Consider the following 42,792-nt stretch of genomic DNA (forward strand, 5'->3'; position numbering starts at 1 on the left):
GGACAGGCCGTGGTGGTGATACAGCATCAACTACCTATAATGTGTAGATTGATATGATTTGTCACAGGTTTGGAGAAATCCAACCGGTTAGCAAATCTGTTAAGTCAAAGTGAAAATCGCAAAGCGGATGAGTGAAAACTTGTCCGCTTTTTTTACCGGTTTTTTCTTTGAGAATCGGCACACAGTTTCAAACGTTCTTGCTTTCTCTTCGCGTTGACCAGTGTAAAAATATAACTGTTTACTGCAATCATTTTTAAGGAAGTATGTGTGCGCAAATATTTGACGGGTTTAACTCTGTTACTCATCTCTGTTAAAGCTTTGGCTTTTTCTTATACGCTTGAAATCCCTCAGGCACAACTGCAAACTAAAGTTGATGAAATGATGCCACTTGAACGAGGCAATTTTTTAGTCACTTTAACGCTGAGTCGTCCAATTGTTGATTTATCGGCTGGTGATGATTTGATTGCAATAGATTGCCAGATCGATGCATTAGCTTTAGGTTCTTTAACCGGTACCGGTACGACTAGAATTATCGGCAATTTAACTTATGATCCTGAATCAGCAGCTTTTTTCTTCAAGAATCCAAAAGTTGAAAAGCTGACCATAAAAAACTTACCAGATGCTTATTTGCCTGATGTGAAAGATATTACCCAAATGGCAGTGGCCAATATTCTGGCTACTTATCCGGTATATAAACTGGATGAAACTAAGCAAGATGAAAAGCTGGCTATGTCCTTTTTACAATCAGTTCAAGTTAAAAACAAAAAACTGATTGTCACCTTAGGCTTAAATAATAAAGCGGCTGATAAGATTGTTTCGTCTAATAATTAATCGATATCTGCAAAATGATCAGAATATAATGCAAAAACCAGCCGCAATGAAGTGTTGCGACTGGTTAGTTGTTAAGTCTTAATGGTCGTGTTCATCTTCGCTTGCTGCAATACCCAACCAGCTAATCGCTTTCGGGGCAAAGTTAAGCTCAATCTCACCTGTTGTTTCACCTGACTCCAAATTGATTTGCAAAATATGCTGAGCAATTGGATCGGCTATATAAACGATATGATCATTTTGTGAAATGGTCATGCTAAATGACAAACCTTCTGGCATATTCGCAATGTCTTGCTCTGAAATATCAATCCGGCTATCGAATTCCCAGTGGCTGTGATCATCATGTGTGTGTTCACTGAGCAAAGTTAAATAACCTTGATTATCTAAAATCAAAAAGTGTTCGCCATCAGCCGTAAATGAGTAAGCTAAAGGTTGTGCGCTGGTTTGTGGTTGCCAATCAATTGTTTCCATTTCATTATCGTGTGGGTTAATGTGAACCAAAATGGCTGCGCCACCACCATGGACAGAGGCTACACCAATAAAGGATTCTAGTTCGTGATGCCCATAAATCGAACCCACTCTTAATCCATCTAATGCTGATATATTGGCGATTTTTGCTGAGTTGTATTCAGAGCCATTTTGTTGGGTGACTAAAATGCCATCACTACAGCCAAAGACCTGGTATTCTTCATTTTGTGCTGCGCCGTGTAAATCTGGGCAGCTTTGTTCAAAAATATGCTCATGCTCATATTCACCGTCGTGTAAATGGTATACACCAACTTGGTCTGGTAATACTTTATTTGCTGAGGTACTGAGAGAATCATCGCGGCGAATACTGGCAATTAAATAGTCTTCGCTTGGCTCTGCAACACCATGCATATTCACACTATAATTAAGCACAGGTAAAGACTGAGTTTGGTTGGCAATATCAGTATCAGTTACAACTTGTACTGAAGCGACTTCCCCTGTTTCTGCATTACCGTCATAAAAAACTGCTAATTTACCATCGTGTTTGACTAGATGAGTCGGGCGGCTGCCATTAAGTGTGTAACCAGACATAGTAGGCGCTTGTTGGTAAGCATGTAAATGATCACCGTGATCTTCTTGCCATAAACCACCATCAATAAACTCAATTTGATCCTGAGCGCGGGTTGAGATCAGCGCATAACGAAAGTCTGCCGATGAAGACAAACTACTGGAGCTATAGGTAAGAGCAAAATTGCCAAGCAAGCTGTTATCGTCCAAATCGTAAATAAGCGCTTCATTGCTGTCGCTTGCTAAAATAGCTAAGCGACCCGCACTTTCAATGCTATAGCCATCGTCATGATCGTGATCATCTTCTGGCACTTCAATCGGATCTTGTTCAACAATGGTTGTTTCTGCGTCACCGCAAGCCGATAGCATAAACGCGCTTACAGCTGCGGCTAATAAATTTAACTGAAAAGATTTCATTTGCGTATATTCCTTTTTGTTTAAATTTTTCGATTAAAAATAACCACGGATACCGGCGGTGAAATTACGTCCGGGGCGTGGCGCTAAATCTTTTAAAAATGAGGTGTGAACTCGGGCTTCGCTGTCGGTTAAGTTATTTATTTTTAAATACAAAGCGGTATTTAAATTAAATAAAGATAAGTCATAAGCGATATTGGCATCGACTAGGGTATAACCCGAGGTGACGGTTTCGTAATCTGAAATTTTATCTTGCTCTTGATATCGAGTGATATCCAATTGTGCATTTAATTGACTGGTTTGGTAGCTAAACTGAGTACCTAAACGTAACGGAGGAGTACGTGGTAAATCACCGCCATCTTTTAATTTGGCGCGAACATAGTCAGAAAATAAACTGGTTTTAAATTCATCTGTGATTTGCCATGCGAGTTGGGCTTCAAAACCATGCAAAACAACATCATCTGTTTGGAATAAATAAACCGGTAATTCAGAGGCATGTTCGTGATCATGATTATGTTCATCTGTTTCTTCTGCATGATCATGTGTCACTTCTGCATATAAGCCAGTTGCTGTTTGGTAATAATAGTTATCAACCTGATTGTAAAAAGCGTTAAAGACAAAACCTAAATCGCCTTGAGTCTTACGTAAGGTAAAATCAATATTCTTTGCAGTTTCTAGCTCAACTGGTTGTTGATTAAGTTCAAAGTGGGTCTCATCTCCGTGCTGATGAAAATTAAATAATGAGCCAATTTCGTACGAGGCTGTGCCAATATGTGGACCAAAAGACATTAACTCTGATGCTGAAGGGGCGCGCTGAGATCTGGATACTGAAAGCCCGATATTATAGCCAGGGGTAAAATCCCAAACGAATCCAGTTGATAAGCTTACAGGGGTAAATTTTTGCTCAACACGATACACACTAGTGTAACCAGAGTTGTCATGATCATGGTCGTGCTCTTCTTCTTCGGTTTCATCTGAATGAGCATGTACTGCCAACTCAGGCAATAAAACTTGATTTGCGGTTAATTCAACTTGATCTGCTCTTGCGCCTAATTGCACTAAAACATCACCAAAATGTTTTTCTTCCATTAAGGCGATGGCAAACGTTTGTGATTCAGATGGTGGCGTAAATGCTTCGCTGCCTTTGGCTGAAATATCACTATTTTTGTAATGGAAACTCAATCCACCTTTCCAGTCAAAAAACGGATTGTGGTGTAACTCTACCCGTAATTCTTGGGTTGAGTTTTCAAATACAGTCCCTACGCTGCTATTTTCTATTTCGGCATGTTCATACTCAGTGCTTGCGGCGCGAATATTAAGTTGATTAAAAATTGAGTTAGCTAATTTAAGTTCACTTAATAATTGGATTCGGGTTTGCTCTAAATCAGCATACACATTTTCGGCAGTTTCTTCTGCATCGCTCTCTACTTCACCATGGGTATGCCCCGGAATACCGTATTCTCGGTTAAATTGCTCAACTGCAATACCGAGATAACCATTATCTAATAAATAACTGCTGCCTAATGTAAAACCATTAGACTCTTCGCTACTGTTGGCAATTTTGCCTTCAGCTGTAGGCACTTTGTAATCATCGGCTTCACGCCAATGGGCATCAGCATAAAAAGCAACTGAGTCTGACCCTGTGGTTAAATTAAACGCGGCTAATTTTTTGTCATTAACCGAGCTGGCTTCAAGTAGCCATTCGCCTTGAGTTGTATTTTCAACTGGCACTCTAAAATCGACAACGTTAACCACACCACCTATTGCGCCACTGCCATAAAACAAAGTAGCTGGACCGCGTAATACTTCAATTTGTTGTGCGGTTGAAACCTCAGATGACACGGAGTGATCTGGCCCGACGCGTGAAACATCGCCCACATCTAAACCATTTTGTGCAATCATCACTCGTGGGCCGCTCAAGCCTCGAATAATGGGAGTGCTGGCAACATTTGCATGAAAATTAGTATGTACACCGGCGAGTTTTTCTAAACTGTCACCTAAAGTTGCAGCTTGTTGCTGCCTTAATGTTTCACCGGCAATCACATTAACCGGAGTGGCCGATTCCATGACTGACAAATGAACCGGTGAAGCCACTACATCTATGACTTCAATCGGCGAACGGTTGAGTTTAATAATATATTGATTTAAGCCCTGCTTTGGTATTTCTACATGCTGATGGCGGTGAGCAAAATTTTTGGCAAAAATATGTAGCTCATTTTCACCAATCGGCAAATTAGAGAGCTGAAATTGACCTTGTTCATTAGTTTTGGCTGAAAATGGGGTGCCTTCGACTTTAACTCTGGCATTGGCGATAGGGTTTCCTTGTTGATTTAATACTACTCCGCTTAGATTTTGCGCAGCAGATACAAATGGAAATAGCGCAGCAACTGCTATTGCTATCCGTTTCTTATGATACATTAACCTCTCCAATTAAATTGTTATGTTATAACGTTTATTTATGTTATATTGTAACCATTGCAAAGGCAAGCCATGTAAACTTTATTTATTTTTGAGTGATGGCTGTTTCGATTCATGTAAGGATTTATAAATGACTAAAGTCCAGTTTTTAAGTGATAAGTTGGCAATTTTTCTCTCATCTGTTTGTTTAATTCATTGTTTATTATTACCTTTTGTTTTAATTGTAGTGCCATCATTAGGTACTTTATTGAGTGTCGACCATGAAACCTTTCACCTTCTTTTACTGTATTTTGTTGTTCCGCTAGGGCTAGTAGCTCTAACCTTAGGCTATCAACACCATAAAAATGGCAAAGTATTAACTATTGGTTTGGCAGGGCTATTAATGCTGACTCTAATTGCTGTGTTTGGGCATGATTTTTTAGGAGAAACTCTTGAGCTTGCTTTAACTGTGATGACCACAATTTTGATTGCTTACGCCCATTATCAAAACTATAAATTGCGAAAATATCACGATTGTAAAATTAAACTTTCAGCGAATCATAACCAGATTAAACCCATTGATGAGTCGAGATAATAATGGAACCTGTGATACAAATACCGTCAAAACTTCGCTTGAGTAATGAATCTGAAAATGTGGACGTATTAACGAACATTTATCAAGAACATTGCAATTTATCGGTCTGGAAACGCAATTTACCAGCCAGTTTAGTCAAAAATATTAATACTTTATTAGATTCCGATAAGCATTTAAAACTAATCAGGCAAGTCACGCCCGACAGTTTATATGATGATATTTATCCGACTTTAGATGAATTTGAATGTGCACAAGAACTCATTACAGATATGACTCTGTTAGTTGATATGTTTTGTTGTTTATTTGATTTAAAACAAGCTGGTTTACGCATGGCTATTTTAAATCAGGCTATGTGCCCTAAATTTCATGTTGATAAAGTGCCTTGTCGTTTAATTACAACTTATGCTGGTAGTGGTACGCAATGGTTACCGAATGAGTTAGTTGATCGTTTAAGTTTAGATTTAAAGACTGCTGAAAGTCATCATATTGCGCAATTAAGTAGTGGAGATGTTGCTTTATTAAAAGGAGAAAGTTGGCCGAATAATCAAAATGCGGGTTTAGTGCATAGATCTCCAGAGCTAAAAGCAGGCGAAAAACGATTAATTTTAACTTTGGATATTGTACATTAATTTATTTTTGGGAGTGTTTTATGGTTATTCAGGTCACTGATTTATTTAAAAAAATAGCTATGGTTGGTTTAATACCTTATCTATGTTGCTTGAGTTATGTTGCTATTGCTCATGAGCATATACATACAAGTCATTCACCTCATGTGCATGGAGTAGCTGAACTTAATTTAATTGTTGAACACAATAAGCTGGAAATACAATTTAATTCACCAGCTATTAATTTACTCGGTTTTGAATACAGAGCGCATACAACTGCCGAAATAGCTGAGGTCGAACAGGCTAAAGATCACCTTATAAATGCGAATAAAATGTTTGTATTTGAAAATGCTGATTGTCAACAGACAGCAATCAAACTCGACTTTTCGGCTGTTGAGCCAGTGACCAAACGTGATCAACATCAAAACGAATCACAAGCGCCTTTACATAGTGAGGTGAGTGCTAGATACCAGTTTAAATGTAATTCAGGAACAGAACTAACCAGAGTAAATGTAAAATTATTTGAATACTTTCAATATATTAAACACATAAAAGCTTTTTGGATTGCAAAATCAGGACAAGGAGTCGCTGAACTCAATACTAGTTCAACTACGATTAATTTAAACTGACAGGAAATGCTATGGATAGCTCAAACTATTTTTTGAATCAGGCTGAATATCTCTGTAAAGCAAACAACGAACGTTTTACTTATAAACGTAGGCTAATTTTAAAAGCGCTGCTGGAATCTCAAAAAGCTTTGTCTGCTTATGAAATCATCGAGTATTGTAAAACTGAGTTTAATGTGCGATTTCCTCCGATGTCTGTATACCGAATTCTGGAATTTTTAGTTGAACAGAACCTGGTATTTAAGTTGGAAATTGCCAACCGGTATGTTGCTTGCCATGCAAGTAAGAGTGACCATGCTATACAACTAACCCAATATCTGTACTGTAGTGAATGTAAAGCCGTAAAAGTGATTTTAATTGATTCAGATATTATCAATAAACTGACAGTGAAGCTCACAGATGTTAATTTGAGTTTAACTCGAAAACAAATTGAGATGAGCTGTATTTGCAGTTTATGCCAAAATTAAATATAGATTCGGTTTTTATACTCGAATTGTTTAAACCACTGTATCTTCTATCGATTCATTGTATTTAATGAGAGTATTGAGGTGTTAACTCTAATTCATTTAACTACAAAGAGTTATCCAATATAAACTGGTATTTTGCCTTTGGATGAATTTAACTTTAATTAACCCTACCTGATTTATTCACTTCAACCATTAATTATTTGCGAAACAGGTTCGGTCATTAATAGCGCGAATATCAATCCGTACTAATTCTTGTTAAATAAATCCATTTAATATTTACATTATTTTATCAAAGTTAAAGTAATAAATACGTTTTTAGTGGTTAAAACTTATCTTGCAGAGATTATTCATAAGTAAATTTTATTAATGCAAATGATAATTAATATTATTTGCATTGTTGTTGTTTTGGCGTTAGATTAGCGCTCCATTTTATTGACACTGTCTTTGATAACACATTTAAAAATACTTGGAATACAACAATGGACTCAAAAACATTTAAACACTTTACTAAAACAACACTTGCTTCAACAGTTGCGCTTTGCATTCCTTTTATGGTGGCCGCAGAAGAAATCCAACAATTAGAAACCACTAAAGCGAATACCATTTCAGAAGATGGTTACAAAGTGGATCAAAGCAGTAATGTTAAATTCACTCAATCAATTGCGAATACCCCAAAAACGATTAATGTGATTTCTTCTCAAGTATTAGAAGATCAGGGCGTAACCAGCCTAAATGATGCACTTAGAAACGTAGCAGGTGTTTCTACGTTTGGTGGTGGTGAAGGTGGCGGTGGGGTTGTTTCTGCCAGCGATAAAGTTTCAATTCGTGGTTTTGACGCACGCTCTAACATTTATGTTGATGGTATTCGTGATATTGCCGGTTACAGCCGTGATTTATTTAACTACGAGCAAGTTGAAGTGGTTAAAGGTTCAAGCAGTAGTTTAGATGGTCGTTCAACAGGTGGCGGTAGCTTAAATTTAAGCACCAAACGTGCACGTTTAGATTCATTTAACTCTGTAACTGCACGTGCCGATTCATTTGGTACTGGCCGAGTTACTGCGGATATTAACCAAAAAGTTTCTGATACCACAGCAGCCCGTATTAACCTATTATATACCGACGGTGGCGATACTTTTGATAACGGTGAAGAAAACTATCAAACTTTAGGTTTGGCTGTTTCTGGTTTATATCAGGCAAGTGAAAAAACGGATGTGACTTTAGACTTATTTATGATGGAGCAGGATAATACACCTGTTTTAGGTTTACCGTTTTTAACTGAAAGCGCAGCTACCGCAACAGGCCAAGCAGAAGGTCCAATCAACTCAGATATGTGGGACGGTTACTACAGTGTAAAAGGGCGTGACTTTGAAGAAGTTAGCACTCAAATGTACACATTAACGGTTAACCACAGATTAAACGATACGGTTTCATTACGCAGCCAAACCCGTTTAGCATCTAACGAAAAACAATCTGTATTAGGCCGCCCGTGGTGGAACTCTGGTGACGAAGCGCATTTATTAAATGCAACTCGTTTACAAGCATTAGATGAAGAAACTGATTTATTTGTTACTCAGTTAGACAGCATCTGGAGCTTTGTTGGCGAAGGCATTAGCCACGATTTAGTGGTAGGTGTTGAGTACGCGAAAGAAGAAAAAACTAGCTATGGCGTAGATGCAAATTACGTTTATTCAGATGCCAACGGCAACGTACTGGATAACCCAACAATTGAACCGTTTAACTTAAATAATAATATTCAAGTTAGTGGTGGTCTTGAGCGTAATGGTAATAACAACACTGGTGAAGCCAGCACAGTTGCAATTTATGCTTTTGATACCATTAAGTTAGGCGAGCAATTCCAAATTGATTTAAATGCCAGATACGATAACTTTGAAATTGAAGGCGCAGGCTGTAGTGGCCGTGGTACTGTGGTATGTAGTTCAGGCTTAAATGCGGAAGAAAACTTTTTAAGTTATGGCGCTGCCTTTAGTTATTTATTGTCGGCAAATGCTAACGTATATGTAAGTTATAGCGATGCACAGCAGCCTCCGGGAACTGAACTTGCTTTATCGACTAACGCAGACCAAAACAACCTTGACCCTGAAAATGCAAAAACGATTGAGTTAGGGACAAAATGGGAATTATTTGAGCAACAGTTATTATTGTCTGCTGCCATTTTTAGCACCAAAAAAGAAGTAGTTGATTCAGAGCGTTTAACCGATTCAGAAGGTAACTCTGTCACTAACTATTATTTAACAGGTGAACAAGAGTCGAAAGGTTTTGAGTTAGGTGCAGTAGGTAAACTCTCTGAAAGTTTATCTATTTCAGCAAGTTATGTTAGTCTTGAAACCGAAATTACACAGGATTTAACAGCCGACTCAGTTGGTAATGGTTTACAAGGCGCACCAGATGATACCGCAAGCTTATGGTTATCTTACACAGGTATGAATGATAAACTAAGCTTAGGTGGCGGTTTAAATTACAACTCTGGTGAAACTTTCTGGCGTCAAAACCGCGCTTATTTCACGGTTGATTCATATACAACTGCGTTCTTTATGGCGTCTTATCAATTTACTGATGCATTAAAAGTTCAGCTTAATGTTGATAACTTAACCGACGAAGAATACGTAACAGATTACAGCGCTAAAGGTCATTTCCGTCCGGGTAATCCACGCAGCTTCTCTGTTTATGCTAAATATGATTTTTAATTAACGGTTAATTAATCGTTTTACTCATGGTTTAGCAATTAAAACCGGATCATCTGATCCGGTTTTTGTATTTTAAAAATTGAATTTTAAGGTTTGAGCATGCTGATAAAAGTTGAAAATTTTCTAAATAAAGCACAGGTTAGTGAGTGCAAACAAATTCTGGAAAGTGCAGACTGGATAGATGGCGCTATCACGGCTGGACATCATGCTAAATTGGCTAAACACAATTTACAGCTACCGGAAGACTCACAAACTGCAATTCAGTTAGGCGATTTTATTTTATCTGTATTGGCTCAAAATCAACAAATTTTGGCAGCCGGTTTACCAAATAAAATTTATCCGCCGATGTTTAATTGTTATCAGGGCGGCGGCGAATTTGACTATCATGTTGATAACAGTATTCGTCGGGTAGCAGGCGCAGCCGTTAAGATCAGAACCGATGTATCTATGACTTTGTTTTTATCTGAACCGGATGAATACGAAGGCGGAGAGTTAATAATTCAAGATACTTACGGCGAGCAGAAAATAAAGTTTGCTGCTGGCGATATGGTTTTATATCCCGGAACCAGCTTACATAAAGTGACACCTGTGACTAAAGGTCGCCGATTAGCTTCATTTTTTTGGCTACAAAGTTTAGTGCGCAGTGATGAACAGCGCAGAATATTGTACGATTTAGATCAAAGTGTGCAGGCGTTAACCGCCGAAAATCCAAAACACCCAGAGTTAGTTAGGCTAAGTGGGGTGTACCATAATTTATTGCGGCAATGGTCTGAAACTTAACTATTTTTGCCAAATTGCATCTTGTGAAATATCAGCCAATGTTGCACAACCGCATAACGCCATTGTGAGTTCCAGCTCATCCCTTAATAAACGAATAGCATGGGCAACCCCTAAAGCACCAGCCGTTGCCAAGGCATAAAAAATCGGACGGCCAATCATCACCGCACTTGCACCTAAAGCAATCGCCTTAAAAATATCACTGCCACGGCGAATGCCACTATCAACAATGAGCGGTAGTTTATAGTCAGTGATTGCTGCAATTTGTGGTAAAACCTCTATTGGTGAGGGTAAGGTATCTAACGTCCGGCCACCATGATTAGAAACCACAATACCACTGGCGCCAATTTGCTGTGCTTTTTGGGCATCTTTTGGGTTTATTATGCCTTTAATTAATACCGGTAAATCGGTATTTTTCATGAGCCATTCAATATCTTGCCAGCTAGGTGCTTTGCTCATAAACCCCTGAAAAACCTGACTTTCACCTTGTTTTATTGGGTTAGGTGTCAGCACTTGCTGACAATTTACCGCAGCTACGCCAGCGGGTAAGCTAAAACCACTGCGCTGTTCACGATTACGCAAGCCATTAATGGGCGAATCTACCGTCACCATAATTGCGCTAAACCCCGCTGCTTTTGCGCGTTGTATCAGTTCCAACGTTTGTTGTTTAGTGTTTTGAAAATAAAGCTGAAACCAGCGTGGCCCTTGCGTTTTTTGCACAATATCCTCAATTGTTGTACTGGCTAGTGTGCTTAATACAAATAAACCATCTTGTGCCTGCGCTGCCATTGCAGTGGCGATTTCAGCGTCTGGATGTGCCAGTTTTTGATACGCAACCGGTGCGGTAATAATCGGGTGAGCCAAAGTTTCATTTAATAATTGAGTTTGGGTATGGCCGTGGCTTACATCGGTTAATACAGTATTGAGCAATTTAATCTCTGAATAGGCCTTGGCATTATATTCAAGGGTGTATTCATCTGCCGATGCTCCTGCAATATAAGCCCAAGCTTCGGCGGATAAATTATTTTTTGCATAAGCTGCATAATCGTCAAGCGCAGCAATTTCACGCGGAATTTGATTTAAAAAGCCAGTATTCATCGGTTTATTTTATTTTTATCAGTGAGTTAACTTAAGGTTTATCTTATCTTATTTGAGGTGCAGGGGTAAGCCAAAACAAGCATCAAATACTGTTTTTAATCCAGTTTTAATTTGGCTAATGGCAAGCTTATTGCTGATGATTTATTTAAAATTCGTAACGCTAAGTTTTTTATTTAAAGCTGGCAATATTTAGCCGTTTAAATCAAATAAGCGGCAAATAATAACCAAGGATGTTGATATGTTATCGTCGGTTCAACTCAGTCAAAACTCTATTACTTTGTTACAACGCAGGGGGCTTGATCAAACACAAATTAATCAGTTTAGTCATATAGTCAACCAAGCAGCTCAACATGAGCAAGGGTATGCTGATTATTTAGCTCACTTAAACTCAAGTGAACTTAAATTAGTGCAGCAGGCCAATGCGTTGGCAAGTTCAATTAATCCAGCCAATTTATCACAAGAGGGCACAATTAATTTATTTAAACAACCAGATAAAAGTGACGTGGTTGATTTAAATAACGATGGATTGGTTGAGGTTGGGATCGGAAAAACGATTGTTTTTCCACCGGTTAACGCACCTGATTATGTAAAAGCGGCATGGCAACAAGCTACCCAAGGTTTATCTGAATCTGAAAGCGTTAGGTTAACACTACAAATGCATATTGCTATTTATGGCGTGCAAATGGATGGTATGCAAAAACAACATCATTTACCGGCAACTGAGCAATGGAATGAAGCGAATACCCAAGCTTTATTTGACGAACTTTATAGCAATTTAGACTTTAGAGTCAATCTCGAAGGCTGGAGCCAATATAATTTAATGCTGAAAGATTTTTATAGTGTGTTTGAAGAGCAGCTTGCAAAAGGCCGTGAACAAAGCTCAAACACAGCCAATTATAGCGATAAAAAGAGTAATAAATCACCTGATTCAACCTCTCAAACCCATGAAGTATTACAGCTATTGTTGGATGCCAAATTAGGTATTAATAGGGAAAAGCTGAAAGAGCTGGATGAAAAAATAGCCGCGATTAGTCAGGATGAAAATTTAACCGCGGAGCAAAAACAAAACTTAATTAACGCATTAGAAAAACAAAAAGAAGCTATTTTAGAACAAGCACAACAACGATTAATGGAGCAAGAAAATCAGCTATTTTAGATTGGTGCGTTAGATTCAATAACTTCAGTGTCTATGCCAAAAGGTCATTAAATATCAGCGCTGTTTATGCCCTGTATATGCGTGTTGATAGATTAAGTTAAGATTTATTCCGCTAAAATTTTAGTTATGATACTTGCCAGTCAATTTTATAAGGTATGTTATGGCCGAAGTTTTAAGCCAATCTAACGATTTTTTGCGTTTTTTAGTCGGGCGGGCGCTATTTAGTTTAATTGAATCTACTTTATTAGTGGCGGTGGGCTGGCATTTATATCAGTTAACCGGTGATCCTTTCGATTTAGCTTTAGTCGGTTTATTTCAGGTTACCCCTGTGCTGGCGCTATTTTTGGTGACGGGTTGGGTGGTTGATCATGTATCGCGCAAAAAGATTTTAGTGGCCGGGGCTTTATGTCAGTGCGTTATTTTATTTGGCATTGCACTGGTGATGAATGCCGACGAATTTAGTAAATGGCATTTATTATTACTGCTGAGTGCATCTGGTGCGGTTAAAGCTTTTATGTCTCCGGCTATTCAGGCGGCTTTGGTTAATATTGTCTCTAGCGAAAAACTAAATCAAGCCATTGCAATTAGCAGCACAGTGTGGAATTTAGCAACTACAGTTGGCCCTTTTATCGCGGGTTTATTGGTGGCATCAATGGCGTTTGATACTTATTGGCTATTGGTGGGGGCATCGTTATTTACTTTATTGAGCTTTACATTGTTACCGGCAATTAAAGCCAGTAATCAGGTGGCTCGTTCGTGGGCTGTGGTTTTAGGCGGCTTTCATTTTTTAAAACATAACCCCAGTGTATTTGGCTGTTTATTGTTAGATTTATTAATGGTGATGCTGGGTAGTGTGGTTGCGTTATTGCCGGTTTATGCGGCAGATATTTTAAACGTTGGCGCTGAAGGGTTAGGATTGATGCGAGCTATGCCCGCGGTAGGGGCTGTGTTAACCGGAATTTATTTGTCTAAGTACAAGCAGGATTTTGACAATACCGGACAAACGCTTTTTATTGCCTTATTTATTTTTGCGTTATCTATTTTATTTTTTGCGTTGGCTGATTCGTTATGGCTGGCTTCGGTCGCGTTATTTATTTATGGCGCATCAGATATGTTTAGTGTGGTTATTCGCGGCGCTGTCGTACAACATAATACGCCAGATGAACTGCGCGGGCGTGTTAGTGCGGTGAACTCTATTTTTATTGCCAGTTCTAATCAGCTGGGCGATTTTAGAGCCGGTAGCGCGGCGGCGGCGTTTGGTGCGGTTAATGCTGCTTTATATGGCGGAGTATCTGCACTTTTAGTTGCGGCTGCGGGCGCATGGTATTTTAAAGACCTGCGCCGCTTAAAATCGAGCAAAGCAAAAGCTTAACCCGAATAGAGATTGATTACTTTTGGGTAAAGGTGACTTTATACTCACCTAATCCTTGATAATTAATGGTTGTTAGCTGATTAAACTCAAGCTCCACGATGCCACAAAACGAGCCGGTAATAATGGCCTGACCGGCTTTTAAATCAACCCCTTTTTCACGCATATAGTTAACAAACCAATAAACTGGGTTTATCGCTGCGCCGTTAGGGTGTTTACCGGCAAAAACTTGTTCTGCTCCGGCTTGCTGAATGCTTATTTGGTTTTGATTGGTTTGCATTGCTTGTTCTAAATTAAGCTCTGGGCCAATAAAAATACCCTGATTAAACATGCAGTCGGCTAATCTCTCAAAAAAGCTAGGGGTGGCGTCAGTCGCGTATCTGTCTTGCATTAACTCAAGTGCCATATTGGCACTGGCAATGGCGTTATTAATTTCAGCTTCGCTGTAGGCTTGAGATCTTGCCGGTAAATCAGCCGCTAAAATAAAAGCGATTTCTGGCTCTACACGGGCTAAGTTTTTATCGGCTATTAATTGGCAGGTGAGTTCATCCGCTGTGTCAGTTGCGGTATTGATATTGCCTTTGGTAAAAATAGGCGCTGCAATGACTTTTTCATCATCCGGCGGTAATAGACACTTCCAACCCGCAATGGTTTGGGTTGTTTCCATTTGACGATGAATTGCAAATGCATCATCAATCGATTGTGGGCAAATATCTGCTGGTAGTGTAGTAAATTGTGGATTCGTTATTCGGTTTGCCAGCAAAATTTGTGCGGCTTGAGTGCTTGAAGTCATTTTAAATTATCCAATCGTTATATTTTGTATTGCGTATTAATATACAGTATCAGCTTGTATTTAGCTTGTAGTAAATATGTGTTATCAAGCTGTTAATTATTGCTTATTTCGGATAGTCTATTTAAATCTAAGACAACCTTGTTTTTATGAGTAACAACAAACACTCATGATTGAATATGAGCCTGTGATTTTTATGACTGCTATCAAATTAAACTCTATCAGTAAAACATTTTTTGAAGACAAACCTGTACTTAATCAGGTTGAATTATCCATCGATTCTGGCGAGTTGGTCGTCTTTATTGGTTCATCTGGTTGTGGCAAATCTACTTTGCTTAGAATTATTGCAGGCTTAGATTCCGCAAGCAGTGGCGATGTCTGGTTTGATAGTGATTTAATGAATGATATTCCACCAGCTAAGCGACAAATTGGTATGGTGTTTCAGTCATACGCATTATATCCACATATGACAGTCAGAGAAAATTTATCATTTGGCTTAAAACAAAAAAAAATAGAAAAAAAAGAAATTAATCAACGTGTTGAAAAGATTTCTCAAGTCTTAGAAATTGAAGCTTTACTGGAGATGAGGCCAGCTGCTCTATCTGGAGGCCAACAACAGCGTGTAGCAATTGGTCGGTGTTTGATTCAATCGCCTCGTTTGTTTTTATTGGATGAGCCATTATCAAATCTGGATGCCGAACTAAGAGTTAAAACCCGTCAAGAAATTAGACGTTTGCATAAAAAATTTAAAACAACCATGATTTATGTCACACATGATCAGGTTGAGGCGATGACTCTGGCGGATAAGATCGCTGTATTTGCTCCGCTAAATACTAAAAATAAACGCAATTTACAGCAATTTGGGACTCCACTTCAATTATATAATCAACCAGAAAATAAATTTGTAGCAGGCTTTTTGGGTTCTCCGAAAATGAATTTTATACCAGCTAAAATTGACCGCATAAATGAAGATAGGATAGATATTCAGCTGAATTCAGGGAAAAAACTAAGTTTTAACAATCAATTTAAATATGAACTGAAATTGGAAGCTGGGCAATTGGTTGATTTAGCTATCAGGCCTGAGCAACTGCATTTACAGCCCAATGGCGCTGAGATACTTGAAGTTGATTTTGATACTTATGAACAATTAGGCTCGGAAAGTATTCTTTATTTTCTATACGACAAGCACCCTATAGTCGTTAAATTACCTTATCAAGAGGAATTTAATAACATGCAAAATACTAGAAGATTATACTTTGAGCATTCAAAATGTTTTTTATTTGATAATAAAACTGGTATTCGGTTAGTTTAATTTGTCAGCTGTGGTTGCTCTGTTAATAAATTGAGGTTAATTTTAACTTGCATTTAAAGACAACGTTGTTATATTTAGGGGGAAATTAATATGTTTCTACTAAATTAAGAGATAAGTTATGTCTAAATTATTATTATGGTCAATAACGGTAGCTGTTGCTGGCTTTTTATTTGGCTTTGATACAGCAGTTATATCTGGTGCAGAGCAAAAAATTCAAAATTTATGGCAACTTTCGCCATTTGAACATGGTACTTTTATTGTGTCATCAGCTCTATGGGGGACTGTTTTAGGTGCATTAACTGGCAGTATTCCCTGTGATCGTTTAGGCAGAAAAATAACATTAATATTGATTGGGGTTTTATATTCGGTTTCAGCTTTGGGCAGTGCACTGGCCACAGATGAATATACGTTTGCTATATTAAGATTTATAGGTGGGATTGGCGTTGGCATATCTTCTATCGCTGTGCCTGCGTATATTTCAGAAGTTGCGCCAGCTCAACATCGAGGTCGATTAGTTGCTCTTTATCAATTCCAAATTGTATTTGGAATTTTAATTGCTTTTGTCTCTAATTATTTTATTTCTGGTTTTGCTGATTGGGATTGGCGTTTAATGCTAGGTATAGAAACTTTACCTGCTGTAGTTTATTTGCTGATGGTATTAAAAGTACCTGAAAGTCCTCGCTGGTTGATTTTACATAAAAATGATGTTCAAACGAGCCGCAAGATATTAACTGAAATTGGGGAGCAAAATATTGATCAGGTAATTAGCGAAATTAAAGAAAGTAAAACCTCTGATACTGATATTAAACAAGCTAAGCAAGTATTAAATCAAGTAGAAACTCATAATGTCGCACATGAAATTTCAGATATTATTGAAGAAAAAAAACAAAATGCCCATGCAGGTTTATTCAGCAAAAAATATTCATTTCCTATTATGTTGGCATTTCTATTAGCCTTTTTTAATCAACTATCTGGTATCAACTTTATTTTATATTATGCGCCTAGGGTATTTGAAATGGCAGGCTTAGATGCTAGTGCTTCTTTATTGTCAAGTACGGGGATTGGTCTGACTAACTTAATTTTTACAATGGCCGGTCTGTATTTAATTGATATGCTAGGGCGAAAAACATTAATGCTAATTGGCTCTGTTGGTTATATTTTATCTCTAGGTATTGTCGCTTGGGCATTTTCTGGCGGGCAAGGAGGTACGATTGTTGTCATCGCCATATTTGGCTTTATTGCTGCACATGCTATTGGTCAGGGCGCTGTCATTTGGGTATTTATTGCAGAAATTTTTCCTAATTCAGTACGGGCAAAAGGTCAAGCTTTAGGTTCGGGGACTCATTGGGTATTTGCTGCTTTAATCAGCTTAATTATGCCGGTGGCTTTAAGCGCTTTTAGTGCAAGTCATATTTTTATCTTTTTCATGGGGATGATGGTTTTACAGCTGTTATATGTTGTGTTTTTAATGCCGGAAACTAAAGGACGAAGTTTAGAGGATATTGCGCATAGTTATAAGTAGTGTAAATTAAATTACTTTTTAAGTACGTATTTATACAGCCGATTTCATTAATTAACATCGGCTGTTATTCTTGGTATTTAACTTGAGGTGATTTATGATAAACCTATATATTTAATAATAAGATCATAGTATGCCAATAACTAATAATCTGACAGAGCAAGATATTCAACGACTTTCGGATACGCTAGTATCTGCCCGTAAAGCACAGCGTGCACTGAATGAGTTTCCTCAGCCTGTGCCCGATACACTTGAGCAGGCTTATCAAATTCAGGATTTATCTATGGCGGATTATCAGGATGAATTAGTTGGCTGGAAAGTTGGGGTTGTGCCTGAGCATTTACGCGAGCAATATCGCGCAGAGCGTTTGATGGGGCCAATTTATAAAGGTTTGTGCCATTTTTTAAAAGCTGCGCATACAAATGGTGAAGTGCTGGAAGTGCCTATTTTTGCCAAAGGATTTGCGGCAGTTGAGGCTGAGCTCATTTTTGAAGTTGCAGAAGATATTGCGCCCGGCTCAGTTGATACCAGCGCAGAGTTAACCCATTTGGTAAAAAATGTATATGCCGGCATTGAAATTGCCAGTAGCCCAGTACCGGATCTAAATAACTATGGCCCAGCTGCAATTATCAGCGATTTTGGCAATAACAATGGCATGATAGTGGGCGCTGCAATTGATAACTGGCAGCAGACTATTGCAAATATTCAAACTCAGGTTTGGATTGACGATAAGCTAATTAATCAAGCGCCAGCCAATGCCGTGTTGAATGGACCTATGGCCGCATTTAGCTATTTAATTGAGTGCTGCGCAGAGCGTGAAATTAGTTTAAAACGTGGAGCATTAATTTGTACCGGCGCAATTACTGGTGTGCACGAAGCTAAAGCAGGATCATGTTCTACTGTCGATTTTGGTTTGGCTGGACAACTTAACATTAAACTGACCGATTTTTGCTAATCGGCCAGTTTTTTACTAGGGGATGACTTTAAGCATTTCTGCCTGAGTTAATACTCGATTAGTCGCTCTGAGTTGTTTGATTTCACCATGAAAATAATGCACTTGATTCATTCGTGCGCCAACTGAGGTGTGGGCAACTTTTGCCATTGGCGAAAATTGCACTGTGTTGCTTAGCTCTTGTTTGCCATTAACAAATGAACTGAATTTGCCGTTTTGGTAAGTAATCGCAATATTAAACCATTGGTTAATCGGATGCGTAAATTGGCTGTCGATTAGGGTATATCTTGAGTCACCATCCATTAAAAATGCATCTAAATACCACTCGTTTTTATCATTAAAGCGCATCTCTAAGGTTAATCTGTGTTTTGGATTCTCTGGGTTTTCAATATGGACAATTCTTGGCTCTCTGCCCTTTTCGGTTGGGGTGAGCGGTTTTGCAATAAGCTCTAAAGTAAACGCTTGCATACCGGCAATAATATTCCCCTCTAAATGCATGCGCTCATTATTGCCGTTGAATAAAACGCTGTTGCCAGATTCGGTTATTTTAGGTTGCCCCTCAAGTTTGGTGGTATAGCCACCAACTTTGGTTAAATTGTTAAAATACCAGTTTTGGTTATCACTTGCTTGTAATTGCCAGCTTAGTATTAAACCAATAAAACCGCCGAATAATTTAGTGAGTTTGCGCATTTTGTGCCTCCAGATAAGTTAATAAACTGCTCATATTTTTAAGGTATTCTTTTAAGGTAATGCCGGTGAGTGGCTGTGAATTTGGGTAAGGTGACGTGTCGTAGTTATCGCCAACAAAGCTGGTGCGATAATCACCGTCTGCGATTTTTTCTGGCGCAGAACCAAGATATGGGTGAGTAATATAGTCGATTTGAGCAGGCCAGTAACCTTGTTGGTTGAGCGCTGCTATAATGTCGGCAATGGTTTTATCCTGCCTTTTAGCGTATCGGTTTACCACAAATAAATCGGGTAGATTGGGTAAATTATCTATTAGTAAATTAGATGTTTGCTTGTTTTTCGGTAATGGATTTTGGATTAGGGATTGATACTGTTGTTTAAGCGCTTGCGTATCAATGCGGCCAATCGATGGATAATGTGCAATCTGATATTCCGGCTGATAATCCACATAATACTTACCGTTCGTTACATTTGAGCCGCTGCGGTGCAAAAATAAAGTTTTATTTGTACCTATTTCTACCATACGCGGATGAGTTCGACCATTTTTGATTAACTCAGGCGCGAGTTTAAGCGAATCAAGCCAGTCGATACTTTGCATTATGCCTGTGAGGTATTTTTTATCTGCGGTGAGCTGGTAAAACTGCATTAATAAATAAAGATTATGGACTGTGGTTGAGGTCGAAACGGATTTTGGTTCATAGCTTCTGGCAGATGCCGGTTTAAAATCTTGAGTGTATTGCAACGCCCAGCCCGGTTGTGGTATGGGGAGTTTAAGTTTAACAAACGCATCCATCGCTTTAAATATGGCCGATTCTAATTTGGGTTTAAGTTTAGGATCGTCCAGCGTTTTTAAACAATAAGCGAGTAATTTTAAATTATTGGCTGCCACATCGTCATTAAAGGTAATGTTAGCTGAATAATCTGCTTGCCCTTTTACTGAGTAACTTTTTGCTGGTGGAAAACGCTGCGGCCAGCCACCAACTGGGTACTGGCTGTCTAATACAAACTGAATCGCTTGATATAAAGGCTGACGATACTCAGGTGATTTTTTGGTTAAATATAACCGGAGTAAAAAAACCGAGGCTTCGTAAGTGCCGCCATCATCAAATGTTGCATTGCCATAATAATGCTGAAATTCTTCCAGCCGCCAGCCGTTTTTGCCTATGGTGTTGTACCATTGTTTTAACGATGCTTCACCCGCCAGATCAAACATATAATTCCAGCCCCCACTTGGATGCTGGCCTTTAATTAACGCAGATGCAACGCCTTGTGCTGCTTTGTAATAGCTTTCATCTTGAGTGATATGGTAAGCATCTAAATATAAATGCCCCATAGTGGCAGTGCCGGGTGGCTGCACCCAAACCATAGTGGGTTTGGCTTCCATTTCACCCCAGCGTCTGGAAAAATCCGGTAAATAAGACCAAACATATCCGCCCTGATAACTCACGGTTTCTGTCATAAATTGAGTTGCGCGCTGCATTGTTTTTGTGACATCAACTTTGGATACTTCACTGGCAAGCAACATATTGGGCATAGCTAAGCTGAGCAAGGTAAACAGGCGGATTATTAATACTTTAGTTTTATTCACATTTCACCTCTTAAAATAAGGTTGTTATCGGATATGTTTTATTAAAAGCTGGAAAATAGGTCGCCTTTAATACTGGAACTTTTATAGGTTAGGTAAGTTGATGAGGAGATATTCTAATCAAAGTTTTAATAAATAAAACATTTTTTTAACTTTTAATTGTACGGTAAAAAAGTTAAAAAGCCGGAGTTTTGTCCGGCTCAAATTTGTACTGTTTTTACTGCTTTAGCGCTCGTGTTGTCTTTATAATGGTTTGGTAATCATTAAGACCTGTCATTGGGCCATAGTGTTCACATACTAAACCACTAACTTTATTAGCAAATAAAACATATTCAGATAAAGTTTGGTAATCAGAGGTTGGCTGTTGTGCTAATTGAAATAATAACGCACCAATAAATGCATCTCCTGCACCTGTAGTATCGATTGGAGTTATTTGATAGGCCGGGATAATTGATTTTTGCGCTACAGTCGATAAATAACAACCTTTGGCGCCTATCGTTACCGTAATTATTTTTACCCCTAGCTCATGTAACTGGTCGCAGCCTTTAGCTAAATCTGATTGACCTGTGAGTAACTCTAGCTCTTCTTCACTTACCTTAACCATGTCAGCCAATTTGATAAACTCAAGACTTTTTTCAATAAACTCAGCTAAGCGGTTAGGCCATAAATCCACTCGGTAATTTGGATCAAAGCTAATGAGCTGTTGATTATGTTTAGCGGTTTGAGCCGTTTTAAGGTAGGTTTGATATAAAGTATCCCCTAACAATGCGGTGGCTGCACCCAAATGCAAAATAGCATTATCTAATAGTTGATTAATTTGGGTTTGAGTTAAATCAAAATCAGAGTCTGCACCCCGATTAAATACAAAATCCCTTTCTCCATCAGCCATTAAAGAAATAAAAGCCATTGTTGTTGGTTTTAAACTGCGCTTAATAAATTCAGTTTTGACACCATATTGAGTTAGTTCATTGATTAAGCTGTCGCCAAACGGATCATGACCAACCGCACCTGCAAATAAACTTGAACCGCCAAGTTTTGCAATGCAAGCTGCAACATTAGCCGGAGCACCGCCAGATTTTTTTATAAAATGAGTAGAATCAGCCATGCTGGTATTCTGATCTGTGCATACAAAATCAATCAGAGTTTCACCCATACAAACCACGTTCATTGTTCGATTCCTGTATTACCAAAATATTAACATTTTATAATTATGCATTATTTTGAAATTTTGGACAACGTTGTTATATTGTCTTCTTGTTGTGCTATCAAAAAGAGGCTCGATCACACAACAGACAAGGCATTTTATATTCTGAAATATCACCTGGTTTTTTTATTTCAGATAACAAACGGCTAACAGCCAAGCGTCCCATTTCATAGTAGGGTAGAGCCATAGTTGATAAACCCGGCTCTAAAATTTCAGGAATATCATGCCAATTATCAAAGCTGGCAACGCCAATATCTTTTCCAACCGTTAATCCTAAACGCTCAATAACAAAATAAACTTTGATCGCGGCTAAATCTTTACCGCATAAAACCGCATCTGGTTTAAATTCGCTAATCACCTGTTTTGCAACTTTACTGGCTATATTAATGGTTTCTCCATTTATAACCGTTTCAATTGCGCTGATATGTCTATTTTGCTCTGCAATTCCATATTCATTAAGTGCTTTTATATATCCTTGTTGGCGTTGCTTGGCAGCTATTATTTGAGGATTTAAATTTAAAAAAGCAATTTTTCGATAACCTTTATATAAAAGCTGTTTGGTAATGTAATAACCGGCTTGTTCATCGTCAGGCACTATCGCAGGAAAGTCGTTATCGGTACTTATACAATTAACTAAAACGGTTGGCAGGGTTTTAAATAGCTTTGAAAAACTAACTGCTTGATGATACATGGCACCATAAATAATGCCTTCTGCTCTATGTTGTAGGCATTCTTCATATAATTTATCTTTATCTGGATTATTAGGATCGAGGTTAAATACCATTAAGGTTTTTCCTTTTTCCCACGCCATATCCTGCGCGCCTTTTAAAATAGCAACTGAAGCGGGTGTTGTTGATATTTCATCTGAAATAAAACCAATAATATCACTTTGTTTTTTTCTAACTAAACTGGCAGCTTTATTTGGCCGGTAACCTAATTGTTGAATGGCTTTTTCTACTTTAACAATATTAGCTGGTTTTACACCCGGTTCTTTATTCACAACCCGTGAAACCGTTTTAAACGAAACACCAGCCAACTCAGCGACCTGTTTAATTGTGACCATAAATTTATCAGCTAAAGAATGAGTAGAGATTCATTAAATACTAAATTAAATAACGTTGTCAAATTGGTTAAATATCGGATGACATTTATCAGCTGACATGAGAATATGTCAAGTGTTTTAATATTTTGTACTTTTATTGTAAATGAAACTCTGCTCGGTTCTGTATTTATTGCTACTTTGCTGCGTTAGTTATGCGTCAGCAAAGCCAATTGAATTGTGGCGTACGCTTACTGCGCCAGATGAAATGCAAGTATTTGAGCAACAAGTAAAACGTTTCAACCAGCTTAATCCTCAAACTGAAATTATAGTCGAAGCCATACCACACGGTAGTTACAGTGACTCGGTTATCGGTGGTGCCCTAGCTAAAGATTTACCTTGTATTCTGGCGGTAGATCAGCCCAATGTTGCCAATTATGCTTGGTCTGGTTTAATTCAGCCTTTATATGATCTTTCTGAAAATAATCTAACTAATCAGTTAATTAAAGCGGCTACGGTTAAGCGGATAAACCCAAGTGGCATCGGCATTTACCAAAACAAAGTTTATTCATTAGGCGCATTTGATATTGCTTTAGCTATGTTTACTCGAAAAAGCTTAATTCATCAGCTTAAAGTTCGTCTACCGAGTGTTGAACAACCCTGGTCGGTTGAAGAATTTGAACATATTTTGCAAAAAATTAAGCAATTAAACCAATATAAATACACGCTAAATTTAAACTTATCTGGTGTTGGTGAATGGTCAAGTTATGCTTTTTTACCTATGTTGAAAAGTAGTGGGGCAGATTTAATTGAACGTAAAAATTATCGTAAGTCAGAAGGGATTTTAAACTCTCAAGCTGCGATTAATTGGGGCACATGGCTACAAAATACAATTAATTCTGGTTTTACGCAGGTACAAACTGGCGAACATGCTTTGTTTGAACGCGGCTTAGTCGCAATTGATTATAACGGTAGTTGGATGATTGACCGGTATAAAAAAGCACTGGGCGACGATTTATTAATTCTACCGACGATTGATTTTGGTCATGGTGCGTATATTGGGGGTGGCAGTTGGCATTATTCAATAACCCGTCAGTGCAAACAGCCGAAAGTGGCGGCTCGATTTATTGAATTTATTATGTCCGATCAGCAAATTAGCTATTTTAGTGAACATACTGGTTTTATTCCAACGTCACAAACGGCGGCTCAGCATACTCGTTTATACCGGCCGCAAGGTGAGCTATATCGGCTGTATCAAATGTCGGCTGAGCATGTTGTCATGCGTCCTGCAACTCCTGGATATCCGGCTATTTCTAATATTTTTGCTCAGGCTATCCGGCGAATAAGTGAGGGTGAACAGGTACAAACCGCATTTGACAGAGCCGTTGATGAAATAGAACAAAATATTTTAGATAACCGCGGTTATCGATAAATAGATTATGTGTGAATTCAGGTTGATATGATTAAAGATAACCAACAAGCTGAGCAGCTTAATTATCAGTTTGCTTATACCGGTTTAAAAAATGATGGCTTCACTGCTAAAATACTGGCATTGCCGTCTTTGCTTTTGTTATTTGTCTTTTTAATTTTGCCGTTTTTAGTCGCGGTTGGAATCTCTTTTAGTGATAAACGTTTGTTATCGCCGCATGAATCTCATTTTGTTGGACTGGATAATTATACTCGGTTATTGAGTGTCCAGATAATTGCTGTTAATCCTAAAAGCTCAAATAACTTAGCTAACGGATTTGAATACAAGGGCAATCACTACCAAAAAGTACGAGACTTAATTCGCTCAACCCCTGAATTATCAGCTTATTCAATGCTGTATCAATTTCAATTATTGAATAAACAACAGCTTGTTTTGGCAAAAGATCCTTTGTTTATTCAATCTCTACTCAATACTTTTAAATTTGTGGTTATGGTGGTGCCACTGCAAATTTTAGGGGCATTGTTTTTAGCACTAATGTTAAATGGCAGAGGGAAAATCCGGCTGTTGTTTAAATTACTCTTTTTTGCGCCTGTCGTAACATCTATGGTGGTAGTTTGTGTGGTATGGAGCATGATTTATCAGCAGCATGGTGGGTTATTAAATTCTGTTTTAAGCATGATGAGTTCATCTTATCAGCCGGTTGATTGGCTGCGTGATCCGGCTTGGGCGATGCCTGCTTTGGTGGTGTTATCTGCATGGCAAGGGATGGGAATTCAAATGTTGATCATTTTGGCTGGATTACAAAGTATTCCGCACAATTTATATGAAGCGGCAGCACTGGATGGCGCAAATAAGTGGGCTCAGTTTTTTCATATTACTTTGCCGGGGTTAAAAAACACACTCATAGTAGTGGTGATTTCTACGGTGATTTTTGCTTTTGCGCTATTTGTACAAGTGGATGTAATGACACAAGGTGGGCCACAAGACTCAACTTCTACAGTATTGTTTTATGCAATTGAAAAAGGCTTTAGGCAGCAGCAAATTGCGTACGGTGCAGCTGTCTGTATATTTTATTTTATCCTGATTGTGGCACTTACTTTATTCCAAAAAAGGTTGCTAGCGCATGGTAAAAGTTAAGTTAATCCAAGTAATTAAATGGATTGTATTAGGTTTATTGGCGGTTTTGTTTGTATCGCCTTTATTATTTATGCTGGCTGCCTCTTTTAAAAGTGATCAACAAATTTTTACTCAGCAGAATATAGCCCAAAGTTTTAATCCTTTTAATGGTGTTGGTCTGGCTAATTATCAGTATGTATTTGAGCATACGCCATTTTTTACTTATTTAATGAACTCAGTGATTATCACTACCTGCTCAGTTGTATTATCTGTGCTAGTCAACAGCATGGCTGCGTATTCATTACTCAGGTTTCCGTGGCGGCATAAGCAGGTGTTGCTTTTAGGGTTATTGGCTTTATTAATTATTCCGTTTGAAGCCATTGTTTTACCTTTAGTTTTTGTTGTAACCAACTTACCTTGGTTGGCTTTTGAAAACGGCGAATTTAGTTTAAGTTTCTCTTGGTTTAATAGCTTACAAGTACAAATTATTCCTGAATTAGCTAACCCATTTTTTATTTATTTAATTTACCAATATTTAAAAAACATTCCGAAAGATTATGAAGAAGCAGCATTATTAGACGGTGCATCTATCTGGAAAATTTATTTTTCAATCGTACTTCCTCTCGCCAAACCGATTTTAGCGACAGTTGCAATATTAACATTTTTACGGAGCTGGAATGCCTACCTGTTACCCGTATTGGTTGCTCAGGCTCAAGAGGTTAGGCCGCTTATGCCGGGAATGCAGCAGTTTTTTGGTCATAGTACAAGTTGGGGAGCCATAATGGCGTATGCGAGTTTAATTAGCCTACCTGTATTAATATTGTTTTGTATATTGCAAAAATATTTTGTATCCGGCATTCAGGGTGGGATAAGGCGATAAGTTAATAAAATGATTATTTATGTAAATAATATTTGATCAGTAAAGTATTTTAATGCTATAAATAGACAACGTTGTAATTTTGTTTGGGATTAACTAAAATACCAAGCAGAAATAATTACAATGGCCGTATTTCAAACGTAGTTTAATCAAAAATTTTTATTTTATTTAGACAACGTTGTAAATTTAACTAATACACGAGGCTAACAAATGCTTAATCGGTTTAAATTAAACAAAATTATGCTCCAGTGTGCGCTGTTATCTAGCGTGAGCTTATTAACAGCTTGTGGTTCTGGTGTCGCAGATCCAGCCGGAAAAAGTAACTATAACAAAGATGTAGAAATTATTGTTTTAGAGGAAGGGCAAACTCTTGATGATGTTTTAAATCCGGATACTGGCAATAATGGAAATGAAGATAATGATAATAACAGTGGTGAAGTTGAATTAACGGCTGATCCCGCCAATGAGGGCAGTAGCTTATTTGTCAGAGCGGAAGATCCTAACCAAAATCTTGCCGGATTTGAATTTTGTTGTGGCGGGTTTGATACCTATCAGGCACATGGTTTTACTAATGCAAGTGGTGACTTTATTAAATTAGATGGTGGCTTTTGGGGCGCTGATGTGGGTGGTTATTTAGGTGAGCGGGTATTCTCTAGTTATGGCGACGGCTATGACAATGATGCCGATACATCTGCTGCTCAGCTTGGTGCATCTGCGGTTGGCTCAATTCGTTCTCCTGAATTCTCAATTAATAAAAAATACATTAACTTTTTAGTGGGTGGCGGTACCAATGCTTATGGCAGTGCAAATACAACGGCTGTTGTCTTGTTTGTTGACGGGCAGGCTGTGCGTCAGGCTAGTGGCCAAAACGAAGAAAATTCTATGCAGTGGCAAAGCTGGGATGTCACTAATTATCAGGGAAAAACCGGATTTATCGAGTTTGTCGATTTTCATCCAGATGATAACTCGGATTCTAATTTAGCCTATTTGTTAGCGGATGAATTTAGAGCGGCTGATAAAGCGGCAGTGATCCCAACTGCGGCTAATCAAATTAACTCTACCGCAGTGTTAACCAGTTCACCGCAAACTGCCGGGATGTCGGCTTTTGTGCGTCAGGCTGATTTAAATCAAAATATTGCAGGTTTTGAATTTTGTTGTGGTAAATACAATACCTATCAAAATCATAGCTTTAGAGCTACAGGTGATTTTATTTATTTAGACGGTGGCTGGTGGGCTGCTGATGTAACTAATCATATTGGTGAACGTGCATTCTCAAGCCGAGCCGATGGTTTTGAAGCTGATGGTACTGGGTTAGGTTGGATAGGTGATCAGGCAACAGGTACTTTAACTAGCCCCGAGTTTGAGATAACGCATCAATATATCAACTTTTTAATGGGCGGCGGCACCAATGCTTATCATGTAGAAAATGCCACGGCTGTGGTGCTAAGAGTTAATGGTAAAATTGTTCGGCAGGCCAGTGGTAATGGAGCAGAAAATAAAGTTGACTGGCGTTCATGGGACGTTTCGGCATTAATGGGACAAACCGCTGTCATTGAAATTATTGATCAGCATAATGCCAGTAAAGATGATGGCTCATTGGCTTTTGTTTTGGTTGATGAAATTCGTCAGGCTGATAGAGCGGCTGTTCAGCCAACCCCGGATTCAGTTGTGATGTCGGTTAATGGTCATCAGCAAGATTTAGTATTGGATATGGGCGATCCAAATCCGTTTTACGATAATGGCGAATATTATGTTTATTATCTTGAAAATTATGGATTTCATTCATGGGCGCTGGCAAAAACATCTGATTTATTAACTGCCAGCTTCCCTAAAACTGTGTTACCGGCTTCTGGCGATGCAGCTAAAGCTGATCAATGGATTGGCTCAGGTAGTGTGATTAAAGCTCAAGATGGCCGTTATCATTTATTTTACACTGGGCATAATCAAAATTTATCACCAGTTGAAACTGTCATGCATGCAGTTGCAGATGATAATACCTTAACTAATTGGACACCGGTAAGTGCAGATACTTTTACTGGCTCAGATGGGTATAGCGACTATGATTTTAGAGATCCGCTGGTATTTTGGAATCAATCCGAAAATCAATATTGGATGTTAATTACAACCCGTTTTGATAATAAAGCGGCAATTGGTTTATATACTTCAAACGATTTATCAAGTTGGAATGCCGAGCCGCCACTTTATACCGAAGTTTCAAATCTAAACTTAGAAGTTGCAGATTATTTTGAGCTGCAAGGCACACCTTTTATTGTTTACTCAGATCAACGCGATAATTCTCGTCAGGTTAAATATTTAACTAAACAGGGTGAAAACTGGATACCTGCAAATAATGATGCATTAGATGGCCGCGCTTTTTATGCTGCACGTAGTGCTGGTACAAATGATGAAAGATTATTATTTGGTTGGGTTGCACACAATATCAGTCGCAGAGATGGAAATAATCCAGATTGGGGCGGAGACTTATTAATTCATCAACTTAAATTAAATAACGGCGCGTTAGCAGTAGAGTTACCGGCTAAGATTCGTGATGGATTAATGCAAGCGATGCCTATTGATGCAGTATTTAGCCAAGGTAATGTCACTGAAAGTGCTGACGGTTTTAATTTAGCTGCTCAAAGTGAAGTAACACTTGCTGCTTCAAATAATAAAAATCGATTTAAATTTAAGCTGACCAGTGCAAATGCCAATGCTGAATTCGGTTTGTTATTAAGAAAACCAAATCCAGAGTCAACAGAGCAAAGTGTTGATAAACAAGCTTATTTAAAAATTGATGCTGCTAATAATCAAGCTCAGTTCTATTTTAGCGGAGATGAAAATAACCCGTTTAATCCAGTGGTTAACTTAACATTAGATGCCGCCAGTGGGATTGATTTTGAATTAATTGCTGATCCTAAAGCGGGTATTGGTGCTTTATATATTAACAATACCCGTGCACTGAGTTTTAGATTGTACGAGTTGGCCGATTATGAAATAGGGTTTTACAGCACAGCCGATGCGCTGACAGTGTCTGAATTATCGCGTTATTCAAGGTAACGCAAAACCGGTTATCTGATCCCCTTTATTCATATTTGAATAAACATCAGATATTGCGCTGCCGGTAGAGTGCCGTCTCCGGCAGCGTTATTTTTTGTACACCATATCAACGAATCTCAATAATGAGCAGGTTACAATGAAATTAAAAAAATTAAGCTGTTTGGTTATGTTTTGTGGCTTGTCTTCATTTGTCACATCAACTGGATTAGCCGCTAGCAGCCAGAGTAATACGGATACACTTTCGACGGATTACCAGCAGCATCATCGACCTCAGCTGCATTTTTCACCCCAAAATGGCTGGATGAATGATCCTAATGGCATGATTTATCACAATGGTGAATATCATTTATTTTTTCAGCATTATCCAGAGGGAACTCAATGGGGGCCAATGCATTGGGGACATGCTATTTCTAACGACTTGATTCATTGGCAGGAACAGCCAGTAGCCCTTTTCCCCGATGATAAAGGTTGGATATTTTCAGGCAGTGCAGTGTTAGATAAACATAATACATCTGGTTTAGGTACAAAATCTAACCCTCCACTGGTCGCTATTTTTACTTATCATGATAAAAAAGCAGAAACAGCACGGGCGGATAATGTGCAAACTCAGGCACTGGCTTTTAGTGTGGATAATGGTCGGAGTTGGCAAAAATATCAGGGTAATCCGGTATTAAAAGGCGGATCAATTGCTGATTTTCGTGATCCCAAAGTATTTTGGCATGACGAGTCTAATCAATGGGTTATGTCGCTTGCTGTGCAAAATCGTATTAGTTTTTATGGTTCTGCCAATTTAAAGCAGTGGCAACATTTAAGTGATTTTGGCGCAGAGTTTGGTGCGCATGGCGGATATTGGGAGTGTCCAGATTTAATTAAAATGAAAGTGGATGGCACTCAAACTGAAAAATATGTTTTATTAGTGAGTTTAAATCCGGGTGGTCCTAATGGCGGTTCTGGTACTCAATATTTTGTTGGCGACTTTAATGGTAAAGAGTTTGTTCTTGATCCTCAATTTAAACAGCAGGTGACTAAAATACCAGCCATATTTAATCAAACAGCGCCAGCGGCTGACGTGTTCGAAGATTTTGAAACTGACTTATCAAAATGGCAAACCCAAGGTAGTTCATTTAATCAGTCTCCAATTGTGGCGGGAGCAAATGAATTTATTGGTAAGTTTGGCAAAAAATTAGCTAATTCATTTAATACCTCAGATGCATCAACCGGTAAATTAACCAGTCAGCCTTTTACTATTCAAAAGCCTTTTATTAATTTTGTGATTGCTGGTGGTCAATACCCACAAGATGCCGCAATCAATTTAATAATTGATAATAAAATAGTGGCTTCTGCAACTGGTAATAACTCAGGTGCTATGCTCATTAAAAGCTGGAATGTCAGCCAATGGCAGGGCAAAACGGCTCAATTAGAAATTATTGATAATGCAACTGGTCCTTGGGGACATATTTCAGTGGATCAAATCGTATTTTCTGACCATGCCGCTCAACCGGCAATAGAGCCTGCAATTTGGTTGGATTATGGTGCAGATAATTACGCTGGTGTCACTTGGTCAGGGGTTGATGATCGCCATTTATTTATAGGCTGGATGAATAATTGGGCATACGCTAATGAAGTGCCGACAGACTCATGGCGTGGTGCAATGACTCTTCCGCGAGTATTAAATTTAATTCACACCGAGCAGGGGTATCGGGTGACTTCTCTGCCCGCTACTGAGTTAAATACTATTAAAGCCAAAGCTGTTAAAGGGCAGGCACTGGCGATAGACAAAACTGTAAATTTAACCGAAATAAGCGGATTAACTGTTGATTTATTCGAACTTAATTTAGAAGTGAAGATGAAAAACAGTTCAACATTTACGGTAGAGCTAAGCAATCAGCTCAACGAATCTGTTATGTTAACTTTGGATAGCAAGCTGCAAAAAGTCACTTTAGACAGACAAAATGCTGGTCAAAAACGGTTTGATGACGACTTTGCCATGGTGCAGTCAGCTCCTTTAATGGCAACGAATACTTATCAAATAAAATGGGTACAGGATTTGGCATCGTCTGAAATATTTATCAATCAAGGCGAAGTCACCCTTACTTCTATTGTCTTTCCTAATCAGCCTTTAACTCAGCTTAGGGTGAGTTCAGAACAGCCGACTTATATACAAAACTGGCAGTTAACTGAGCTTAAATCTATCTGGTAATTGTTTTTGAACAAACAGACAAGTTAAAAAGAGAGCTTTGCTTTTTAACTTGTCAGCTTTAGCCTAATTATAGATAATCGTTAACCAGTTTGATTTATCGCATTTAACGGCCTAGGTCTTAGGCAGTTTAGTATTTGACAGGACATTCATGGTTACAATAAAACAGGTTGCAAAAAGAGCGGGCGTTTCATTTAAAACAGTGTCACGTGTCGTAAATAATGACCCGACAGTGAAACCGGAAAACCGCGAAAAAATATTAGCTGCAATCGAAGAATTAGGTTATCAGCCAAATATCGCAGCCAGAATGATCCGTAAGAAGAAGTCTGATGTGATTGGCTTCATTTCCGATGAAATTTCGACTACACCATCATCAGTTGATATTATCCGGGGCGCGCAGGATATGGCTTGGGAAAAAGGTAAAACCTTGATGGTATTTAACTTAAACCAAAAAGATGCCAACCCGGCTCAGCTATTTGATGAATGCACTCAGCACAGAGCAGAGGGCGTAATCTATGGTGCAATGTATCATCAGGCGGTTGAATTGCCTGAAACCTTTAGTAAATTACCAACGGTAATGGTGAATTGTTTTGACCCGTTACAAAAATATCCAGCAATTGTACCGGACGATCGCCAAGCGGCTTATTACATCACTCGCCAGTTATTGGCCAAAGGTTATAAACGCATTGCTTTTTTAAACCTGAATCCAGATATTATTGCTGCAAAATTAAGGCTTGCTGGTTTTCAGCAAGCGCTAACTGAACATGGTTTAGATGAAAGTCAGGCGATTGTTAAAACTGTGGAGCAGGTAAATGATAACGAAGTGATAGATGTAACCCGCGAAGTAACATTGGATGTACTAGAAAACTTTAAACCAGATGCGATTTTATGCGGAAAAGATTTAGTCGCGGTGCGGGTTTATTTTGTGCTTGAATCATTAAAAATGAAAATTGGTAAAGATATTGGTGTCGCTAGTTTTGATAACTGGGATGTGATCCCAGATATTTTAGTACCGGGTTTATCTACTATGAGCTTACCTTATTATGAAATGGGGCGACGTGCGGTACAAAAAATTATTCAAGCAGCGGCAGATAAAGAAAAAACTCAGCTAGAATCAATAGAACCAGAGCGAATTACCTGCTTACTAGCGAGTCGGGCTTCTTTTTAATTTTATGTTTAGATTTTAATTCATACATACGGCTATCTGCTAATGATAAGCAATCTGAGACGGAGCTTCCTTCTTCATTAGTGGCTACGCCGTAGCTAATACCTGACACTGGCCAGTGGCTTTTTATTAAGTGATTTATTTCTTCCAGTATTTTGGAAACTTCAAATTTGACGCTATTTAAATGTTCGCTATTGTGTGTTTCACATACCCAAATAAATTCGTCTCCACCAGTTCTAAAGACTTCTCCTTTATCTGCCAGTTTTTGTTGCATAAGTTGGCTGGTATAAATTAAAAACTGGTCACCTTTAGCATGACCTAATTGGTCATTTAATTTTTTTATATTATCGCAGTCAATAAATACAATTAAGTAGTGGCCATTTAACTGGTGTATTTTTTCATTTAGCAATAATCGATTACCAACTTTAGTTAAAGCATCATATCTTGATTCATGCATCATTTTTTGTAGCTGATTTTGTTTTAATCTAAGCCACTCAGACAAAGATAATAAAATGCAAATACAATCGGCTGAAAGCGCTATTAAAACGATAATTTCGGGGGAAATGCCTTGGACGTCCGCGAAATGCGAAAGCATGTAGTATATCAATGCTAAGCTGTATATTAGATTCCCGGTAAAAAAATACTTAGCTCTGAAATCATTTAGCGAAAGCATTTTATACCCGACAAATAAGCTTATACTGACCCATATTCCGGCTAATAAATGCGACCAGTAAAATACCAATTTGAAAGGTAAAAACCACATAGTTAAACCAGCTATTAGCGCGAAGTGAGCGTAATAGACTAAAAACTGATTTTTTAATTGGGCTGACTGATCAAAATTAAATAAGTAATATGCAAAGTAGCTGGCACAAGCAATTGCAAATGGAAATAAGTACATACCACCATAAGTGGTATTAACCAAAAACATCGGGTTTATAATTTGCCCTAATCCTGCGGCTAATGCCCAACCTACTCCGTGTAATCCAATGTAACCAAAACAAAATATAGCGACTTTATGTTTAGTTTTTAAATAAAAAATAAGCGCCATAATTGCTAGAGTAAGCATAATAGTAATTGCCATTACGGTAATTGAGTTAATCATGAACGCATTTTGTAAAAAACGATTTTCTGGCAAAATGGAAATATGGACAGGGGTTGGATAATGCTTAGCATTTAAATAAATCCATAGTGTACCATGGCTACCTTTATCTAAAGCTAGCTTAAATGCTTGTCCGTGCATATTTATTACGGTTGGGCGATTCTTAAATTGAGAAAAGTCAGCAATTTGAGTTATTTTACCAGTATGATCCTGCCAAAATGCTTTACCCTCATCGACAAAATTAGCGACCGGCATGACATACCATATACCATTATGATCAGTACTGAGTGTTAATCGGGTTATTGCTCCACCTCTTTGGCCTAGCAATGAGCCTACCGGCAAATCAGATTGTTTATATAGATTAGCTAATTGTTGGTCATTTATTGGTGTTTTGAGATTAATTGGATACCAGATTGAGTTATCTGTTTGAATTATTTCATTTTCTCCTAGCTGGGTAGCTTGGGTTGTGAAGCAAATTAGCAGAACAAATACAATGGAACTTAAACGAATTAAAAGGCTCATTACAAGACAAATTCCAATTAAAAACAGGTAGCAGGATAAACTTGCTGTAACAGATTTTATTATAGGCAAAATTGTATATTATGCCTGATTTGGCTTAAGCAAAACATTAAATATTATTTAATGTTTAAACAGAATCAACTAAGTACAGGGAAACTATCCTAGTTGCTACAAACAGCAAGGCTTAAATAGTGTGGAACTAAAGAGCTTATTTCCATCATTCTTATTACAAGTCAGGCTAATTATTAGCTTCAATTATCACTAAAATGTTTAATTGCGAATTCAATAAATAAGCGAACCCTAAGTGGTAAATTATCTCTATCTCGGTACAGTAAATTTAAAGGTCTAGCTTTACTTTGCCAAGCAGGTAATATTTGTTTTAGTTCACCCCGTTCAATCATTGGCTGAGCATAATAATTCGGAATGTAGCCAATACCTAAATTCTGTTGAACAGCGTGGATAACCAATTGTATTTCATCTAGTTCCATACGTACATTTTGAATAGGGTGAAAGTCGAACTCTTCACCGGTTTGTTGATGAATCAGCTGCCAGACTGACATAGGGTGCCCTAAAATAGCAGGCTTTCCACACAAATCTTGTGGCTGTTGGATTTGGTTTGTATCGAAACTTGAGTTTACACAAAGTACAAATTGAATGTCTTTAAGTGGTCGCGCAATCCAGTTATCCACTAAAGTATGACCCACACGGAATACAACATCAATTGCTTGAGCTTCAATATCAATTAATGCGTTCGATAGTCGAATATCTAATTGAATTTCTGGATACTTTTTCGAAAACTCAGAAAATATATTGCGTAAAAAATAAATACCAGCATTAGTTGGAGCACTGATTCGAATTTTGCCCTTAGCTTGATGCTTTTCGCTGTGTAATGCCTGATTAATATCATCTAATTCATTAAATAAAATACTGGATCGCTTAAAGTACTGCTCGCCTGTATGAGTCAAAGATACCCTATGAGCATCACGGTTTAACAAGCGTAGTTGTAAGTCATCTTCCAATTGTTTGATGCGCCTGCTTAATGTTGAAACAGGTATTGAAAGATGCGTTGCTGCATTTTTAAAGCTTTTTAACTGAGCGACAATACAAAAATAGCGGAGATCATCTAGTGAATATTTATATTTCATATTTGGAATTTATGGTCTTATTCTTGTTTGTTTATTCAGAAATTGGAAAGTATTACAATTGTTTTCTGTTTACAAGAGTATCCAGTAAGGTTTCTGTACAATGAATTCAACTGCAAATCTCAAAGCAGTATTTTTACTTCTATTATGTGCTTTTTTCTGGGGTAGTTGTTTTCCAATTGGAAAAATTGCATTGAATGAAGTTAGTGCACTAAGTTTGGTTTTTTGGCGATTTGCAATAGCCGCAGTATGTTTATGGATTTACCTTAAAATTTTAAATATAACAAAACCAAATTTATCATTTAAACAGTGGTTATGGGTATTTACTGTTAGTGCTGTTGGGGTTGGTGGACTAAATTTAGGATTATTTACGGGTCTTGAACATACCAGTGCAGCCAATGGCTCACTAATTATGGCTTTAAGCCCTTTAATTACGTCTTTAATTGCATCTTTTGCTAAACGTTCTCTACCAAGCTCTGCACAAGGCTTTAGTTTAATCGTAAGCTTATCAGGCGTATTGTTGGTTATTACAAATGGTAATATGGATCTTTTATTTTATATGCAGTTAAATCATGGTGATAAAATGATTTTTTTAGGCATGTTAGCTTGGAGTTGCTATACCTACTTTAGCCAAGATATTAGTAAATTAATGCCGGTAATACCTTATACATTTATTGGAATGTTAAGTGGTGTTATTGTGATTGGTTTTATGTGCTTGGCAACCCCTGAAGTGCATCCATTTATTGAGCTGATGAATAGCTCAAGCTGGGGTATTTTTAATGTTGTATATATAGGTTTATTTGGAACAGTTGCAGGTTACTTATTGTGGCTATATGGATTAAAACAATTAGGCTCAGCAAATGCTTCTTTATTTTTCAATTTTGTTCCTGTATTTGCAATGTTAACAGCTTTTATTCTGGGGCAAACCATTACACAGCTCCAAATTATTGGTATTGGAATTGTAATTGCCGGTTTATTGTTACCCCGAATTAGATTAAATAAGTCAAAGCTGCTCATACAAAACGAAAGTTAATTGGGAGACCCAATTTATAAGCTGTTATTAGGGAATAAATACAATTTAAGGCTTATAAATTACCGGTTAATTTTTGAATAAAACTTTGCGCGTTATGCTCAACAAAAAATAAAAACGCCTGCATTGCAGGTGTTAAATATTTGGTTTGAGGATAAACAACCGACCAGTTGTGATTGAGCGGAAAAGTATCTACATTAACAATTTTAAGCTTGCCTAATTCAAGCTCCAGCAAAACACTTAGTTTGGGTAAAACTGCTACCCCTAACCCTGCAATAACCGCATGTTTTATCGCCTCATTTGAGCCTAGCTCCATTGCCGGTGCTACTTTTAGGCGGTGTTGCTGGCAGTGTTTTTCAAGTGCGAGGCGGCTACCAGAACCGGGTTCGCGCACCAATAATTGGCTATTTAAAAAGTCAGTCGCAGTCACTTTTTTGTAGGCAAATAATGCATGCTCAGCAGGCGCAACGGGAACTAACTCATTGTCTAAAAAAGGCAGTGCGGTAAACGGTTTATCGTTTGGCACCATCCCCATAATCACTAAATCGTCACTGTTACTGGCTAAACGCTGTAATGCGGTTGCGCGGTTAACCACGGTGACACTTAATGCAATTTGTGGATATAAATCACGAAACTCACGTAACAAATGCGGCACAACATATTGTGCTGTGCTGACTGCGAGTAATTTTAACTCGCCCGCGACTTGACCTTTTAACGCAGCAAAATCACTTTGTAATAATTTTAATTCTGAAAATATCGAATCGACACTTTGTGCAAGGCGTTTACCGGCAGAGGTACAAAATAAACGCCGTCCTACGTATTCAAATAATGGTTGTCCTAAAGCTTGTTCTAACTGGCGAATTTGGCTGCTGACCGCAGGTTGAGTTAAGCCCAATAAATCACCGGCTTTGGTGTAACTTTGCAGTTTAAATACCGCATGAAAAACCTGTAACTGACGAAAAGTTAATCTTGAAATAATGTTTTGAATACTCAGAGGCATAGCTGTCATAAATTGGTTATGTATAAGGTATAGGTTATACATAACCTATAAAACATCAATTTTTATTTATTTATTCGATCTTTTAGTATTTGCGTCATTGCGATTTGCCATGAATCATGGAGGAGAACACCATGCTCAAAAAAATACTGATTGCCAACCGCGGCGAAATTGCCGTACGTATCGTGCGTGCATGTGCCGAGCTAAATATTCGCTCGGTTGCTATTTATACCGAACCTGACCGATATGGTTTGCATGTAAAGCGGGCTGACGAATCTTATTCGTTGGGGGATGATCCGTTAGCGGGTTATCTTGATCCGTTACGTATTGTTAATTTAGCTTTAGAAACCGGTTGTGATGCAATTCACCCGGGTTATGGTTTTTTATCTGAAAATGCTGAATTTGCCCGTATTTGTGAACAAAAAGGGATTACTTTTATTGGCCCAAGTTCACAAGTGATTCACCGGATGGGTGATAAAACACAGGCGCGTGATGCCATGCGTGAAGCTGGTGTACCTATTACACCGGGTTCTGAGGGTAACTTACAGGATTTAGATGAAGCAATCGCACTCGCCGAGCAAATTGGTTATCCGGTGATGATTAAAGCGACATCGGGTGGTGGTGGCCGTGGTATTCGCCGCTGCGATTCTAAACAAGAGTTAACTCAGCAATATCCAAGAGTGATTTCCGAAGCAACTAAAGCATTTGGTAGCGCGGAAGTCTTTTTAGAAAAATGCATTGTGAATCCGCGCCATATCGAAGTACAAATTTTAGCGGACGATGAAGGCAATGTGATCCATTTATTTGAGCGTGATTGTTCAATTCAGCGCCGTAATCAAAAATTAATTGAGATTGCGCCAAGCCCGCAGTTAACCGATGATTTACGCGAGCATATTGGTTCGCTGGCGGTTAAAGCTGCGCAGGCAGTTGGTTATAAAAACGCAGGGACAGTTGAGTTTTTATTAAGTGGCAACGAGGTGTATTTTATGGAAATGAATACCCGCGTGCAGGTTGAACATACAATTACCGAGCAAATTACCGGAGTGGATATTGTGCGCGAACAAATCCGCGTTGCGTCCGGTTTAGCGCTGAGCCATCGTCAGGAAGACATTAGTTATCGCGGTTATGCTTTGCAATTTAGAATTAATGCCGAAGATCCTAAAAATGACTTTTTACCTAGTTTTGGCCGGATCTCTCATTATTATGCGCCGGGTGGACCGGGCGTTAGGGTAGATACCGCCATTTATACTGGATATGAAATTCCGCCTTTTTATGACTCCATGTGTTTAAAACTGATTGTATGGGCACTCAGTTGGGAAGAGGTGATTGCACGTGGTCAACGTGCTTTAGATGATATGCGTTTGCATGGCATTAAAACTACAGCCACTTACTACAAACAAATTTTGCAGCACCCGGATTTTCAAAAAGGTGATTTTGATACCAGCTTTGTGCCTGACAATATGCAATTACTGCAATATTCAGATAAACGCCACCCGAGCGAAGTTGCACTGGCAATAGCGGCTGCAATTGCAGCTTATTCTGCGGCTTAGTAATTAACGGCTTAACTAAGATTTTTACCTTAGCGCCAGCGTTAGGGATGAGAGGATAACAACATGACTCAAGCGAAAAAAATTGAAATAACAGATGTAATTTTACGAGATGCTCACCAATCATTAATTGCAACCCGCATGCGTACCGAAGATATGCTGCCGATTTGCGAGAAATTAGACAAAGTGGGCTATTGGTCTTTAGAAGTGTGGGGCGGTGCGACTTTTGATGCTTGTGTGCGGTTTTTAAAAGAAGACCCATGGGAAAGATTACGTCAATTACGCGCAGCTTTACCTAATACCCGTTTGCAAATGTTATTACGTGGCCAAAACTTATTAGGTTATCGCCATTATGCCGACGATGTTGTAAAAGCATTTGTTGCTAAAAGTGCCGAAAACGGTATTGATGTATTCCGAGTTTTTGATGCACTTAATGATATTCGTAACATTGAAACCGCAATGAAAGCGGTAAAAGATGCCGGAAAACATGCACAAGGCACATTATGTTATACAACCAGCCCAGTGCATACACCTGAGCTATTTGTTGAGCAGGCTTTAAAAATGCGAGATATGGGTGCAGATTCAATCGCAATTAAAGATATGGCCGGTTTATTAACGCCGTTTGCGACGTTTGATTTAGTCAGCGCATTAAAAGCAGAGCTGGATTTACCCATTGTTTTACATAGCCATGCAACGGCCGGTTTAGCTGAAATGTGTCAGTTAAAAGCTGTTGAAGCTGGTGCTGATCGCATTGATACCGCTATATCGTCTTTTGCCAGTGGTACCAGCCATCCGGCAACCGAAGCCCAAGTCGCCGCGCTTAAAAATACCCCATTTGATACCGAACTGGATTTAGAACTATTAGCTGAAATTGCAGAATATTTTCGTGGTATTCGTAAAAAATATCATCAATTTGAAAGCGAATTTACCCGTGAGGATGTTTCGGTGCAGATTAATCAAGTACCGGGTGGGATGATGTCTAATCTGGCGAATCAGTTAAAAGAGCAAAATGCGATTGATAAAATTCAGGACGTATTTGCTGAAATTCCACGAGTACGTAAAGATTTAGGCTATCCGCCACTGGTCACCCCAACTTCACAAATTGTCGGTACACAGGCGGTTTATAATGTATTGTCTGGCAAACGCTACCAAACCATTACCAATGAAGTTAAACGATATTTACAGGGCGGTTATGGCGCAGCGCCAGCGCAGGTAAATGCCGAGCTGCAAAAGCAAGCCATTGGTAACGAGCCGGTGGAGCATAATCGTCCGGCGGATTCACTAAAACCTGAACTGGATAAATTACGTAAAGAAATTGGTGCGTTAGCTAAAACTGAAGAAGACGTATTAACGTTTGCTATGTTCCCAGATTTAGGCCGCGACTTTTTACAACAAAGAGCGGATGGCACATTAAAACCAGAAGCTTTATTACCGGCAGAAGCTGGTCAAGGTGCTAAATTGGGTAAAGTGGGTGCATCTGAATTTAAAATTACAGTGCATGGCGAAACTTACGATATTGCGGTAACCGGAATTGGTGAAAGTGGCGCGGATAAACGTAAAATTTATTTATCTTTGGATGGTATGCCGGAAGAAGTGGTATTTGAACCGTTAAATGAATTAGTTGCCGATGGCAGCGCTAAAGGCCGTAAACGAGTTAGCTCACCGGGCCATATAACGACCACAATGCCGGGCAATGTGGTTGATATTTTGGTGAAAGAGGGCGATACCGTGACGGCTGGGCAAGCAGTGTTGGTTGCCGAAGCGATGAAAATGGAAACTGAGATCCACACCAGTATTGCCGGTACAGTTAAAGCGGTTTATGTTGCCAAAGGTGACAGAGTGACACCGGGCGATGTATTAATTGAAGTAGCGGAATAATACACCTGAGTCGCATATCAGAAATTTACTTCAATATTTCTGATATGCAACTCAAGTTAAAAAAGCGAGTATCGTTTTCATTTTATTTTGGATGGTTAATTATTTGTAATTGACCATTTATGGCGTTCAAAGCGACAGGCAAAAAACGGGCTAAAGCCCGATCTACAATATTTTATAGAAACGGTGCCTGTTTACTTTGGTTAATCAAATCTGATAGTTGCTATATAGAGCTGCATACCAAGCCGAAATTTAAATCATATTCTCTTGTTATACCATTATATACAACACCAATGCTCTAACAAAGAAACCATATACCGATTGACGTTATAAAAGAAATGAATGCAATAACGAAAGGTAAATAATAATCAGTAAAATAAGATTCAGTAAATAAGTACCTCAAAATGCCAAGAAACTTTAACAAAAGGGATATTGGGATATTGCAATTTATATGATGTGAATAAAAATTACTTTTACTTTCGCCATAATCATTTTCTTGTTGAACTCTTGGCCATAGGCTAAATTCAGATTCTTTCATCTTGGCATGAAAATTTTTACTTTCTCTAGAAGAGCAGTTTGGCTCTGTATATAAACAATAAGGTATTTTTAGGTACCAAGGAAATTTAAATTCATTCGACTCATCCTCTACAGAATTTTTGGGTTCATCCCGACGATAAGATTGATCCTTAAAATATAATTTCACATCATTACTTCTAAATTCATGAACCCCAAGTATAGATTTATGCCTAAGGTATTTTAAATAATAGAATTTAAGATTTTTTTGAAATGACACTTTTGACGATTTTACATGGTTTTCTTCATTGAAATATTGGAAATAGCGAATAAGAAAATATAAAAATAAAAGAGAAATAAAGTAAGGAATTATCTGTGGGTTTTGAATATTTATGTTGTTACCTAAAATATTAACTTTATCAATTACCGCACCACTGGAAGAAAACAAAATCATTAAGATAGAAATGCCTAACAAATTTCTACGCTGGCGCAGTAAGCCAGGAGATAACTCACGATCTCGCGGTTTTATTGGTTTAGAATTATCCATCAACACCTACTTAAGTATAACGCCCGCCTAACACGCAATGTGTTGGCGTGCTTTTTGCGTTGTTTGCCAAAACCATGACAACGAAACATTGTCGGAGTTTAGGCGCTTGTTATGTTTGAGATTAACTCAAACGGCTGATAATTTTTGCTGCCCACTTATCAAGTAGCTTAGCTGGTGCAAAAGATAGGAACAGACCTATCAATGGAAATAATGCCGTGAAAATTGCAGCCACTATTTTGTCTGTTTGGTCTTTAGTTGGAACACCATTGATTTCAATTGAAGCATTGGGATCTAACGCGGCTTGAGTAAAAACAAATACCAAAATACTACCAATAAGTATCAATGTACCGCCTGCTAGACGACTTAATCCTACAACAATATCTACTTTTTTCTTTAAATCTTCGTCCATACCTGACTCAAACACAACAGTTTAATCATCAGAAGTGTGTATAGAACTTTTCAACATTGAGTCTAACAACACCATTCCAATAAGCTTTAAATTAATAATTTCATAAACTTAAGCCT

Annotated in this window: 34 protein-coding genes; 21 read left to right on the forward strand and 13 right to left on the reverse strand. The window is 38.3% G+C overall.

All coding sequences use genetic code 11. From position 1 onward, the window contains the following. Nucleotides 1-267: 267 nt before the first annotated feature. Entirely contained in the window at nucleotides 268-831 is a 564-nt protein-coding gene (locus N7931_RS15300) for a DUF1439 domain-containing protein (protein WP_262795220.1), read from the forward strand. A gap of 78 nt (nucleotides 832-909) precedes the next feature. Here N7931_RS15300 and N7931_RS15305 read toward each other — a convergent pair whose 3' ends face one another. Together N7931_RS15305 and N7931_RS15310 are read right to left on the reverse strand one after the other, a co-directional pair. Then, nucleotides 910-2,280: a 5-methyltetrahydrofolate--homocysteine methyltransferase gene (locus N7931_RS15305; RefSeq protein WP_262795221.1), complete on the reverse strand. Its 1,371-nt coding sequence runs from the start codon at nucleotides 2,278-2,280 to the stop codon at nucleotides 910-912. A gap of 33 nt (nucleotides 2,281-2,313) precedes the next feature. Then, nucleotides 2,314-4,695 carry a TonB-dependent receptor gene (locus tag N7931_RS15310; protein ID WP_262795222.1) on the reverse strand — a complete coding sequence of 794 codons (2,382 nt, stop codon included), beginning with the start codon at nucleotides 4,693-4,695 and terminating at the stop codon, nucleotides 2,314-2,316. 130 nt (nucleotides 4,696-4,825) lie between these two features. Here N7931_RS15310 and N7931_RS15315 point away from each other — a divergent pair, with 130 nt between their 5' ends. The 6 genes from N7931_RS15315 to N7931_RS15340 all read left to right on the forward strand — a co-directional run bounded on the left by N7931_RS15315 (nucleotide 4,826) and on the right by N7931_RS15340 (nucleotide 10,452). Further along, nucleotides 4,826-5,269: a MerC domain-containing protein gene (locus tag N7931_RS15315; protein WP_262795223.1), complete on the forward strand. Its 444-nt coding sequence runs from the start codon at nucleotides 4,826-4,828 to the stop codon at nucleotides 5,267-5,269. A gap of 2 nt (nucleotides 5,270-5,271) precedes the next feature. Beyond that, a complete protein-coding gene (locus N7931_RS15320) occupies nucleotides 5,272-5,898 on the forward strand; it encodes a DUF1826 domain-containing protein (RefSeq protein WP_262795224.1) in 627 nt (208 codons plus the stop codon). 20 nt (nucleotides 5,899-5,918) lie between these two features. Beyond that, entirely contained in the window at nucleotides 5,919-6,503 is a 585-nt protein-coding gene (locus tag N7931_RS15325) for a DUF2796 domain-containing protein (protein WP_262795225.1), read from the forward strand. 11 nt (nucleotides 6,504-6,514) lie between these two features. Next, the gene (locus N7931_RS15330) at nucleotides 6,515-6,967 is read left to right on the forward strand and encodes a Fur family transcriptional regulator (RefSeq protein ID WP_262795226.1); all 453 of its coding nucleotides are present in this window, start codon (nucleotides 6,515-6,517) and stop codon (nucleotides 6,965-6,967) included. 479 nt (nucleotides 6,968-7,446) lie between these two features. Then, nucleotides 7,447-9,672: a TonB-dependent receptor gene (locus tag N7931_RS15335; protein ID WP_262795227.1), complete on the forward strand. Its 2,226-nt coding sequence runs from the start codon at nucleotides 7,447-7,449 to the stop codon at nucleotides 9,670-9,672. A 99-nt stretch (nucleotides 9,673-9,771) separates the two neighbouring features. Then, complete coding sequence (locus N7931_RS15340) at nucleotides 9,772-10,452, forward strand: Fe2+-dependent dioxygenase (protein WP_262795228.1); 681 nt, start codon at nucleotides 9,772-9,774, stop codon at nucleotides 10,450-10,452. Here the strand turns inward: N7931_RS15340 and N7931_RS15345 are convergent, their stop codons facing one another. Further along, nucleotides 10,453-11,547: an alpha-hydroxy acid oxidase gene (locus N7931_RS15345; protein WP_262795229.1), complete on the reverse strand. Its 1,095-nt coding sequence runs from the start codon at nucleotides 11,545-11,547 to the stop codon at nucleotides 10,453-10,455. Nucleotides 11,548-11,785: 238 nt separating this feature from the next. Between N7931_RS15345 and N7931_RS15350 the strand changes: the two genes are divergently transcribed. After that, the gene (locus tag N7931_RS15350) at nucleotides 11,786-12,703 is read left to right on the forward strand and encodes a DUF1542 domain-containing protein (RefSeq protein ID WP_262795230.1); all 918 of its coding nucleotides are present in this window, start codon (nucleotides 11,786-11,788) and stop codon (nucleotides 12,701-12,703) included. A gap of 160 nt (nucleotides 12,704-12,863) precedes the next feature. Then, a complete protein-coding gene (locus tag N7931_RS15355) occupies nucleotides 12,864-14,075 on the forward strand; it encodes an MFS transporter (protein ID WP_262795231.1) in 1,212 nt (403 codons plus the stop codon). Between the two features lie 16 nt (nucleotides 14,076-14,091). Here the strand turns inward: N7931_RS15355 and N7931_RS15360 are convergent, their stop codons facing one another. Next, a complete protein-coding gene (locus tag N7931_RS15360; protein ID WP_262795232.1) occupies nucleotides 14,092-14,865 on the reverse strand; it encodes a hydratase in 774 nt (257 codons plus the stop codon). A gap of 166 nt (nucleotides 14,866-15,031) precedes the next feature. Here N7931_RS15360 and N7931_RS15365 point away from each other — a divergent pair, with 166 nt between their 5' ends. The 3 genes from N7931_RS15365 to N7931_RS15375 all read left to right on the forward strand — a co-directional run bounded on the left by N7931_RS15365 (nucleotide 15,032) and on the right by N7931_RS15375 (nucleotide 18,648). Then, nucleotides 15,032-16,174, forward strand: a complete 1,143-nt coding sequence (locus N7931_RS15365; RefSeq protein WP_262795233.1) for an ABC transporter ATP-binding protein — start codon at nucleotides 15,032-15,034, stop codon at nucleotides 16,172-16,174. A gap of 118 nt (nucleotides 16,175-16,292) precedes the next feature. After that, nucleotides 16,293-17,696: a sugar porter family MFS transporter gene (locus N7931_RS15370; RefSeq protein ID WP_262795234.1), complete on the forward strand. Its 1,404-nt coding sequence runs from the start codon at nucleotides 16,293-16,295 to the stop codon at nucleotides 17,694-17,696. Between the two features lie 130 nt (nucleotides 17,697-17,826). Further along, nucleotides 17,827-18,648 carry a 2-keto-4-pentenoate hydratase gene (locus N7931_RS15375; protein ID WP_262795235.1) on the forward strand — a complete coding sequence of 274 codons (822 nt, stop codon included), beginning with the start codon at nucleotides 17,827-17,829 and terminating at the stop codon, nucleotides 18,646-18,648. 15 nt (nucleotides 18,649-18,663) lie between these two features. On the opposite strand, the gene N7931_RS15380 is transcribed toward N7931_RS15375, so the two are convergent. From N7931_RS15380 to N7931_RS15395, 4 genes are all read right to left on the reverse strand, one after another. Then, nucleotides 18,664-19,335, reverse strand: coding sequence for a LamG domain-containing protein (locus tag N7931_RS15380; RefSeq protein ID WP_262795236.1), 672 nt, complete (start codon nucleotides 19,333-19,335; stop codon nucleotides 18,664-18,666). Continuing rightward, entirely contained in the window at nucleotides 19,319-20,920 is a 1,602-nt protein-coding gene (locus tag N7931_RS15385; RefSeq protein ID WP_262795237.1) for a pectate lyase, read from the reverse strand. Before N7931_RS15385 ends, N7931_RS15380 begins: the two co-directional genes overlap by 17 nt. Before the next feature lie 214 nt (nucleotides 20,921-21,134). After that, the gene (locus N7931_RS15390) at nucleotides 21,135-22,085 is read right to left on the reverse strand and encodes a carbohydrate kinase family protein (protein WP_262795238.1); all 951 of its coding nucleotides are present in this window, start codon (nucleotides 22,083-22,085) and stop codon (nucleotides 21,135-21,137) included. Nucleotides 22,086-22,182: 97 nt separating this feature from the next. After that, nucleotides 22,183-23,184 (reverse strand): LacI family DNA-binding transcriptional regulator, encoded by a 1,002-nt coding sequence (locus tag N7931_RS15395; RefSeq protein ID WP_262795239.1) that lies wholly within the window; start codon nucleotides 23,182-23,184, stop codon nucleotides 22,183-22,185. A gap of 214 nt (nucleotides 23,185-23,398) precedes the next feature. On the opposite strand from N7931_RS15395, the gene N7931_RS15400 reads away from it, so the two are divergent. From N7931_RS15400 to N7931_RS15425, 6 genes are all read left to right on the forward strand, one after another. Beyond that, entirely contained in the window at nucleotides 23,399-24,592 is a 1,194-nt protein-coding gene (locus tag N7931_RS15400; RefSeq protein WP_262795240.1) for an extracellular solute-binding protein, read from the forward strand. A 27-nt stretch (nucleotides 24,593-24,619) separates the two neighbouring features. Beyond that, nucleotides 24,620-25,726: a carbohydrate ABC transporter permease gene (locus N7931_RS15405; RefSeq protein ID WP_262795241.1), complete on the forward strand. Its 1,107-nt coding sequence runs from the start codon at nucleotides 24,620-24,622 to the stop codon at nucleotides 25,724-25,726. Next, nucleotides 25,713-26,585 (forward strand): carbohydrate ABC transporter permease, encoded by an 873-nt coding sequence (locus tag N7931_RS15410; protein WP_262795242.1) that lies wholly within the window; start codon nucleotides 25,713-25,715, stop codon nucleotides 26,583-26,585. Before N7931_RS15405 ends, N7931_RS15410 begins: the two co-directional genes overlap by 14 nt. A 207-nt stretch (nucleotides 26,586-26,792) precedes the next feature. After that, nucleotides 26,793-29,636, forward strand: a complete 2,844-nt coding sequence (locus N7931_RS15415) for a hypothetical protein (RefSeq protein WP_262795243.1) — start codon at nucleotides 26,793-26,795, stop codon at nucleotides 29,634-29,636. Between the two features lie 136 nt (nucleotides 29,637-29,772). After that, entirely contained in the window at nucleotides 29,773-31,836 is a 2,064-nt protein-coding gene (locus N7931_RS15420) for a glycoside hydrolase family 32 protein (protein ID WP_262795244.1), read from the forward strand. A gap of 148 nt (nucleotides 31,837-31,984) precedes the next feature. Next, entirely contained in the window at nucleotides 31,985-33,001 is a 1,017-nt protein-coding gene (locus N7931_RS15425) for a LacI family DNA-binding transcriptional regulator (RefSeq protein ID WP_262795245.1), read from the forward strand. Here N7931_RS15425 and N7931_RS15430 read toward each other — a convergent pair. Next, the gene (locus N7931_RS15430) at nucleotides 32,967-34,619 is read right to left on the reverse strand and encodes a GGDEF domain-containing protein (RefSeq protein ID WP_262795246.1); all 1,653 of its coding nucleotides are present in this window, start codon (nucleotides 34,617-34,619) and stop codon (nucleotides 32,967-32,969) included. The genes N7931_RS15425 and N7931_RS15430 overlap by 35 nt on opposite strands. A gap of 248 nt (nucleotides 34,620-34,867) precedes the next feature. Further along, nucleotides 34,868-35,761, reverse strand: coding sequence for a LysR family transcriptional regulator (locus tag N7931_RS15435; RefSeq protein ID WP_262795247.1), 894 nt, complete (start codon nucleotides 35,759-35,761; stop codon nucleotides 34,868-34,870). A gap of 100 nt (nucleotides 35,762-35,861) precedes the next feature. On the opposite strand from N7931_RS15435, the gene N7931_RS15440 reads away from it, so the two are divergent. After that, nucleotides 35,862-36,791, forward strand: coding sequence for a DMT family transporter (locus N7931_RS15440; RefSeq protein WP_262795248.1), 930 nt, complete (start codon nucleotides 35,862-35,864; stop codon nucleotides 36,789-36,791). Nucleotides 36,792-36,843: 52 nt separating this feature from the next. Here N7931_RS15440 and N7931_RS15445 read toward each other — a convergent pair whose 3' ends face one another. Further along, nucleotides 36,844-37,797 carry a LysR family transcriptional regulator gene (locus N7931_RS15445; RefSeq protein ID WP_262795249.1) on the reverse strand — a complete coding sequence of 318 codons (954 nt, stop codon included), beginning with the start codon at nucleotides 37,795-37,797 and terminating at the stop codon, nucleotides 36,844-36,846. Between the two features lie 122 nt (nucleotides 37,798-37,919). Between N7931_RS15445 and N7931_RS15450 the strand changes: the two genes are divergently transcribed. Together N7931_RS15450 and oadA are read left to right on the forward strand one after the other, a co-directional pair. Beyond that, complete coding sequence (locus tag N7931_RS15450) at nucleotides 37,920-39,335, forward strand: acetyl-CoA carboxylase biotin carboxylase subunit (RefSeq protein WP_262795250.1); 1,416 nt, start codon at nucleotides 37,920-37,922, stop codon at nucleotides 39,333-39,335. 63 nt (nucleotides 39,336-39,398) lie between these two features. Beyond that, nucleotides 39,399-41,210 carry a sodium-extruding oxaloacetate decarboxylase subunit alpha gene (gene oadA, locus N7931_RS15455; RefSeq protein WP_262795251.1) on the forward strand — a complete coding sequence of 604 codons (1,812 nt, stop codon included), beginning with the start codon at nucleotides 39,399-39,401 and terminating at the stop codon, nucleotides 41,208-41,210. A gap of 295 nt (nucleotides 41,211-41,505) precedes the next feature. Here oadA and N7931_RS15460 read toward each other — a convergent pair whose 3' ends face one another. Beyond that, nucleotides 41,506-42,267 carry a hypothetical protein gene (locus tag N7931_RS15460; protein WP_262795252.1) on the reverse strand — a complete coding sequence of 254 codons (762 nt, stop codon included), beginning with the start codon at nucleotides 42,265-42,267 and terminating at the stop codon, nucleotides 41,506-41,508. Nucleotides 42,268-42,388: 121 nt separating this feature from the next. Beyond that, entirely contained in the window at nucleotides 42,389-42,676 is a 288-nt protein-coding gene (locus tag N7931_RS15465) for a hypothetical protein (RefSeq protein ID WP_262795253.1), read from the reverse strand. Between the last annotated feature and the right edge of the window lie 116 nt (nucleotides 42,677-42,792).

Source organism: Catenovulum sp. 2E275, assembly GCF_025515275.1.
Taxonomy (GTDB): Bacteria; Pseudomonadota; Gammaproteobacteria; order Enterobacterales; family Alteromonadaceae; genus Catenovulum.

Bases quoted from the DNA above. Each gene is read 5' to 3' on its own strand.
- N7931_RS15305 (WP_262795221.1), bottom strand. From the start codon at position 2,280: ATGAAATCTTTTCAGTTAAATTTATTAGCCGCAGCTGTAAGCGCGTTT.
- N7931_RS15310 (WP_262795222.1), bottom strand. From the start codon at position 4,695: ATGTATCATAAGAAACGGATAGCAATAGCAGTTGCTGCGCTATTTCCA.
- N7931_RS15315 (WP_262795223.1), top strand. From the start codon at position 4,826: ATGACTAAAGTCCAGTTTTTAAGTGATAAGTTGGCAATTTTTCTCTCA.
- N7931_RS15320 (WP_262795224.1), top strand. From the start codon at position 5,272: ATGGAACCTGTGATACAAATACCGTCAAAACTTCGCTTGAGTAATGAA.
- N7931_RS15325 (WP_262795225.1), top strand. From the start codon at position 5,919: ATGGTTATTCAGGTCACTGATTTATTTAAAAAAATAGCTATGGTTGGT.
- N7931_RS15330 (WP_262795226.1), top strand. From the start codon at position 6,515: ATGGATAGCTCAAACTATTTTTTGAATCAGGCTGAATATCTCTGTAAA.
- N7931_RS15335 (WP_262795227.1), top strand. From the start codon at position 7,447: ATGGACTCAAAAACATTTAAACACTTTACTAAAACAACACTTGCTTCA.
- N7931_RS15340 (WP_262795228.1), top strand. From the start codon at position 9,772: ATGCTGATAAAAGTTGAAAATTTTCTAAATAAAGCACAGGTTAGTGAG.
- N7931_RS15345 (WP_262795229.1), bottom strand. From the start codon at position 11,547: ATGAATACTGGCTTTTTAAATCAAATTCCGCGTGAAATTGCTGCGCTT.
- N7931_RS15350 (WP_262795230.1), top strand. From the start codon at position 11,786: ATGTTATCGTCGGTTCAACTCAGTCAAAACTCTATTACTTTGTTACAA.
- N7931_RS15355 (WP_262795231.1), top strand. From the start codon at position 12,864: ATGGCCGAAGTTTTAAGCCAATCTAACGATTTTTTGCGTTTTTTAGTC.
- N7931_RS15360 (WP_262795232.1), bottom strand. From the start codon at position 14,865: ATGACTTCAAGCACTCAAGCCGCACAAATTTTGCTGGCAAACCGAATA.
- N7931_RS15365 (WP_262795233.1), top strand. From the start codon at position 15,032: ATGATTGAATATGAGCCTGTGATTTTTATGACTGCTATCAAATTAAAC.
- N7931_RS15370 (WP_262795234.1), top strand. From the start codon at position 16,293: ATGTCTAAATTATTATTATGGTCAATAACGGTAGCTGTTGCTGGCTTT.
- N7931_RS15375 (WP_262795235.1), top strand. From the start codon at position 17,827: ATGCCAATAACTAATAATCTGACAGAGCAAGATATTCAACGACTTTCG.
- N7931_RS15380 (WP_262795236.1), bottom strand. From the start codon at position 19,335: ATGCGCAAACTCACTAAATTATTCGGCGGTTTTATTGGTTTAATACTA.
- N7931_RS15390 (WP_262795238.1), bottom strand. From the start codon at position 22,085: ATGAACGTGGTTTGTATGGGTGAAACTCTGATTGATTTTGTATGCACA.
- N7931_RS15395 (WP_262795239.1), bottom strand. From the start codon at position 23,184: ATGGTCACAATTAAACAGGTCGCTGAGTTGGCTGGTGTTTCGTTTAAA.
- N7931_RS15405 (WP_262795241.1), top strand. From the start codon at position 24,620: ATGATTAAAGATAACCAACAAGCTGAGCAGCTTAATTATCAGTTTGCT.
- N7931_RS15410 (WP_262795242.1), top strand. From the start codon at position 25,713: ATGGTAAAAGTTAAGTTAATCCAAGTAATTAAATGGATTGTATTAGGT.
- N7931_RS15415 (WP_262795243.1), top strand. From the start codon at position 26,793: ATGCTTAATCGGTTTAAATTAAACAAAATTATGCTCCAGTGTGCGCTG.
- N7931_RS15420 (WP_262795244.1), top strand. From the start codon at position 29,773: ATGAAATTAAAAAAATTAAGCTGTTTGGTTATGTTTTGTGGCTTGTCT.
- N7931_RS15425 (WP_262795245.1), top strand. From the start codon at position 31,985: ATGGTTACAATAAAACAGGTTGCAAAAAGAGCGGGCGTTTCATTTAAA.
- N7931_RS15430 (WP_262795246.1), bottom strand. From the start codon at position 34,619: ATGAGCCTTTTAATTCGTTTAAGTTCCATTGTATTTGTTCTGCTAATT.
- N7931_RS15435 (WP_262795247.1), bottom strand. From the start codon at position 35,761: ATGAAATATAAATATTCACTAGATGATCTCCGCTATTTTTGTATTGTC.
- N7931_RS15440 (WP_262795248.1), top strand. From the start codon at position 35,862: ATGAATTCAACTGCAAATCTCAAAGCAGTATTTTTACTTCTATTATGT.
- N7931_RS15445 (WP_262795249.1), bottom strand. From the start codon at position 37,797: ATGACAGCTATGCCTCTGAGTATTCAAAACATTATTTCAAGATTAACT.
- N7931_RS15450 (WP_262795250.1), top strand. From the start codon at position 37,920: ATGCTCAAAAAAATACTGATTGCCAACCGCGGCGAAATTGCCGTACGT.
- oadA (WP_262795251.1), top strand. From the start codon at position 39,399: ATGACTCAAGCGAAAAAAATTGAAATAACAGATGTAATTTTACGAGAT.
- N7931_RS15460 (WP_262795252.1), bottom strand. From the start codon at position 42,267: ATGGATAATTCTAAACCAATAAAACCGCGAGATCGTGAGTTATCTCCT.
- N7931_RS15465 (WP_262795253.1), bottom strand. From the start codon at position 42,676: ATGGACGAAGATTTAAAGAAAAAAGTAGATATTGTTGTAGGATTAAGT.